The organism is Pseudomonas sp. KH_040 (assembly GCF_057839305.1).
The window spans coordinates 5,886,647-5,943,706 of the sequence record NZ_CM174487.1 but is presented as its reverse complement, the minus strand read 5'-3'; the positions used below and the strand labels follow the sequence as shown (position 1 = coordinate 5,943,706).

The 57,060-nt window shown below is 59.7% G+C and carries 52 protein-coding genes and 1 pseudogene (1 of these 53 running past the window's edge); 25 read left to right on the top strand and 28 right to left on the bottom strand.

Going from position 1 to position 57,060, the window contains the following annotated elements:
• From trxA to AC3IUF_RS26465, 3 genes are all read right to left on the bottom strand, one after another.
• A protein-coding gene (gene trxA / locus AC3IUF_RS26475; RefSeq protein WP_463543746.1) for a thioredoxin crosses the window boundary here: on the bottom strand, positions 1-29 show its beginning. Its footprint begins 844 nt before the window's first position; only the first 29 of its 873 coding nucleotides appear in the window; it begins with the start codon at positions 27-29; its stop codon lies beyond the left edge, outside the window.
• A 198-nt stretch (positions 30-227) separates the two neighbouring features.
• Positions 228-881, bottom strand: coding sequence for a class I SAM-dependent methyltransferase (locus AC3IUF_RS26470; RefSeq protein ID WP_447787294.1), 654 nt, complete (start codon positions 879-881; stop codon positions 228-230).
• Positions 878-1,342 carry a YbaY family lipoprotein gene (locus AC3IUF_RS26465; RefSeq protein ID WP_123375935.1) on the bottom strand — a complete coding sequence of 155 codons (465 nt, stop codon included), beginning with the start codon at positions 1,340-1,342 and terminating at the stop codon, positions 878-880. The genes AC3IUF_RS26470 and AC3IUF_RS26465 overlap by 4 nt, the downstream gene beginning before the upstream one ends.
• A gap of 128 nt (positions 1,343-1,470) precedes the next feature.
• Between AC3IUF_RS26465 and nrdR the strand changes: the two genes are divergently transcribed.
• The 12 genes from nrdR to AC3IUF_RS26405 all read left to right on the top strand — a co-directional run bounded on the left by nrdR (position 1,471) and on the right by AC3IUF_RS26405 (position 10,301).
• Positions 1,471-1,935, top strand: a complete 465-nt coding sequence (gene nrdR, locus AC3IUF_RS26460) for a transcriptional regulator NrdR (RefSeq protein ID WP_007910946.1) — start codon at positions 1,471-1,473, stop codon at positions 1,933-1,935.
• Positions 1,932-3,065, top strand: a complete 1,134-nt coding sequence (gene ribD / locus AC3IUF_RS26455) for a bifunctional diaminohydroxyphosphoribosylaminopyrimidine deaminase/5-amino-6-(5-phosphoribosylamino)uracil reductase RibD (RefSeq protein WP_489279726.1) — start codon at positions 1,932-1,934, stop codon at positions 3,063-3,065. The genes nrdR and ribD overlap by 4 nt, the downstream gene beginning before the upstream one ends.
• Positions 3,066-3,112: 47 nt before the next feature.
• Positions 3,113-3,790: a riboflavin synthase gene (locus AC3IUF_RS26450; protein WP_007910941.1), complete on the top strand. Its 678-nt coding sequence runs from the start codon at positions 3,113-3,115 to the stop codon at positions 3,788-3,790.
• Positions 3,791-3,806: 16 nt separating this feature from the next.
• Entirely contained in the window at positions 3,807-4,898 is a 1,092-nt protein-coding gene (ribBA, locus tag AC3IUF_RS26445) for a bifunctional 3,4-dihydroxy-2-butanone-4-phosphate synthase/GTP cyclohydrolase II (protein ID WP_007910939.1), read from the top strand.
• A gap of 91 nt (positions 4,899-4,989) precedes the next feature.
• Positions 4,990-5,466, top strand: a complete 477-nt coding sequence (gene ribH, locus AC3IUF_RS26440; RefSeq protein ID WP_003228649.1) for a 6,7-dimethyl-8-ribityllumazine synthase — start codon at positions 4,990-4,992, stop codon at positions 5,464-5,466.
• Entirely contained in the window at positions 5,463-5,963 is a 501-nt protein-coding gene (gene nusB / locus AC3IUF_RS26435; RefSeq protein WP_007910937.1) for a transcription antitermination factor NusB, read from the top strand. Before ribH ends, nusB begins: the two co-directional genes overlap by 4 nt.
• Positions 5,964-5,990: 27 nt before the next feature.
• Entirely contained in the window at positions 5,991-6,956 is a 966-nt protein-coding gene (thiL, locus tag AC3IUF_RS26430; RefSeq protein ID WP_489279724.1) for a thiamine-phosphate kinase, read from the top strand.
• Complete coding sequence (locus AC3IUF_RS26425; protein WP_007910933.1) at positions 6,953-7,456, top strand: phosphatidylglycerophosphatase A family protein; 504 nt, start codon at positions 6,953-6,955, stop codon at positions 7,454-7,456. Before thiL ends, AC3IUF_RS26425 begins: the two co-directional genes overlap by 4 nt.
• 37 nt (positions 7,457-7,493) lie before the next feature.
• Positions 7,494-8,246 (top strand): substrate-binding periplasmic protein, encoded by a 753-nt coding sequence (locus tag AC3IUF_RS26420; RefSeq protein ID WP_489279723.1) that lies wholly within the window; start codon positions 7,494-7,496, stop codon positions 8,244-8,246.
• Between the two features lie 221 nt (positions 8,247-8,467).
• Positions 8,468-9,085: a GTP cyclohydrolase II gene (ribA, locus tag AC3IUF_RS26415; RefSeq protein WP_016984117.1), complete on the top strand. Its 618-nt coding sequence runs from the start codon at positions 8,468-8,470 to the stop codon at positions 9,083-9,085.
• Positions 9,082-9,501 (top strand): MFS transporter, encoded by a 420-nt coding sequence (locus tag AC3IUF_RS26410; RefSeq protein WP_122661425.1) that lies wholly within the window; start codon positions 9,082-9,084, stop codon positions 9,499-9,501. The genes ribA and AC3IUF_RS26410 overlap by 4 nt, the downstream gene beginning before the upstream one ends.
• The gene (locus AC3IUF_RS26405; RefSeq protein WP_489279722.1) at positions 9,501-10,301 is read left to right on the top strand and encodes a cobalamin-binding protein; all 801 of its coding nucleotides are present in this window, start codon (positions 9,501-9,503) and stop codon (positions 10,299-10,301) included. The genes AC3IUF_RS26410 and AC3IUF_RS26405 overlap by 1 nt, the downstream gene beginning before the upstream one ends.
• Positions 10,302-10,415: 114 nt before the next feature.
• On the opposite strand, the gene AC3IUF_RS26400 is transcribed toward AC3IUF_RS26405, so the two are convergent.
• The 5 genes from AC3IUF_RS26400 to AC3IUF_RS26380 all read right to left on the bottom strand — a co-directional run bounded on the left by AC3IUF_RS26400 (position 10,416) and on the right by AC3IUF_RS26380 (position 16,816).
• Positions 10,416-12,302, bottom strand: a complete 1,887-nt coding sequence (locus tag AC3IUF_RS26400) for a TonB-dependent receptor domain-containing protein (protein WP_489279720.1) — start codon at positions 12,300-12,302, stop codon at positions 10,416-10,418.
• A 139-nt stretch (positions 12,303-12,441) separates the two neighbouring features.
• Positions 12,442-14,340: a 1-deoxy-D-xylulose-5-phosphate synthase gene (gene dxs / locus AC3IUF_RS26395; RefSeq protein ID WP_447787281.1), complete on the bottom strand. Its 1,899-nt coding sequence runs from the start codon at positions 14,338-14,340 to the stop codon at positions 12,442-12,444.
• Between the two features lie 91 nt (positions 14,341-14,431).
• The gene (ispA, locus tag AC3IUF_RS26390) at positions 14,432-15,319 is read right to left on the bottom strand and encodes a (2E,6E)-farnesyl diphosphate synthase (RefSeq protein WP_095114006.1); all 888 of its coding nucleotides are present in this window, start codon (positions 15,317-15,319) and stop codon (positions 14,432-14,434) included.
• Entirely contained in the window at positions 15,316-15,558 is a 243-nt protein-coding gene (locus AC3IUF_RS26385; protein WP_003228627.1) for an exodeoxyribonuclease VII small subunit, read from the bottom strand. The genes ispA and AC3IUF_RS26385 overlap by 4 nt, the downstream gene beginning before the upstream one ends.
• 112 nt (positions 15,559-15,670) lie before the next feature.
• Positions 15,671-16,816: a Fic family protein gene (locus AC3IUF_RS26380; RefSeq protein ID WP_447787277.1), complete on the bottom strand. Its 1,146-nt coding sequence runs from the start codon at positions 16,814-16,816 to the stop codon at positions 15,671-15,673.
• A gap of 278 nt (positions 16,817-17,094) precedes the next feature.
• Here AC3IUF_RS26380 and AC3IUF_RS26375 point away from each other — a divergent pair, with 278 nt between their 5' ends.
• Genes AC3IUF_RS26375 through AC3IUF_RS26350 form a run of 6 tightly spaced genes read left to right on the top strand, consistent with a single transcriptional unit; the run spans position 17,095 to position 27,278 of the window.
• A complete protein-coding gene (locus AC3IUF_RS26375) occupies positions 17,095-17,886 on the top strand; it encodes a YfaP family protein (protein ID WP_007910916.1) in 792 nt (263 codons plus the stop codon).
• Between the two features lie 36 nt (positions 17,887-17,922).
• Positions 17,923-19,635, top strand: coding sequence for a DUF2138 domain-containing protein (locus tag AC3IUF_RS26370; protein WP_489279719.1), 1,713 nt, complete (start codon positions 17,923-17,925; stop codon positions 19,633-19,635).
• The gene (locus tag AC3IUF_RS26365; protein ID WP_007910912.1) at positions 19,620-20,270 is read left to right on the top strand and encodes a DUF1175 domain-containing protein; all 651 of its coding nucleotides are present in this window, start codon (positions 19,620-19,622) and stop codon (positions 20,268-20,270) included. Before AC3IUF_RS26370 ends, AC3IUF_RS26365 begins: the two co-directional genes overlap by 16 nt.
• Positions 20,267-24,841: an alpha-2-macroglobulin family protein gene (locus tag AC3IUF_RS26360; protein WP_489279718.1), complete on the top strand. Its 4,575-nt coding sequence runs from the start codon at positions 20,267-20,269 to the stop codon at positions 24,839-24,841. Before AC3IUF_RS26365 ends, AC3IUF_RS26360 begins: the two co-directional genes overlap by 4 nt.
• Position 24,842: 1 nt before the next feature.
• Positions 24,843-26,462 (top strand): DUF2300 domain-containing protein, encoded by a 1,620-nt coding sequence (locus AC3IUF_RS26355; protein WP_489279716.1) that lies wholly within the window; start codon positions 24,843-24,845, stop codon positions 26,460-26,462.
• 3 nt (positions 26,463-26,465) lie between these two features.
• The gene (locus tag AC3IUF_RS26350) at positions 26,466-27,278 is read left to right on the top strand and encodes a YfaP family protein (RefSeq protein WP_414916729.1); all 813 of its coding nucleotides are present in this window, start codon (positions 26,466-26,468) and stop codon (positions 27,276-27,278) included.
• A 24-nt stretch (positions 27,279-27,302) separates the two neighbouring features.
• Here AC3IUF_RS26350 and AC3IUF_RS26345 read toward each other — a convergent pair whose 3' ends face one another.
• The 14 genes and pseudogenes from AC3IUF_RS26345 to exaC form a co-directional block, all read right to left on the bottom strand.
• Positions 27,303-27,737: a hypothetical protein gene (locus AC3IUF_RS26345; protein WP_007910907.1), complete on the bottom strand. Its 435-nt coding sequence runs from the start codon at positions 27,735-27,737 to the stop codon at positions 27,303-27,305.
• Positions 27,738-27,799: 62 nt separating this feature from the next.
• Complete coding sequence (locus AC3IUF_RS26340) at positions 27,800-28,357, bottom strand: hypothetical protein (protein WP_489279715.1); 558 nt, start codon at positions 28,355-28,357, stop codon at positions 27,800-27,802.
• A 127-nt stretch (positions 28,358-28,484) separates the two neighbouring features.
• Positions 28,485-29,660: a GGDEF domain-containing protein gene (locus AC3IUF_RS26335; protein WP_489279714.1), complete on the bottom strand. Its 1,176-nt coding sequence runs from the start codon at positions 29,658-29,660 to the stop codon at positions 28,485-28,487.
• A 207-nt stretch (positions 29,661-29,867) separates the two neighbouring features.
• Positions 29,868-30,953 (bottom strand): annotated as a pseudogene (gene darG, locus AC3IUF_RS26330) (type II toxin-antitoxin system antitoxin DNA ADP-ribosyl glycohydrolase DarG).
• A 65-nt stretch (positions 30,954-31,018) separates the two neighbouring features.
• Positions 31,019-31,939 (bottom strand): restriction endonuclease, encoded by a 921-nt coding sequence (locus AC3IUF_RS26325; protein ID WP_150706812.1) that lies wholly within the window; start codon positions 31,937-31,939, stop codon positions 31,019-31,021.
• A 493-nt stretch (positions 31,940-32,432) separates the two neighbouring features.
• Complete coding sequence (locus AC3IUF_RS26320; RefSeq protein ID WP_042704877.1) at positions 32,433-33,179, bottom strand: S24 family peptidase; 747 nt, start codon at positions 33,177-33,179, stop codon at positions 32,433-32,435.
• 223 nt (positions 33,180-33,402) lie between these two features.
• Positions 33,403-33,930, bottom strand: coding sequence for an inorganic diphosphatase (gene ppa, locus AC3IUF_RS26315; protein ID WP_003205933.1), 528 nt, complete (start codon positions 33,928-33,930; stop codon positions 33,403-33,405).
• A 112-nt stretch (positions 33,931-34,042) separates the two neighbouring features.
• Positions 34,043-34,855 (bottom strand): M90 family metallopeptidase, encoded by an 813-nt coding sequence (locus AC3IUF_RS26310; protein WP_007910894.1) that lies wholly within the window; start codon positions 34,853-34,855, stop codon positions 34,043-34,045.
• A 4-nt stretch (positions 34,856-34,859) separates the two neighbouring features.
• Positions 34,860-35,510, bottom strand: a complete 651-nt coding sequence (locus tag AC3IUF_RS26305; protein WP_007910892.1) for a DedA family protein — start codon at positions 35,508-35,510, stop codon at positions 34,860-34,862.
• 229 nt (positions 35,511-35,739) lie between these two features.
• The gene (locus AC3IUF_RS26300) at positions 35,740-36,201 is read right to left on the bottom strand and encodes a GNAT family N-acetyltransferase (protein ID WP_007910890.1); all 462 of its coding nucleotides are present in this window, start codon (positions 36,199-36,201) and stop codon (positions 35,740-35,742) included.
• 115 nt (positions 36,202-36,316) lie between these two features.
• Entirely contained in the window at positions 36,317-37,141 is an 825-nt protein-coding gene (gene eutC / locus AC3IUF_RS26295) for an ethanolamine ammonia-lyase subunit EutC (RefSeq protein ID WP_007910888.1), read from the bottom strand.
• 5 nt (positions 37,142-37,146) lie between these two features.
• Positions 37,147-38,541, bottom strand: a complete 1,395-nt coding sequence (locus AC3IUF_RS26290) for an ethanolamine ammonia-lyase subunit EutB (protein ID WP_007910886.1) — start codon at positions 38,539-38,541, stop codon at positions 37,147-37,149.
• A gap of 52 nt (positions 38,542-38,593) precedes the next feature.
• Positions 38,594-40,045 (bottom strand): ethanolamine permease, encoded by a 1,452-nt coding sequence (gene eat / locus AC3IUF_RS26285; protein WP_007910884.1) that lies wholly within the window; start codon positions 40,043-40,045, stop codon positions 38,594-38,596.
• A 178-nt stretch (positions 40,046-40,223) separates the two neighbouring features.
• Complete coding sequence (exaC, locus tag AC3IUF_RS26280) at positions 40,224-41,744, bottom strand: acetaldehyde dehydrogenase ExaC (protein ID WP_034153748.1); 1,521 nt, start codon at positions 41,742-41,744, stop codon at positions 40,224-40,226.
• 301 nt (positions 41,745-42,045) lie between these two features.
• Between exaC and AC3IUF_RS26275 the strand changes: the two genes are divergently transcribed.
• Complete coding sequence (locus AC3IUF_RS26275) at positions 42,046-43,959, top strand: sigma-54-dependent Fis family transcriptional regulator (protein ID WP_007910880.1); 1,914 nt, start codon at positions 42,046-42,048, stop codon at positions 43,957-43,959.
• Between the two features lie 286 nt (positions 43,960-44,245).
• On the opposite strand, the gene AC3IUF_RS26270 is transcribed toward AC3IUF_RS26275, so the two are convergent.
• Positions 44,246-45,429, bottom strand: a protein-coding gene (locus tag AC3IUF_RS26270) for an IS3 family transposase (RefSeq protein WP_463543596.1) whose coding sequence is annotated in 2 segments (ribosomal slippage) — positions 44,246-45,165 and positions 45,165-45,429 — 1,185 coding nt in all. Because the reading frame shifts where the segments join, the coding sequence is not laid out codon by codon here.
• Between the two features lie 157 nt (positions 45,430-45,586).
• Here AC3IUF_RS26270 and mpl point away from each other — a divergent pair.
• Genes mpl through AC3IUF_RS26255 form a run of 3 tightly spaced genes read left to right on the top strand, consistent with a single transcriptional unit; the run spans position 45,587 to position 47,857 of the window.
• Positions 45,587-46,936: a UDP-N-acetylmuramate:L-alanyl-gamma-D-glutamyl-meso-diaminopimelate ligase gene (mpl, locus tag AC3IUF_RS26265; RefSeq protein ID WP_007909560.1), complete on the top strand. Its 1,350-nt coding sequence runs from the start codon at positions 45,587-45,589 to the stop codon at positions 46,934-46,936.
• Positions 46,933-47,580 carry a flavin prenyltransferase UbiX gene (gene ubiX / locus AC3IUF_RS26260; protein ID WP_007909567.1) on the top strand — a complete coding sequence of 216 codons (648 nt, stop codon included), beginning with the start codon at positions 46,933-46,935 and terminating at the stop codon, positions 47,578-47,580. The genes mpl and ubiX overlap by 4 nt, the downstream gene beginning before the upstream one ends.
• The gene (locus tag AC3IUF_RS26255; RefSeq protein ID WP_007909569.1) at positions 47,573-47,857 is read left to right on the top strand and encodes a YceK/YidQ family lipoprotein; all 285 of its coding nucleotides are present in this window, start codon (positions 47,573-47,575) and stop codon (positions 47,855-47,857) included. The genes ubiX and AC3IUF_RS26255 overlap by 8 nt, the downstream gene beginning before the upstream one ends.
• Positions 47,858-47,984: 127 nt before the next feature.
• Here the strand turns inward: AC3IUF_RS26255 and AC3IUF_RS26250 are convergent, their stop codons facing one another.
• The 3 genes from AC3IUF_RS26250 to AC3IUF_RS26240 form a co-directional block, all read right to left on the bottom strand.
• Positions 47,985-48,626: an oxidoreductase gene (locus AC3IUF_RS26250; RefSeq protein ID WP_007909571.1), complete on the bottom strand. Its 642-nt coding sequence runs from the start codon at positions 48,624-48,626 to the stop codon at positions 47,985-47,987.
• A 27-nt stretch (positions 48,627-48,653) separates the two neighbouring features.
• Entirely contained in the window at positions 48,654-50,381 is a 1,728-nt protein-coding gene (locus tag AC3IUF_RS26245) for a C13 family peptidase (RefSeq protein ID WP_414895089.1), read from the bottom strand.
• A 102-nt stretch (positions 50,382-50,483) separates the two neighbouring features.
• Positions 50,484-50,939: a MaoC family dehydratase gene (locus tag AC3IUF_RS26240; protein ID WP_007909575.1), complete on the bottom strand. Its 456-nt coding sequence runs from the start codon at positions 50,937-50,939 to the stop codon at positions 50,484-50,486.
• A gap of 194 nt (positions 50,940-51,133) precedes the next feature.
• Here AC3IUF_RS26240 and AC3IUF_RS26235 point away from each other — a divergent pair, with 194 nt between their 5' ends.
• From AC3IUF_RS26235 to AC3IUF_RS26225, 3 genes are read left to right on the top strand one after another with little or no spacing between them, the layout of a single operon-like run.
• Positions 51,134-51,496, top strand: a complete 363-nt coding sequence (locus AC3IUF_RS26235) for a CidA/LrgA family protein (RefSeq protein WP_007909577.1) — start codon at positions 51,134-51,136, stop codon at positions 51,494-51,496.
• Positions 51,496-52,212 (top strand): LrgB family protein, encoded by a 717-nt coding sequence (locus tag AC3IUF_RS26230; RefSeq protein WP_007909579.1) that lies wholly within the window; start codon positions 51,496-51,498, stop codon positions 52,210-52,212. Before AC3IUF_RS26235 ends, AC3IUF_RS26230 begins: the two co-directional genes overlap by 1 nt.
• 10 nt (positions 52,213-52,222) lie before the next feature.
• Positions 52,223-52,813: an LON peptidase substrate-binding domain-containing protein gene (locus AC3IUF_RS26225; protein ID WP_489279709.1), complete on the top strand. Its 591-nt coding sequence runs from the start codon at positions 52,223-52,225 to the stop codon at positions 52,811-52,813.
• 336 nt (positions 52,814-53,149) lie between these two features.
• On the opposite strand, the gene AC3IUF_RS26220 is transcribed toward AC3IUF_RS26225, so the two are convergent.
• Positions 53,150-55,015, bottom strand: a complete 1,866-nt coding sequence (locus AC3IUF_RS26220; protein ID WP_489279707.1) for a hypothetical protein — start codon at positions 55,013-55,015, stop codon at positions 53,150-53,152.
• Positions 55,016-55,170: 155 nt separating this feature from the next.
• A complete protein-coding gene (locus AC3IUF_RS26215; RefSeq protein WP_489279706.1) occupies positions 55,171-56,934 on the bottom strand; it encodes a hypothetical protein in 1,764 nt (587 codons plus the stop codon).
• Positions 56,935-57,060 lie beyond the last annotated feature (126 nt).

The following is a 57,060-nucleotide window of genomic DNA, read 5'->3' as shown; positions in this document are numbered from 1 at the left end:
TCGAAGATGTATGGCGTTTGCTCGCTCATGGGGGATCTCGTCAAAGCGTGGATGGGGCAACTATACGGCTTGGCGGGGTGTGGCCGGAAGCGGGGCAGATTTGAGAGGTGTATCGCTAGGCAGGACGCCATCGCTGGCAAGCCAGCTCCCACAGGGTTCTGTGTCGTATACGAAATGTTGGTTCGACTCGGTCACTGTGGGAGCTGGCTTGCCAGCGATGCTTTTGGCTAGCGCCGCGCGTGGTACAGGCTGACATGCCGAAATTCCTCAGGCTCCGCCAGATCCGGCAAGGTCAACGCCTCAAGCATTTCAATGCGTTCATACAACGGATGGCGAAAATCCCGAACCCGCGAATCCGCCACCAACGCCTCTCGCCCACGGCTCAAAAACGCATCGAGCAACGGCAGATTCGCCCGGTCATACAACACATCCGCCACCAGAATCAGATCAAACCGATCGGCTTCGGCAAAAAAATCCGTCGAATAACTCATCTGCACATCATTCAGCTCGGCATTCGCCCGGCAGGCGGAAATCGCCAGCGGATCGAGATCGCACGCCACCACCTCCAGAGCCCCGGCTTTCACCGCCGCAATCCCGGCAATCCCGGAACCTGCGCCGAAATCCAGCACGCGTTTTCCGCGTACCCACTCGGGAAACTCTGCAAGATAACGCGCCACCGCCAGACCGCTGGCCCAGCAGAAACCCCAATACGGTGGCTCGTGCAGAATTCGCTGAATTTCTTCCTGACTGAATTCGCGATCCATGTTGTCGCCATCGATCAGCCACAACTGCAAATCAGTGTCGGGCAAGGCACAGACCTTGAGTCTGGCGTCGCCGAGCAATTCACCCAGCGCCTGTTGCAGGTCGAGCGGTGCATTCATGGTGCTTTGACAAATTGCAGTTGGCCCAACGCCTGAGTGGTTGGCTGGCTGATGGTTTGCGACGGCAAATGCAGGATCAGCTGGCCGGACTGGCTGGCGCGGCCACGCAGCTCGACCCGCGCACCGGCCGGAAAAGCATCCGGGTTGAAGCGCAGGCGGAATGGCAGGATCTGGTTGTTGCCGATCAGGCTGGAACTGGCGAGCAATTGTTGCGGGCGATCCTTTTCGTCGATCACCAGCAGCGCCAATTCTACTTCGGCACCGGCCGGCACGCCTTGCAGGGTGCCGCTCAGTTCGCGTTGATAGGCCGGCAGCGGACCGAGGTCGGCGGCTTCCTTGGCTTTTTTCTGTGCCTGTTGCGGCGCAGGGCCCGGCGTTGGCGGCTGAGGCTTGGGTGCATCGCTGCCACAGGCCACCAGCAGGCTGAAAAGACTGAGCAAAACGAGCGGACGTAACGGCATTGGATGCTCCGGCAAAATGAAATCCATGGATCAAACGATCATGCCGTTCTGTATACCGCAAAGCCTATGGCTTGTCTTGCCACCGGGATGCGCTACCATGGCCCTCCCTTTTTTTGTTGCCAGCCACCATGCACTGTCCCTTCTGCGGTGCCAACGACACCAAGGTCATCGACTCGCGTCTGGTCGCCGAGGGCGAACAGGTGCGCCGCCGGCGTGAATGCCTGGCCTGCGGCGAACGTTTCACGACGTTCGAGACGGCCGAACTGGTGTTGCCGCGCCTGATCAAAACCGATGGCAGCCGCCAACCGTTCGACGAAGAAAAACTCCGCGCCGGCATGCAACGCGCGCTGGAGAAACGTCCGGTGAGCGTCGAGCGCCTCGAATCCTCTCTGGTTCACATCAAGCACAAGCTGCGCGCCACCGGCGAGCGCGAGGTCAAATCCCTCGTGGTCGGCGAACTGGTCATGGCCGAGTTGCAAAAGCTTGATGAAGTTGCCTACATCCGTTTCGCTTCGGTGTACAAGCGCTTTCAGGACCTCAACGAGTTCCGCGAAGAAATCGACCGCCTCGCCCGCGAACCGGTGAAAGAATGACCGCCGCCGCCGAGCAGGCCATCCTCGACGCCCACTTCATGGCGCGCGCGCTGGAACTGGCGCGCAAAGGTCACTACACCACCCATCCCAATCCTCGGGTTGGCTGCGTGGTGGTGCGTGACGGGCAGATTGTCGGCGAAGGCTGGCATGAACGCGCCGGCGAACCGCACGCCGAAGTCCATGCCCTGCGCGCCGCCGGTGAGCTTGCCCGGGGCGCGACCGCTTATGTAACTCTCGAACCGTGCAGCCACCATGGCCGCACACCGCCGTGTGCCGATGCGCTGGTGAATGCCGGTGTTGCTCGTGTGGTGGCAGCGATGCGAGATCCCAATCCGCAAGTCGCCGGACGTGGTTTGCAGCGCTTGACCGATGCCGGCATCGCCACTGAAAGCGGTGTGCTCGAAGCCGAAGCGCGCAAGCTCAATCAAGGTTTTCTGAAACGCATGGAACACGGCTTGCCGTTCGTGCGGGTCAAGTTGGCCATGAGCCTCGATGGTCGCACGGCAATGGAGAGCGGCGAGAGTCAATGGATCACCGGTCCCGCTGCTCGTTCGGCAGTCCAGCGTTTGCGCGCTCAGGCCGCCGTGGTGCTGACCGGCGCCGACACAGTGCTGGCCGATGGCGCGCGGTTGACTGTGCGGGCCGACGAGTTGGGTCTGGATGCCGAACAAACCGCATTGGCCATGAGCCGTCCACCACTGCGCGTGCTGATCGATGGCCGCCTGCGGGTGCCGCTGGATGCGCCGTTCTTCAAGGCCGGCCCGGCGTTGGTCGCCACCTGTGTCGCGATCGAAGAGCAATACGCTCACGGCCCCGAGTGCCTGATCGTGCCGGGTGATGACGGTCAGGTCGATCTGCATCAGTTGCTGATTGAACTGGCCAACCGTGGCGTCAATGAGGTGCTGGTTGAAGCCGGCCCGCGTCTGGCCGGCGCTTTTGCTCAGCTTGGTCTGGTCGACGAATTCGTGATCTTCATCGCCGGCAAGTTCCTCGGTTCTTCGGCGCGTCCGCTGCTCGACTGGCCGTTGGCCTATATGAAGGACGCTCCGGAGCTGAAAATCACTGAAATTCGCGCGGTGGGCGATGACTGGCGAGTCACTGCCATCCCTGTCCTTTCGCCGAGCGTATAATTCCCGGCCATCGTTATTACGCTGGCTTAGTTCTCAAGGAGAACCCCATGTTTACCGGCATCATCGAATCCATCGGCAGTATCCGCGCACTGACCCCAAAGGGCGGTGATGTGCGGGTCCACGTCGCCACCGGCAAGCTCGACCTGAGCGACGTCAAACTCGGCGACAGCATCGCGGTCAACGGCGTCTGCCTGACTGCGGTTGAGCTGCCGGGCGACGGCTTTGCTGCCGACGTCAGCCGTGAAACCCTCGACTGCACCGCCATGAATGACCTGAAAAGCGGCAGCCCGGTCAATCTGGAAAAAGCCCTGACCCCGACCACCCGTCTCGGCGGGCATCTGGTCAGCGGTCACGTCGACGGCGTCGGCGAAATCGTCTCGCGCAGCGACAACGCCCGCGCCGTGGAATTTCGCATCCGCGCGCCGAAAGAATTAGCCAAGTACATCGCCCATAAAGGCTCGATCACCGTCGACGGCACCAGCCTGACCGTGAACGCCGTCGATGGCGCCGAGTTCATGCTGACGATCATTCCGCACACCCTGAGCGAAACCATTATGGCGTCGTACACGCCGGGTCGCCGGGTGAATCTGGAGGTCGATTTGCTGGCACGCTATCTGGAGCGCCTTCTGCTTGGCGACAAGGCTGCAGAATCGGGCTCGTCACAAAAGCCTGGCGGCACCATCACCGAAAGCTTTCTGGCCGCCAACGGCTACCTCAAATCCTGACTGAAGGGGGTGCCTTGTGGCGCTCAATAGCATCGAAGAACTGGTTGAAGACATCCGCCAAGGCAAGATGGTCATCCTCATGGATGACGAAGACCGCGAGAACGAAGGCGACCTGATCATGGCCGCCGAATGCTGCCAGGCCGAGCACATCAATTTCATGGCCAAGCACGCCCGTGGCCTGATCTGCATGCCGATGAGCCGCGAGCGCTGCGAACTGTTGAAGCTGCCACTGATGGCGCCACGCAACGGTTCCGGTTTCGGTACCAAGTTCACCGTTTCGATCGAAGCCGCCGAGGGCGTGACCACCGGCATCTCCGCCGCTGATCGTGCGCGCACCGTGCAAGCGGCTGCCGCCAAGGATGCCAAGGCTGAAGACATCGTCAGCCCGGGCCATATCTTCCCGCTGATGGCGCAGGCCGGCGGCACCCTCGCTCGCGCCGGCCATACCGAAGCCGCTTGCGACCTGGCGCGCATGGCCGGTTTCGAGCCAAGTGGCGTGATCTGCGAAGTGATGAACGACGACGGCACCATGTCTCGACGTGCCGAACTCGAAGAGTTTGCCGCTGAACACAACATCAAGATCGGCACCATCGCCGACCTGATTCACTACCGGATGATCCACGAACGTACCGTTCAGCGGATTGCCGAGCAGCCACTGGACAGCGAACTGGGCCAATTCAACCTGGTGACCTATCGTGATTCCGTGGAGGGCGACGTGCACATGGCCCTGACCCTGGGCACTGTTTGCGCCGAAGAACCAACGCTGGTTCGCGTGCACAACATGGATCCGCTGCGCGACCTGTTGATGGTCAAGCAACCGGGCCGCTGGAGCCTGCGCGCCGCCATGGCTGCGGTTGCCGAGGCGGGCAGCGGTGTGGTGCTGTTGCTCGGTCACCCGCTCGACGGCGACGTGCTGCTGGCACATATCCGTGAAACCGGCGATCAGGCCGCGCCGAAAAAACCGACGACTTACAGCATCGTCGGTGCCGGTTCGCAGATCCTGCGCGACCTCGGTGTGCGCAAAATGCGTTTGATGTCTGCACCAATGAAATTTAATGCGATATCCGGTTTCGATCTGGAAGTTGTAGAATACGTGCCCTCCGAATAATGACCGGTTGTTTCCGGACCCGAATTCGCGGCAAATAAATCACTGAGGGACGCGTAGCAGACGCGTCCCGGCTCTTTAAGAGAACTGACGAATGACCCTGAAGACCATCGAAGGTACCTTCATCGCCCCTAAAGGCCGCTACGCTTTGGTAGTGGGCCGCTTCAACAGCTTCGTCGTTGAAAGCCTGGTCAGCGGTGCAGTTGATGCCCTGGTTCGCCACGGCGTGAGCGAAAGCGACATCACCATCATCCGCGCACCTGGCGCCTTCGAAATCCCGCTGGTTGCGCAGAAAGTCGCCCAGAAAGGCGAGTTCGCTGCAATCATTGCGCTGGGCGCGGTCATTCGTGGCGGCACCCCGCACTTCGAATACGTGGCAGGCGAGTGCACCAAGGGTCTGGCCCAGGTCTCCATGGAGTTCGGCGTTCCGGTTGCTTTCGGCGTCCTGACCGTTGATTCCATCGAGCAAGCCATCGAACGTTCCGGCACCAAGGCCGGTAACAAAGGTGCCGAAGCTGCCCTGTCCGCTCTGGAAATGGTCAGCCTGCTGGCGCAGTTGGAGGCCAAGTGATTAGCGACGAAAGCGATCGTTTCAACCCGCGCGATCCGAAACCTGCGGATGCCGGCAAGCCCTCGAAAAGCGTCAAGCGTCGCGAAGCCCGTCAGCTCGCGACTCAAGCGCTGTACCAGTGGCACATGGCCCGGCAATCGCTGAACGAGATCGAAGCGCAGTTTCGCGTTGATAACGATTTCACCGATGTCGATGGTGCTTACTTCCGTGAAATCCTCCACGGGGTTCCGCAGTTCAAGACTGAAATCGACACCGCTCTGACGCCTTGCCTGGATCTGGCGATCGAAGAGCTCGACCCGGTTGAACTGGCCGTTCTGCGCCTGTCGACCTGGGAGCTGCTCAAGCGCGTTGATGTGCCGTACCGCGTGGTGATCAACGAAGGTATCGAGCTGGCGAAAGTCTTCGGTTCGACCGACGGCCACAAGTTCGTCAACGGCGTACTCGACAAGCTGGCCCCGCGCCTGCGTGAAGCTGAAGTGAAGGCGTTCAAGCGCTGATCGGCGCTTGAATCCTTTGTCTCAGCCATGGGCGAGTTTGAGCTGATCCGCAATTTCTTCGCCGCCGCGCCTTGTGCGCAGGGCGGCGAAGGCGTTGCTCTGGGAATCGGCGATGACTGCGCCTTGCTCGCTGTTCCCCCTGGGGAACAGCTGGCGATCTCCACCGATACGCTGGTGGCCGGCGTGCATTTTGCCGACCCCTGCGATCCGTTTCTGCTCGGTCAGCGCTCGCTGGCCGTTGCGGTCAGCGATCTGGCCGCCATGGGCGCCGCGCCCGTTGCCTTTACCCTTGCCCTGACTGTACCGACGGTGACCGCCGATTGGCTGCAAACCTATGCCCACGGTTTGAACCGCATGGCGCAGAGCTGCGGCGTTGCGCTGGTGGGCGGCGATACCACGCGTGGACCGTTGAGCCTGACGGTAACCGTGTTTGGTCGTGTGCCTGCGGGTCAGGCGCTGACTCGCAGCGGCGCGCAACCGGGCGACTTGTTATGTGTCGGTGGTGAGCTGGGCAATGCGGCCGGCGCCTTGCCACTGGTGCTCGGTCAGCGTGAGGCCGAAGCACACATCGCCCAACCGCTGCTCGATCATTACTGGTCGCCACAACCGCAACTGGCCCTCGGCCAGGCCCTGCGTGGCAAAGCCACCTCGGCACTGGACATCTCCGACGGCTTGCTCGCCGACTGTGGCCACATTGCGCTGGCGTCGCAGGTGCGACTTGAGATTGAACGCGAGCGCGTACCGCTGTCGGATGCATTAGTAGCGTTTCTCGGTCAGCGCGGCGCCGAGCGTGCCGCGCTGAGCGGTGGCGATGATTACGTGCTGGCGTTTACGCTACCGTCCGTCGAGTTGCCGGCGCTGCTGGCCAATGGCTGGCCGATCCATGTGATCGGTCGCGTATCAGAAGGTCAGGGCGTGGTTCTGCTGGATCGCGAAGGGCACGACATCACCCCGCAAATTCGGGGTTATCAACATTTTCAGGAGACACCGTGACAGATCACCCGAAACAGGTTCCGGCCGAATTCGTTCCGCCGTCGGTCTGGCGCAATCCCTGGCATTTTCTTGCGTTCGGCTTCGGTTCCGGCACCTTGCCCAAGGCGCCGGGCACGTGGGGCTCGCTGGTTGCGCTACCCTTTATCCCGTTGTGGCAGATGCTGCCCGACTGGGGTTACTGGCTGATGCTCGGGATCACCATGCTGTTCGGCTTCTGGCTGTGCGGCAAAGTGGCTGACGATCTGCGGGTCCACGACCACGAAGGCATCGTCTGGGACGAAATGGTCGGCATGTGGATCACCCTGTGGCTGGTGCCGGAAGGCTGGTACTGGTTGCTCGCGGGTTTTCTGGTGTTCCGTTTCTTCGACATTCTCAAGCCATGGCCGATTCGCTGGATCGACCGGCATGTCCACGGTGGTGTAGGGATCATGCTCGACGACGTACTGGCCGGTGTGTTCGCCTGGCTGGCGATGCAGGGTCTGGTGTGGATTTTCGCCTGATTCCAAGGGATATCAGGGGCAAGTGAGGGGACTAGGGATGGCTCGACGCTGGTTGGCGCTAGTGGTTTTGGCTTTGCTGAGCACCGTGGCCGGTGCGCAGGACGCCGCGCTGACGCCGACGGTCATCCATCTGGCCAGCGAAGACTGGGAAGACTACACCGCCGCCGACGGCCATGGCCTAGGCTGGGACGTGCTACGCAAGGTGTTCGAGCCGGCTGGGGTCAAGCTCGATATCCGCAGCGTGCCTTATACCCGTTCGGTCGGGCTGGTGCAGTTGAAGGAAGTCGACGCGCTGGTCGGTTCCTATCGCGACGAAGCCGAGCAGGTGTTGTATCCGCGCTGGAATTTCGATTCCGACCACATCTACGCGTTGGGCCTGGCGAGCAATCCGGTGCCGACCCAGGCGACGCTGGGCAAGTATCGACTGGCCTGGGTGCGCGGTTATCGCTACGAAAACTACTTGCCCAACATCAAGCGCTACAACCAGATCGAGCGTCGCACCGGGATTCTGTCGATGCTCAAGCAGGGGCGGGCGGATTACTACATCGATGCGCTGACCGAGATTGAAGCGGTGGTGAAAACCGCAGCCGATCCGGCACAGTATCGCTATTCGCACCTGGCCGAGCTGCCGCTGTTCCTCGGCTTTGCCGACACGCCACAGGCACGGGCGCTGATGGCGCTGTTTGACCAGCGTATGGAGCAGTTGGTGAAGAGCGGCGAGTTGAAGCCGATCTTTGAGAAGTGGCAGCAGCCGTATCCCTTCACTAGGGGCGCGACGAATCCCCTGTAGGAGCTGCGGCACGCTGCGATCTTTTGATCTTGATTCTAAAACCAGATCAAAAGATCGCAGCCTCGTTTCACTCGACAGCTCCTACAGGGATCCATGTCGACCGGGTAGTTATCAAACTTTTTGATCGTTATGCCCGATAATTCAGCCTAAGCGCCGGTAGGAACCTGCTGTTACAATGCCGGCCTGCGAATTTTCAGACTCTTTAGATCAGGAGCACACCGGTGCCTGTCGTCTTTGTCGCCGCTTCCAAGCTGCCAACGCCTTTTGCGCAATTCACCATGCACGGTTTTCTCGATGAAGCCACCGGCCGTGAGCACGTCGTGCTGAGCCTGGGTGAAATTGCCGACGGTGCCCCGGTACTCGGCCGTTTGCACTCCGAATGCCTGACCGGCGACGCCTTGTTCAGCCAGCGCTGCGACTGCGGCTCGCAACTCGAAGGCGCCCTCAAAGCCATCGCCCGTGAAGGCCGTGGCGTGTTGCTCTACCTGCGTCAGGAAGGTCGCGGCATTGGTCTGCTGAACAAGATCCGTGCTTACGAGTTGCAGGACGGCGGCGCCGACACCGTTGAAGCCAACGAACGTCTGGGCTTTGCCGCCGACCAGCGCGACTACGCCATGTGCCTGCCGATGCTCGAGCATCTGGGCGTGAAATCCCTGCGCCTGATGACCAACAACCCGCGCAAGGTCAAAGCCTTGACCGACATGGGCATCACCGTCGCCGAGCGCGTGCCGCTGCACACCGGCCACAACCCGCACAACAAGCTCTACTTGGCGACCAAGGCCAGCAAGCTCGACCACATGATGGGCAATGAGCATCAGGGTGAGGTTGATCGCGCGTGACTCGCGGTCAGGTGCGGCGCCGATTGTCGGTCGATTGGTGGAAATACCTCGCGCTGGCGCTGGTGCCGTTGTTCGTGCTCAACGCGCTGTTTGGTCAGGGCGAAGGGATTCTGCCAGTACTGGCGATGCCGTTTTTCATTGCCGGCGTCGCGTCGATGTTTGTCAGCCTGAAGTTTTTCGGCCGCTACAAACATGCGCTGATCGCCACGCAAAAAGCCCTCGATACCCCGGATGAACCGGCCGCGTGGATTGCCCTCGCAGCCCGTCGTCGTGCGGCTTTTCTCGCGGCAGCTTTGCCAGCGTGGATCGGCGCACTGGCGGTGTTTGTTGGTCTTGAAGCCGTACCGTTGATGTTGCTGGCGTTGTCCACGGCGGTACTGTTTTATCTCTACCGTATCCCGCGTCAACTCGGCTGATGCGTCGTCTGTGGCTGGCGCTTCTGCTGCTGGCCGTCAGTGGCCCTGCGCTGGCGCAACTGCGGGTGGTCAGCCTCGCACCGTCGCTTTCTGAAATTGTCGTTGAGCTGGATTCGGCTGACCTGCTGGTCGGCGTGCTCGATGCCGGGGAGCGTCCTGCTGAAATTGCCAACGTCCCCTCTGTCGGCCGCTATGGCCAACTCGATATGGAACAGCTGCTGAGCCTCCAGCCTGATTTGTTGTTGCTGTGGCCCGGGAGTGTCGGCCCGGCGCAGCGCGATCAATTGAACCGTCTGGGTATCCCGACCTTCGTCGCCGAGCCGCATTCCTTCGAGCAACTCACTACCCAGATAGAAGCCATAGCCACGCAATTGGGGCGACCTGAACGTGGGGTGATACGGGCGGCGGCGTTGCGCCAACAACTCGCGGAGTTGCGCCAGCGCTATCGCCGGGACGTGCCGTTGCGGGTCTTCTATCAGGTCTGGGACAAACCGCTGTACACCGTCGGTGGCGGGCAAATCATCAGTGATGCGCTGGAAGTGTGCGGGGCGCGCAATGTGTTCGCTGATTTGAGTCTGCCGGCGCCGCAGGTGAGTATTGAGGCGGTGTTGCAGCGCGATCCAGAGGTGATTCTGGCGGGGGATCAGGCGCAGTTGAATGCCTGGAAGTCGTGGTCGCAAGTAGTAGCGGTCAAACAGGGGAAATTGCTGTTGGTCACCGACAAAGGCCTTGAGCGCCCAAGTGGCCAAATGATCAGCGCTACCGCCAAACTCTGCCAATTGATCGCGCCGGACACGTAACCCTGTAGGAGCTGCCGAAGGCTGCGATCTTTTGATTTTGCTGTTTGACTGAGTCGGAATCGCCGAAGATCAAGATCAAAAGATCGCAGCCTTCGGCAGCTCCTACAGGGGGTTTCAGTGGATTTCGGGAGTCCAGGTGACACCAAACATCCACACCCGACCTTCCTCGCGATAACCATACTGGCTGCCGTCGTAGCTGTAATTCGCGCGGCTGTAGCCCTTGTCGAAAAGGTTATCGACCTTCAGATCCAGCTTGATCTCGCGGTTCAGCGCCCAACTGCTGCGCAAGCCGAACAGCGCATAGCCACCCAGCGCCTGCTCATTTTTCAGGTCGTCATAACTGCTGCTGACCGCCTGCCAACTGGCGCCGAGGCTGACCTGATCAAACTGTCGATCCAGATCCCAACTCAACGTCCGCCGCGCACGCCGTGCCAAGGTGTGCCCGGTATCGCGATCGCGCGGATCGATGATCGCCACGCCGAGGTTACTCTGCCAGCCGAACAGTTCCTGTTTCAGCGCTGCTTCAAAGCCGTTGATTCGCGCCGAAGCGACGTTCTCCGGACGTGAGTTGCTGCCGAAGATGATCGCGTCTTCCAGGTCGGTACGGTAAATCGACGCTTCCAGGCGGCTGCTGTCGCTTAACTGACTGCGCCATTGCAGCTCGTAGCTTTTCGAGGTTTCCGGTTTCAGATCCGGATTGCTGAAGTCCGGGTAGTACAAGTCGTTGAAGGTCGGCGCGCGGAAGCCTTCGCTGTAGCTCAGCAACAGATCGTTGTCCGGGTTCAGCGGCAATGTGAAGGTGCCGCTCCAGGTGTTCTGGCTGCCGAATTGCTGGTTATCGTCGTGACGCAGACCCAGTTCGGTGGAGAAGCTGTCGGCCTGATAACGATGCTGGATGAATGCGGCGCGGTTCCAGCGGCTATCTTCGTCGAACGCGGTGCTGCTGTTGACGCGGTCTTCGTACCAGTCGCCGCCGAGGATCAGGCTGTTGCGTGCGTCCAGTGTCAGGTCGTTCTGCCAGTTCACCGAGTCGCGGTAGGTGTTGAACACCGTGCGTTCGTCGCTGAGCTTGTCGAGGGTCTTCTCGCGGTTCTCGGTATGGCCGAACTCGACGCGGGTTTTCCAGATTTCGTTGACCCGGGCATCGACGTAATTGCTGACACTGCTAACGTTGAAATCGCTGTAGGGCTGCTGTTGGACCGATTCGAAAGTGTTCATGTCGAAGCGGCCGAACGGGTTGTCGAACTCGCCCTTGCCCCGGTTATCCAGCAGATTGGCGCCGACTTCGATGTCATCGGTCAGCGCATGGCTGAGGCTCAGGCTTACGGATTTATTGCGGTAGGCGTCATGATCGCCATCACTTGGATACGACTCGTGAGTGCGGTCAATTCCGGCGGTTTCATCCAGGCTGGCGCCGAGGTTGAAGCGGGTTTTGTCATCGCCCCCGGACAAGCCGAGACTGCGCTGCCACGTCTGATTACTACCGAAACCAACGTGCAGGCGTGGCTGCAGACCTTGCTCAGCGCCGCGTCGGGTGAAAATCTGAATCACCCCGCCAATCGCGTCGCTGCCGTAAATCACCGAACGCGAACCGCGCAGCACTTCCACCCGCTCGATCTGCTCGATGTTCAGATGCTGCAGGTTGCTGTCGCCGGACGTCGAACTGCCAATGCGCTGGCCGTCGACCAGCACCAGACTCTGCGCCGACTGCGTGCCGCGAATGTAGATCCCCGGCAGACTGCCGCGCCCGCCGGCCTGCGCCACTTGCACACCGGGAACGCGCCGCAGCAGGTCCGGCACATCGCTCGGTTGCAGGCGGTCGATGTCTTCACGGGTGAATACCGTGTTGGCGGCGCTGCTGTCGTTGCGGGCTTCGACCTGGCGGTTGGCGGAGATCAGCATGTCCGGCAGCTTCAATGCTTGATCCCGTTCGAAGGTGTCGGCGAGGGTGTTGGCGGTTGGCAGCAGGAGGAAGGGCAGGGCGAGGCGCGAGAGTTTCATGGACAGTCCACTGGTGTTTCAGGTGTACACAAATCAAATGTGGGAGCGAGCCTGCTCGCGAATGCGGTGTATCAGTCAGCAGTGTATTGACTGACAGTCCGCTTTCGCGAGCAGGCTCGCTCCCACAAGGGTAATGCGTTTATTTGTTGAGTAAGGCCAGACGCTCACGAATCGACGCTTCGATCCCGGCCTCATCCAGCCCGCACTCGGCCAGCATCTGCGCTGGCTTGGCGTGCTCGACGTAGATATCCGGCAAGCCCAGATGCAGCATCGACTTGAGAATGTTCTCGCGCGCGAGGAACTCGCTGACCGCGCCACCGGCGCCGCCCATGATCGCGTTCTCCTCGATGGTCACCAGCAATTCGTGGCTGTCGGCAATCTCGCGCACCAGCGCTTCATCCAGCGGTTTGACGAAACGCATGTCGACCACTGTCGCATCAAGCTTCTCAGCAACTTTCAGCGCCTCGGCCAGTTGTACACCGAACACCAGCAAGGCGACTTTGCTGCCCTGACGACGGAGGATGCCCTTGCCGATTTCGATCGGATCGAGGTCTTTCTCGATGGTTGCGTTCGGGCCATTGCCGCGCGGGTAACGCACAGCCGCCGGGCCGTTGTACAGGTGGCCGGTGGTGAGCATTTTACGCAGTTCGTTTTCATCGCTCGGGGTCATGATGACCATGCCCGGGATGCAGCGCAGGTACGACAGATCGAAGCTGCCGGCGTGTGTCGGGCCGTCTTCGCCGACCAGACCGGCGCGGTCGATGGCGAACAGCACGTCGAGGTTCTGCACCGCGACGTCATGTACCAACTGGTCGTAACCACGTTGCAGGAATGTCGAGTAGATCGCCACCACCGGTTTTGCGCCTTCGCAGGCCATACCGGCAGCGAACGTCACGGCGTGTTGTTCGGCAATCGCCACGTCGAAATAGCGCAGCGGGAAGCGTTCGCTGAACGCCACCAGATCCGAGCCTTCCTTCATCGCCGGGGTAATCCCGACCAGGCGTGGATCGACGGCAGCCATGTCGCACAGCCACTCGCCAAACACCGCTGAGTATTTCGGCCCGCTGGCCTTCTTCGGCGCGGCGGCCGGAGCGTCCAGTGGTTCGAGTTTGGTGATGGCGTGGTAACCGATCGGGTCGACTTCCGCCGGGGCGAAGCCTTTGCCTTTCTTGGTGACGATGTGCAGGAACTGCGGGCCTTTGAGGTCACGCATGTTACGCAGCGTGGCGATCAGGGTCGGCAGGTCGTGGCCATCGATCGGGCCGATGTAGTTCCAGCCCAGCTCTTCGAACAGCGTTCCGGGGACCAGCATGCCCTTGGCGTATTCTTCGGTGCGACGAGCGATTTCCCAAGCGCCGGGCAGGCGCGACAGGACTTTCTTGCTGCCCTCACGCATGCTCGCGTAAGTGCGGCTGGAAAGGATCTTCGCCAGATAATTCGACAGACCGCCGACATTGCGCGAGATCGACATATCGTTGTCGTTGAGGATCACCAGCATGTTGGCGTTGACTTCCGGCGCGTGGTTGAGCGCTTCGAAAGCCATACCGGCGGTCAACGCACCGTCGCCGATCACTGCGATTGCCTTGCGATCACTGTTCTGCAGGCGGGCGGCGATGGCCATGCCCAGTGCAGCGCTGATCGAAGTGCTGGAGTGGCCGACGCCGAAGGTGTCGTACTCGCTCTCGGCGCGACGCGGGAAGGCTGCAATGCCGTCCTTCTGGCGCAGCGATTCCATGCGCTCACGGCGACCGGTAAGGATCTTGTGCGGATACGCCTGATGACCCACGTCCCACACCAACCGGTCGTCCGGCGTGTCGAAGACGTAATGCAACGCGATGGTCAGCTCGATCACGCCCAGGCCTGCACCGAAATGCCCACCGGTCTGGCCGACCGTGTAAAGCAATTCCAGGCGCAACTCATCGGCCAGGGTTTCCAGCTCGGCTTCGCCTAACCGGCGCAGGCCGTCCGGCGTGTTAGCGCGGTCGAGCAGGGGCGTGGTCGGGCGCTTGCGGGGAATCTCATGAAACGTCGTGGGCATCAGGCGAATCGTTATAGGTATAGAAGATGCGGCAGTTTACCTGATGCATCGCCCCCTGCCCACGCGTTGGTCTTTTTTGACCGATTGCTGATCAGTGACGCCGCTCGACGATATACCGGGCCAGCTCGCGCAACGGCTCGGCGGCCGCGTCAAACGGTCGCAGGGCGTGCAGGGCCTGATCGCGCAGTTCCAGCGCGTAGGCCTTGGCGGCGTCGAGACCGAGCAGCGCCGGGTAGGTCGGCTTGTCACGGGCAATGTCGGCGCCCTGGCGTTTGCCGAGGGTGGCGGTATCGCTTTCGACGTCGAGAATGTCGTCCTGCACCTGAAAGGCCAGGCCGATGGCCTGTGCATAAGTCTGCAGGGCACGGAGTTCATCCTGCTCGGCACGGCCGCTGGCCAGAGCGCCGAGTTTGACGCTGACTTCGATCAGCGCGCCGGTCTTGTGCCGGTGCATCTGCTCGAGGGCTTTCTGATCGAGCTTGAGGCCGACCGATCCAAGGTCGATCGCCTGACCGCCGACCATGCCTGCCGGGCCCGCAGCCTGGGCGAGTGCGGTGACCATTTGCAGGCGGATGTCGCTGCTGCAATCGCTCAGGCGCGGGTCGAGCAGGGCGCTGAACGCCAGACTCTGCAAACCGTCACCGGCCAGGATCGCGCAGGCTTCATCGAATTTTTTGTGAGTGGTCGGCTGGCCGCGACGCAGATCGTCGTCGTCCATCGCCGGCAAATCATCGTGAACCAGCGAGTAGGCGTGGATCAGCTCAACCGCGCAGGCCGCACCGTTGGCTTGCTCAGCCTTGCCACCGAGCGCTTCGCACGCCGCGTAGGCCAGCAACGGTCGCACGCGTTTGCCGCCGTTCATCACGCTGTAGCGCATGGCTTCGTAAAGCCGCGCCAACTCCGGCAACGGTGCGTTGAACAGGGTTTCCAGCGCTGCGTTAACCCGGGTCTGACTGGTCGCCGTATACGCTGCAATCATTCTGGCTGTTCCGCGTCGAAGGGTTCCTCGGCGAGTTCGCCATCGCGCTCCAGCAGCACTTGCACCTTCTGCTCGGCTTGCGCCAGCGCTGCCTGGCAGTCACGGGTCAGACCGATGCCCTGCTCGAAAGCGGTCAGCGAGTCTTCCAGCGACAATTCACCGTTCTCCAGACGCTCGACCAATGTTTGCAGGTCGGCGAGGGACTGTTCGAAATCCAGTGCAGCTTTTTTGCGGGCCATGGCGGCGATTTCCGGTTGACGTTAAACCGGCGCGACACTAGCAGATAGGGGGTTTATGGGCAAATGAGCGGGCCGGCTCCCAAGGACAGAAATGGCTCTGTGCTGGGTGAGATTAATGTGTAGCTCTGTCGGGATAGTTGATCTGATAGCGGGTGCTACGACCCCCACCCGGCAAGCGTTGCAGGCAACCTTTCTCCAGCAACTCCGCAAGGTGTCGGGTTGCTGTGGCCTTCGACACTTTCGCCACCGCTTGATATTGCCCGGCACTGATGCCGTGCTCAAAGCCCCGCTCGCCGCCGTCGAGCAGACGATTGAGCGCTTTGACCTGCTCCGCCGAAAGTTCGGACTCGCGGTGTGCCTGCCAGAAACGCGTCTTGCCCAGCACGCTTTCAATGCGGGTGATGGCTTGTTGCAGACTGCGTAGCAAGGTTTGCAGGAACCATGTAAGCCATTCAGTGATGTCCAGTGTGGCTTTTTGACTCGATTCCAGAATCCGATAGTAGCCGGACCGATCATCCAGAATGCTCGCCGACATGGCGTAGAAACGGATGGCTTGCGCTTCGCCCTGTGCCAGCGCCAGATCAGTGATGGTGCGGGTCAGACGGCCGTTGCCATCGTCGAACGGATGCAAGGTGACGAACCAGAAATGGGCGATGCCCGCACGAAGCATCGGGTCCAGTGCTGTCTGATGCTGGCTGGCCTCGAACCATTGGAGAAATTGGTCGAGCTGCTGCTCAATACCTTGGCGAGGTGGCGCCTCGAAATGAACCGTTGGACGATCAATGCGACCCGATACCACCTGCATAGGCTCGTCACCGCGTAGTGCACCCACATGCATGCGGCGTGCAGTAAGGTCAGCCTCTTGATCGGGAAACAGCCATTGGTGCCATTCCAGAAGGCGTTCCAGCGTCAACGGTTCGGCAAATCGACGGGTGACATCCAGCATAAGCTGCGCCAGACCTTCACTGCGTTGGCTGACTTTATCGCCGTCGATCAACTCCAGGCCCAAACGTCGCGCCAACGATGACCGCACGGAGCCGACATTCAGTTGCTCTCCTTCGATGGCCGAAGACGTCACGATATTCTGCAAAAGGGCGTCCAGTTCGGTCTGAGCCCCCAAAGAGTCACCTACTGAACCGGCCATCCCCATCAACTGACCTTGGGCCTGTACACACTCGCGCAACAACGGTGCCAGGCGTTCCGCCTGCCAGTTGAAGTCGGGCCAATCGGGCTGCTGCCAGATCCAGTAAGTTGCCATTCGTTGCCTGCCTTGCGTCCGTGAGCCGAATAGAAATGCCATTCGGCTCATTTTGTGAGCCGAATATGACGCCTATTCGGCTCACCGTCCACCGGATTGGCTTGATTCCTACAGCAATAGCACATGTATCCGATTGTTAAAAAACCGCCGAATCGCTAATCTTCGCGCCTTCTACGACCCCATAGTCACGGGTCTTTCAGACGAAACGCAGTTTTCACCGCTGTGAAGTACCGAGGATCGGGTGCAAGGTTTCGTTCAGGCATGGCAGGAGGCATTACATGCGTTCATTTCTTTGGCTGCTGATCGGCCTGGCCTGCGCGCCCGCGCTGCTGGCGGCGCCGACGGCCGAGGTATCGGAGCCGGTGGGTGGCTGGCGCTATCACGGCTTGCTCGATCGCACGGAAAACCCGCAAGTCGCCTACCCGACGCCGCCGATCGATCGCGGCATCCAGCGCAATCGCACGATGATCCAGGGCCAGCTCAAGGCCATCGGCCATATGCGCCCGCCGCACAGTCTCGCGGTGAATGGCAATCCACTGAATCTGTACACCGACGACCAGGGCCGTTTTGCCCGGCCGTACGCGTTCGGCGCCGGCTCCAACAGTGTCGAAGTGATCAGCGCCGAAGGCCAGTCGCTCAAGCGTGTGCAATTTTATGAAGCAAACAATTTGCGCACGCCGGCGCGAATTCGTCTTGTCTTGGGCTGGGACGATCCGAAAGCCGAACTCGATCTGCACATTGTCACGCCCGACGGTCAGCATGCGTTCTGGGCGCGTCCGGCGCTGAGCAATGGCGGCGGTCTTGACCCGGATGGCGTTGATGGCCCCGGCCCGGAAATGTTCACCATGACCGCGCCGCTGCACGGCACCTACCTGGTTTACGTCAACTATTGGGGCAACTTCGGCAACGGCGGCTATAACTTCGAGGAGACCAGCAACCAGAACGAGGTGATCACCTCGCAAATCACGCTGGTGCTCAACGAAAACACCGTCGACGAAAAACGCGAAACGTTCATCGTGCCCCTGCGGGCAATCGGTGATCTGCTGCTGGTCAAGACTTTCAACTATTAAGCATCCCGCCACGGATGAAATCGGGTTTTGTTAACGATGAGTGATAACACTGTGACTCCAGCTGCCGATACGCCAGCGACTCAACCTTCCCGGAAATGGCCGTTGCTGCTGGCCGGGCTGTGCCTGGTGGCCGGTGTAGCGGGTGGTTTTGGCTGGCTGCTGCTCAAGCCCAAGGCACCGCCGGCGGAATTGGCCAGTGACAAACTTGGCCTGAGCCGCCCCGATGCACTGCTGGAAACCCGCTCGCTGAGCCAGTTGCCCAAGGACTTGCTGACGGTGCCGTTCCTCAAGGCCACGCTCACCGAAGATTTCGTCTTCTATTACGAGACCCATGCGGATCGCCTCGGCTTGATCGGCAGTCTGCGCCGGATCATCTACGAGCATGATCTGAAGTTGCAGGACAGCCTGATCGAGCAACTTTTCGATCAGCCAGCCGATGTCGCGCTGTGGCGTGGCGCGGATGGTCGCTTGAAGGATTTCCTGCTGGTGATGGATCGCGGTGGTCTGGCGAAACTGCTCGAGCCGTTGGCGAAAGTCGCGCTGGATGACACGCAGCTCAGTCAGATGGGCGAACTCAAAGTCGGCGGCGATAGCGTGCCGCTGTTCCAACTGACTTATAACGCCAGCAAAGCCCTGTTGTTCGCCTCCCACGGGGACAAGCTGGTGGTGCTGTCCAATCCGGCCAAGTACTACGACCCGGAAAGCGGCGTGTCCGAAGAGTCCGGCCACGTTTCACCGCAAGCGCTGGCGGCGCTGCTCAATGGCGAAAAACTGTTCCCTGAAGCCTTCGGTCTGCCGGCGAAAACTGCGGAAACCAAACAGCGCCTGTCGGTCAACTCCAGCGTTCTCGCCATGGGCTATCAGCGCTTCATTCCGAACTTCGCCGGGCTGCGCTTCGACATGGATGACAAGGGTTGGCACAGCTACCTCGCCATGGACGAACTGGAAAACCAGCCCGACTTCGATTTCAAACCGGTCTGGCAAGCCATGCCACTCGGCGCCAGTGCCTGCGTAACCCTGCCGGTCGCGGCCGAACCGCAAAAACCATTGCTGGTGAAACTCGGCGCCGAAGAAGCGGTAGCGCAGACCCTCACCGAGCACGTGGCCGGCGCGGCGGGCCTTTGCTGGTACGCCGATTCGCGTTTGTACACGCCGCTGTTGGTCGCCAGCCTTAAAGACGAAGACAGCAGCAAGCTCGACGGTGATCTTGGCAAACTGTTCGGTTCGATGGTCGGTGCATTCGAAGCCAACGTTGAAGAAAACGTCTTCCCTGTGGTCGAGAAACAAGAAGGCCAGAAACATGTCTGGCAGCGTCAGGTCAGCTCCAATTTCGGCGCGTATGCGGCGAAGACTGCCGAGAATCCAGATGCGATTTCCGGCAAGGCGTTCATGAAAGTCAGCCTCGCCCGTCACGGTTCGACGCTGCTGTTTTCCCTCGACGACAAACTGGTCGACAAGGCCCTCGGCACCCTCGACAAACGCTTCCCGCCGATGGCTGACGTGCTGCCCAAAGACGTGCTGATGCCGATCTACTTCGGCCCGGACTCGATGGCGCAACTGATGCAGCAGGAAACCCTCGACAGCCTGCCGCAGGACATGGAACCGGTGTTTTACAACGCCGCGCAAACCTATCTGATCCCGAAATTGCGCACCCTTGGTGGCTACGGCAAATACGCGCTGATCCTGCCGGAAGGCAGCGAGCCTGACGGCCACTGGCAATGGTTGCCGCTGGAATGGAAAGCGCTGTGACCACACTGATCCGCAGCCTCGGCCTGCTCGCGCTGTTACTCAGTGCGGGCGCCCGAGCCGTTGAAGCGCCGGCGCTGGATCCGGCGCAATCCCAGGTGTTCCGCGCCTGGTTCGTGCGCATCGCCCAAGAGCAACTGAGCCAAGGGCCGAGCCCGCGCTGGTATCAGCAGGACTGTGCCGGGCTGGTGCGTTTCGCCGCCAACGAAGCGCTGAAAGTCCATGACGAAAAATGGCTGCGCAGCAATGGCCTGTCCAATCGCTATTTGCCGCCGGAGCTGTCGCTCAGCGATGACCAGCGCAAGTTCGCCCAGCAATGGCAGCAGGGTGGCGGCAAGGTCGGGCCGTACGTCAACGCGATCAAACTGATTCAGTTCAACAGCCATCTGGTCAGCCGCGACGTGTCGCAGGCGCGGCCCGGTGATCTGATGTTTTTCGATCAGGGCGACGACCAGCACCTGATGATCTGGATGGGCCGTTACATCGCCTATCACACCGGCACCACTACCCCGACTGACAACGGCATGCGTTCGGCAAGCCTGCAGCAACTCATGACATGGAAGGACACCCGATGGATACCCGACGCAGCCAACCCCAACTTCATCGGCGTCTATCGACTGAACTTTCTCTCCCAATGACCGGTGCCCGCATGTTGCGACTCTGTTCCCGAATTCCTTTGCTGCTGGCGCTGTTGCTGCCAGTGGCTACCGTCAGCGCCGAAGATTCGGTCGGGCCGAGCGGCTACACGCCGGTCTCCGGTGAAAGCTTCTTCCTGCTCGCCGATAGCAGTTTCGCTGCCGACGAACAGGCGATGGTGCGCCTCGAAGCGCCGGGCCGTGATTACCGTCGTTTCCGCATGGAACCGTATGGCGGCGCCGACATTCGTGTGTACCGCATCGACAAGCCGCTGGATTTCCTCAAGCGCCAGAAGAACCTGCACCGCGTGGCCAGCGATGGCCAGTTCAAGGGCGAAGGCCTGTCCAACACCCTCGCGTACCTGTGGGACAACTGGTACCGCAAATCCCGGCGGGTGATGCAGCGCGCGTTCTCCTATGAATCGCGCAAACAGGTCACTGAAGAAGTGCCGGAACTGAAGATGGGCAACGCCATCGCCGCGCCGACGCCGTACGACGCGCAGCCGCAATTTGCGCTGATCCCGGGTCTGCCGGTGGTCAGCCAGTTCCGTTATCCGCTGTGGCAGGCCAAGCCGATTCAACCGCCGGCCGGGGTCAATCTGGCCGGGTCTTCGAGCGATTTCGTCAGTGTCGCGCCGGGTAACGTTTACATCCCGCTGGGCAATCTGAAGCCGGGTCTGTATCTGGTTGAAGCGCTGATCGGTAAATACCGCGCGACCACCATGGTTTTCGTTTCCAACACTGTGGCGGTGAGCAAGATTGCCGGCGATGAATTGCTGGTCTGGGCCGCACGCAAACACGAAGGCAGCTCGGTACCGAAGGTCAATGTGTTGTGGACTGACGGCCTCGGCGTGATGAGCAGTGGCGCCACTGACGCCGATGGTTTGTTGCGTTTGAAACACGTCAGTCCGGAGCGTTCGTTCGTGATCGGCGAGGATGAAGAGGGCGGCGTCTTCGTCTCGGAAAACTTCTACTACGACAGCGAAATCTACGACACCAAACTCTATGCCTTCACCGACCGGCCGCTGTACCGCCCGGGTGATTGGGTGTCGCTGAAGATCGTCGGTCGCGAGTTCAAGAATGCGCGGGATTCGGTATTGCCGGGGGCCGCGGATGTCACGGTCAGCGTGCTCGATGCGACCGGTACCGAGCTGCAGCACCTTGACCTGAAACTCGATTCGAAGGCCGGTACTCAGGGTCGTTTCCAGTTGCCGGACAACGCGGTGGCGGGCGGTTACGAGATTCGTTTCAACTACAAGGATCAGGCTTACAGCAGCGCCTTCCGTGTAGCCGAGTACATCAAGCCGCACTTCGAGATTTCGCTGAATCTGGCCAAGCAGGATTACCGCACCGGCGAACCGGTGAAGGGCAGTCTGGTGCTGCTCTACCCTGACGGCAAACCGGTGGCTAACGCCAAACTGACCCTGAGCCTGCGTGCCCAGCAACTGTCGATGGTCGACAACGAGCTGCAATACCTCGGGCAATTCCCGGTGGAACTGACCAGCACCGAACTGACCACCGATAGCAAAGGCAACGCGAGCCTCGACCTGCCGGCCGCCGACAAGCCGAGCCGCTACATGCTCACCGTGTTCGCCAGCGATGGCGCGGCGTATCGGGTCAAGACCACCAAGGAAATCCTCATCGACCGTGGCGCGGCGAGCTTTCGTTTGAGCGCGCCGCAACGCTTCAGCGCGGTCGGCGACAAGGTTGCGTTCAGCTACGCCAACGAGGGCGGCAGCGAGCCAGGCAAAGCGGTGACGCCGAGCACGTATGGCTGGGTGCGTCTGGAAGACCAGAGCACGGGCGAAGGCAAACTTGCGGCGACTGATAAAGGCTTCAGCCTCGCTTTCGAGCGTCCAGGCACTTACAACCTGACCTTGAAAGATCAACACGGTCGCGTACTCGGTGCCACCGGGCATTCGGTCACTGGTGACGGTGTGAAAGCGGTGCCGGGCACTGTGGAAATCGTCCTCGACAAGCCTGAGTACAAGGCCGGTGATGAAGCGCTGGCGCTGATCACTTTTCCTGAGCCGGTCAGCGATGCCTTGCTGTCGCTGGAGCGCGACAAGGTCGAAGCCACCGCGCTGCTGGCCAAGGGCGCCGACTGGCTGAAACTGGAAAAGCTCAGCGACACCCAATACCGCGCACGCATCCCGGTGAAAGACAACTTTGCGCCGAACCTTACGTTCTCGGTGCTGTACACCAGGGGCGGTCAGTACAGCTTCCAGAACGCCGGGATCAAAGTGGTCGCGCCGCAAATCGACGTGGCGATCAGCACCGACAAAGCGGTGTATCTGCCGGGCGACACGGTCACGGTTGACCTGAGCACGCAGTTCGCCGGCAAAGCAGTGCCGGCGCACCTGACCGTCAGCGTCGTCGACGAAATGGTCTACGCGCTGCAACCCGAAGTTGCGCCGACCATCGACCAGTTCTTCTATCACCCGCGCCGTAACAACGTGCGCACCAGTGCGAGCCTGTCGTTCATCAGTTACGACGTGGCGTTGCCGGGCAGCCCCGGCGCACCGGGCAAAGCCAACCGCAGCGAGCGCGGGGTGAAAGTGCTAGAGCGGCCGCGTCGTGAAGACGTCGACACCGCTGCGTGGCAGCCGGAGTTGTTGACCGGTGCCGACGGCAAAACCCGCTTCACCTTCAAGATGCCGGACTCGCTGACCCGCTGGCGCATTACCGCCCGCGCCATCGCCGATGACGGTCAGGTCGGGCAGAAGAAGCAGTTCGTGCGTTCGGAAAAACCGCTGTACCTGAAGTGGAGCGGGCCGAGCAAATTCCGCAAGGGCGATCAGCCGCAACTCGGTGTGTTTGCGTTCAGTCAGGCCGAAAAGCCGGTCAAGGCTGAACTGGTCACTCACTATGCGGGCGCCGAACAGCGTCTGCCGGTGACCCTGAACAACGGCATCAACTACCTGCCGCTGCCGGCGTTCGCCTTGGCCTCCGGTGAGTGGACGGCGGAGCTGGTTCAGGACGGCAAAACCGCGGACTCTCTGGCCGTGCGCCTGAGTGCGACCGGTGATGGCTGGCAGGTGACGCAGACGCAAAGCCTTGATGTCGCCAGCGGTGACACACCGTTGAGCCTGCTGGCCGACGCCACGGATATTCGCCTGCGTCTGGATGACAGTCCGCAAGCGCTGTTCCGTTCCGCACTCGATGATCTGCTCAGCTATCCGTATGGAGGCGTCGAGCAGACTGCCAGCCGTTTGCTGCCGTTGAGCATTGCCTATCCATCGCTGGCGTCGAACCCGCAGATCCGCGATCGCTTGCGCCTGATCATGCAGAACAGTCGTCTGCGTCTGGTGCAAATGGCCGGGCCATCGGCGAGCTTCACCTGGTGGGGTTACGACGGTGAGCCGGATGCGTTCCTCACTGCTTACGCCTACTACGCCGACTGGAATGCCAGCCAAGTGCTGGAGTTGACCTTGCCACCGGAGCACTGGCAGCGGGTGCTGGAGGTGTACGCCAAGCAAGCGCCGAACACTCCATTGCTGCAACGGGCGCTGATTCTGTCGTTTGCCAAGCAGATGCATTTGCCGGTGAACACCTTGCTCAGCGGGTTGATGGACGATCTGGCCAAGGCCGGTGAGGGTAACGCCGAGACGTTGATGGACGACGGCGAAGACAGTCTGGTGATGAGTGATCCGGATTCGGCGCTTGGTCTGGCGGCGGCGCGGGTGTTGACCGCTTCGTTGGCCACTCAATCGAAAGTGGCCTTGCCTGACGCGTTCAATCGTCAGCTGGCTTCGGCGCAACAGCGTCTGTCGGTCAGCTCGCAGCCGTTTGCCGAAGCGCTGAACCTGTCGCTGCAACCGTTCGATCAGGCCCGTGCGCAAGCGCTGTTGCAACGACTGTTGCCGCAGCAATCGACCCTCGAACGTGCGCTGGCACTGACCTGGTTGCAACGCAGCATCGCCCAGGCTTCGCCAACTATTGCCTTGGCGCCGGGTGAAGGCTGGAAGAAAAACTACGGTGCTACCGGTGAGATGTACTGGACTTGGCAAGGCGCCACTCCGGTGCCGAGCGTGTTGACGGTGTCCGGTACGCAAGAGCGTCCGCTGCGCGCGGCGTTGAGCTTCCAGACCCAGCAACCGGCGGTCGATCCGATGGCCGTGACCATCACTCGTCGCCTGTCGCGACTGGTGCCGGGCGATGAAGCCTTCACCTTCAAACTGGAGCCGGTCGGGTCCAAGCCGTTGTCCAGTGACAGCCTGTATCTGGACGAAATAATCCTCACCAGCAAAGCGCCGAAACCACTGCGCTACGGCATGCTTGAAGTGCCGCTGCCACCGGGCGCCGATGTCGAGCGCACCACCTGGGGCATCAAGTTACAAGGCAAGGACGGCACCGAGCCGACCGCGCTGGAGAAGGCGCGATTCGAACCGGGCCAGTTGGCCTACGCCGTGCCGGTCGATGCGCTGAGCGGCGAATTGCGCCTGCGCCATCTGGTGCGCTTCTCGCAGAAGGGCCAGTTCAGCCTGCCGCCGGTGCGTTTCAAGCAAGTCTACGCACCGCAGCATCAGGCCCAGGAAGCGAAAGCCGCCCTCGGTCAGGTCACGGTCAACTGACATGAGCCGGCCGCTGCTGTGGCTGCTGATGTGTGTGATCCCTGCGCTGGCAACGGCGCAGGACGAGCCGTTGCGCGTGGCCTACAAGGGCGAATTGTTGTCGTTGAGTCAGACGCAACTGATCAAGCGTGAACCGTTGCCGTCATCGCTGGATACGCCGCTGGGCAGTCTGTGGAAGTTGTTTGTCTACGCATGGCTGGTGGATACCGGAGCGCGGGAGCCGGCGTATGAATGTCGCGGGCAATCGAAAGACGAGATTTATTGCTGCTCGGCGGGTGGCAAGATCGAGCGTGATCAGGCGTTGGTGAAATCCTGCGGGTTGTATTTCGAGCCTGCGCGGTTAGGGATTTCGGCGGCGGATTGGCGAACCTATTGGCAGGTGCGGAGGGCGCCGTCGTGGTTGCTGGATCTGCCTTCGGTGCAACCGGCTCAACGGGTTTCCGTGGTTGAACTGCTGAAGGTTATGGCCTCGTTGCCGGCGCAGGATCAGGCGCGTCGAGTGCTACTCGACGTGGTGCTGAACGCGGCGGACGGCAATGTCGTTGGTGAACTGGGCGGGCGCTTGCGGGTGAAAACCTGGAGCTGGCTCGGTGATCAGGACCCACAATCGCGGCAGGGCGGGTTTGCTGGCTGGACAGCTGATGGCTCGCCGATCTGGGCGGGCGGACGTGGCACCAGCCAGATGGTCTTGCGCCATTATGGACAGGCATTGGCGACGGTGTTGCCAGCGGCATGGCCAGCAGAGGCGGGGCGTTGTGTTGAAGTCAGATTGTTCTCGCGCTATCCGGTTTCGCGGGTTTTGACTGGCGAGCGGGTGGTCACTTCCGGCCCGTTGCAGGGCGACTACCGCGTCGAATTCGCCAACGGCAACGCGCTGGATATCCACAGCGACGGCGAACTGTTTCTGCTCAACGACAAACTCGTCGCAAGGCTTGATCGCGAAGAATACGTCGCGAGAGTACTGGAACGTGAAGCCAAACCCGAACCCGCCGAAGCGGCCAAAGCGCTGGCCGTGGCAATCCGCACTTATCTGCTGCAAAACTCCACGCGCAACGGCGACTGTCTGAGTATCGACGACAGCAGCAATCGCCAACGCGTTGCACCGCGCCCGGCCGCTGCTGAATCCCGAAGCATCGCCGCATGGACGGCGGATCTGGTTTTGGCCGGTAGCACCGTCACCTATCACTCCGATCAACCCGGTCCGGACAAGCTCGCCTGGCAACAAGCCGTCGAGCAAGCCAACTCTGGTCAGCGCTACGACGCGATTCTGCTGCACGCCTATCCGCGCGCCAGCCTCAGCCGCTGGGACAACCCCGTCGCTTCCTGCGAAGCGCTGCCCGCCGCACAAGACTGGCTGCAGAAACAGCGACGCGGCTGGCGTCCGAAGCTGGAAAGCGAAACCGGCTACAACGAAGTCAGCACATTTGCCGTGTGCAAACTGGCGTTCGGTCGCCCGTTTGTCGACCGTGAACGCCAACGCATCTACGTGCGCGGCGTGCTGACTCTGCAGGATCGCCTCGATCTGACGCACGAATATCTGCACCTGGCCTTTGAAGCACATCCCAACGGCCAGGATGAAACCTACATCGAAGGGCTCGCCCGTCACCTTTTGCTGGAATAGACCATGACACTCCGTTATCCACAGGTCTTGCTGCTGCTCTGCACGTTGACCGCGCTCTCGCCGGCCATCGCTGCCGGTGGCGTCAAACTCGACACCCCGGTCGGCGGCTGGCGCAGTGGCGCTCCCGAAGGCGAGGGCGAAAGCTTCCGTCAGACCGTCAACTACCCGGCCTCATCGGTCAACACCCCGATCGGCCAGGCCAACACCGCGCGCATCAGCGGCGAGATAAAAGCTGCGCGGAAGGACAACGAGCCCGGCCGTCTGATCGTCAACGGCGTGAGCATGCCGCTGAAAATTGACGACAGTGGCCGCTTCGACCGCCCGTTTTCCTTCCCCAACGGCAGCAACAGCGTCGAAGTGCGCAGCCCCGACGGTCAGCAGCGTCACCGCACGCAATTCCTCAACACCAGCGGCGGCGCCACCCCGGCCAAGCTGCGCGTACTGCTGGCATGGGACAGCGATGGCACCGACCTCGACCTGCACCTCGTCACCCCCGACGGCGCACACATCTGGTACGGCAACCGCAGCGCCGCCAACGGCGCGGCGCTCGACGTCGACGTCACCACCGGCTACGGCCCGGAAATCTTCGCCATGCCGGCGCCGATCAAGGGCCAGTATCTGGTGTATGTGAATTACTACGGCGGTGGCTATCGCGGGGACGAGGATGGCGGCGATGAGGCGGTGCAGCCGCTGACCACGGCGCAGGTCACGGTGATTACTGAGGAAGGTACGCCGAGCGAGAAGATGGAGACGTTTCTGATCCCTATGCGCGCGGTGGGAGAGCTGACGCTGGTGAAGTCATTCAGTTATCCCTGAGCAGGTACTCGCTCAGGGATAGCACTAGAAACCGGGCGGAATGTAACCGGGTACGAACGGAACGTTGATGCATTTGCCATGAATGATTTTTCCGTCCTCGATCCTGAACAGTACGATCTTTTTGGCTTTATTGACGGTCGCTTCCAGTTTGCAGTCAGAGCTATGCCCGACCGTCTCGTAGTACTCGGTGTACACCATGCCGTTGCCGGTGTGATTCATTGAAGTGCCGGCCGCTTCGGTGGTGGTCCAGCTGGAGGATTTGAACCAGGTCAGGACGGCCAGATTTTCGCCGTTGGCACCGGTCTGTTTTTTCATTGAGTCAGGTTTACCGAACAGATCGAGTGCTTCCTGAACATCCCGTCCTTCCCAGCGCGACTGTGCAATCAGGTGGCAGCCATTAATCATTGAGACTGTGGCTGTTATCAGCAACGTCAGTAACGTTTTAGTCCATTGATTCATCATGACTCCCGGTGTCATGTGCGAGACGAAATAGCGCGCTGCAGCGCCCAGAAGTCAGGCTGTTACTTGTTGCCCAGTATCGAGTCGAGGTTGTCCATCATCTGGCCTTTCTCTTGAATCGGTGCAAGTTTGAAGAACATCTGCTGCATGCCCTGAATCATCTGCAAGTGCTCCATCTTGCCCAATGCAATCATGTCTTTTTTCTCTGGAGTGCAAACGAAAGCCAAAGCGCGCTGGACCCAGAATTCTTTCGGCTGTTGCCATTGCTCGTTTACTTTCAGGTGCCGCAGCATGTAGGCAATTCGATCCACCGACTGGCCATTAACAAACCGCACCTTGTTGGTCTTGCACTGAACTTCCAGGTTGTAGGCATCGATCATTGGCTTGCCCGGCTCTTCATACACCAGCGTCACCGCCAGCATTTGCGCACCCTTGGTACGCGTCGACGGCACAACTGATGTGCTGTCGGCGACATACATGATGTTCTTGTGCGGAACGCCGTTGCCGTAAATGATCCACCAGTCGCCGACGGGGTTCGGCTCTTCCGCTGACGCTGAGGTGGCAGTCAAGAGTGCAGTCAGTAGAGCGAGGGATTTACTCAATCTGAAAAATGATGACATGGTGTTGCTCCATTCCTTGGCGCTTTTGTAATGCACAAAAACAGAATGAAAATTTAGTGGCGGGTGCCGGCTGGGGCAATTAGGGCGGATGTGCTAATGGCTTATTGAAATGGCCGTTTGTTGGGCATTAATTATCGGCAAGGCTCAAGTACAGCGAACGCAAAGTCTGTACACGATTACGCCCCTTGTCTTTGGCGCCGTACAGCGCCTGATCCGCTTCCGATAGCAGGCGTGACAAGTCGTAGCCGGATTCACGGGTAGTCACAACTCCGATGCTGACGCTGAGCAGCCCCGGCTCAAGAATCGACAATTGCGAGAACGAACGGCGGATCCGTTCGGCAATTTCCAGTGCAGTCTGCTCATCGCAATCGTTAAGCAGGCAGGCAAACTCCTCACCGCCAATCCGCCCGCAAACATCTTCCTTACGCAGGCTCTCGGCCACGATCCGGCCAAACGCAATCAACGCCTGATCCCCAACGGGATGGCCATAGGTGTCATTCAGACGCTTGAAGTTATCCAGATCGCAAAGCAACAACGCCGCCGGTTCCCCGTATTGCTGACTTTGGGCAAGCAACTCCCCGGCGTTCATCATGAACGCGCGACGATTGCCAATGCCCGTCAGCGGATCGCTGAACGCCGCCGCTTTGAGCTTGAGCTCTGCACGTTCCTTGACCATCGCCAGGGTGATGTAGGCAATGCCGATGACATACAGCATCGACTCGAACAGCATGAACGAGAAAAACGGCACACCCTCGCCAGTGCCCAGCAGCGCCTTTGTCACCGGCAGCCCTTCATCGGTCGCACTGCGAACGGCGTAGAACACAGTGTGTAGAACGGTCAGCACCAGCGCCGGCATAAACGCGACGTCCAGAGTGTGGCGGCTGCGCCAGAGCTCCAGCGTTGTCAGCACGCCGTAACCGAATGCCAGCAAGGAGTAGATCAGAACCCGATTTGGCATCGACTCGTAGAAGGCGGGAATCAGACACAAGGTCAGCCAGGCGAACGCGCCTGCCAGAATGCCGGACACTGACGGTCTGCGCCCGACCAGCGTGCGCATGGCCGTCCAGTTCATCGCTGCACTGAGTAACAGAACAACATTGCCGAACACAATGGGAATGAAGTCGACCCCTCGATCACGCCAACTGACCAATACCACGCCCAAGGCGCCCAGCAGCATCATGCTTCCTAGGTACGCCAGTGGCGGCTCGCGGGTTTCGCGATACCAGGCGTGCAGCGTCAAAAGCCCCATCAAAAAGAAGACGAAGACCGAAACGACCAGCAGGGTCGGGATATGCAGGACCATTCCATGGATTCCCGTGAGGCTCAATACCGGAATCCGGCCGGTGGCGGGAATGCGGGTAAAAACAGAGGGGGTGGTTATAAGGCGGGATTTAGCACTGTGGGGGTTGGGTTTTGCAAGTGTTGGCGCATTGACCTGAGGATTGCCTAAGCCATTGCGACAGGCAGCGGGGCAATTGTGCAGCAGCAATTGCCCTGTTTCGCTCCGGCGTCAGGCCGCTATGTTTGGACTGAAACTGCTGGAAGTAAGGCGCTCAATTGCGATCCCCAGAGCTTGATCGTCAAATAGCTTGTTTTTTCGCACTGCAGCGCTGGAACCACCATCCCACTTCATCAGCGCTTCGCGTAAAGCTGGAACGGTTGGCGCAACGCCGTCCTGAATCAGCAACCAGTCGACAGTCGCGAGCAACTCCATGCCAAAAGGTGATTCAAAGCCATCAATCAACTCAGCCGTGCGCTCCAAAGCCTGGGAGTATTCCTTGGCTTCAGTCTTGAGGTAGGTCTGCAAAAAGGCTCTGCGATCTTGATCAAACCAAATCACATCAGTGTTCTCCGCATCACTGATGCGCTTGGCGCAATGCAAATAGCTGCCATCCAGATTGTTGAGCAGATGTTCCAATCGATTAGCGTACGGTCCGAATTTATGGGCGACGAATTTAAGATTCAGCGGGTTCTCAGTACTAGGAAGTTTTTCGATTGCACGCTCAAGAAACCACGCCAGTTTCTGAATCTCGAGCAGGCTGCATTCCATCCCCAGAACCCAATAACGTCGTACCAACTCTGCAATCAGCGCCCGTGCCGGAGTGAGTTGCTCAACTCCGTTGCGTTTAGCGACATTCAGATACTGATTGGAGGGTTCGAACACCAATACATCCACGTCCAGATCGTCCAGTACTTCAACAATTTGCTCACGCACTTCAGGCCACTACAGTCCACCATTACCAGCACCTAGCGGTGGGACGGCGACGGACTTCACGTCGTTTTCTATCAAGAAACGACGCAAGTCATGCAGACCTTCGGTTATCCAGGCCATTTGCGAGGGAGAGCGCCAGTGGCGTTTGGTAGGGAAGTTCACGATCCAGCGCGGGCCATCGAGTTCATTGGTGGCCGTCACGTGCATTTTGCCGGTTTCTACTTCGCCGGCCTTGCACGCTGCTGCATACAGACGGTAATTCTGCGCAAAGCGTTCTTTGAACATCAACGCGATGCCTTTACCCATCACACCCACAGTGTTCACCGTGTTGACGAGGGCTTCGGTTTTGGCTTCCAGCAGGTTGCCTTGGGTGAATCTGATCATTGGAAATACCATTTGGGGCGCGCATGGACTAGCAGAGCAAGAGCCAGATCAGAGAGCGGCAAACCTTATTCCTCATCAAAGTAATCGCGATCCAGCGTCGGCAACCGCAACAAGCGCGATGTCACGCCAACCTCATGATCCATCATCAGATGCACCAGTCGCGTTCCGTCTACCAACACAATGCCATCCACCGATTTAGCGAAGTCAACAGCGTGCGCGGTAAAGCCAGACGTGGTGATGAATACGCCGCGCTTAGCTTTTTGCCCGGCGAGTGCTCCGTAGAACGCCTGCAGTTCAGGCCGGCCAACCGTGTTTTGCCAGCGTTTGGCCTGAACATAAACCTTCTCCAGCCCTAATTTATCGAGCGAGATAATGCCGTCGATACCCGCATCACCGGAACCGCCGACACGTTGCAGATCATTGCGACTGGCGCCATACCCCAGTCGATGAAGCACATCCAGCACGATCACTTCGAAACGGTTGGGGCTAACTTGCAGCAAGTTGTCCAAAAGGTCCGCCGCCGTGGCATCGCGCAATTCCTTTAGCGCTCGCTCCAGTCGGTCGTCAGGGCTTTCGGTGGCGGAGGTCAGGTCTGGCTCAATGTTTGGTTGGTCGTCTAGTGGTTCAGCATCAGGCGCGACCTTCAGCTTCACATTCATGTAGCCGATTGCCAAATGCTCCACGTCCTTGGCCGACAGTGGAAATGCATGCTCCTTGGCGTACTGCGCGCCTGCATCAGTCAATTTCCAGTAACCGCGTTTGGCACTGCTGGAAAGACCGGCACGTTTGAGTCGATCGTGCGCCCAACCTGAACGGTTTTTGTAGGTAGCCTGACCACTGGCGATCAATTCTTCGCGCTGTGCTTCGGTCAATTGCAGTGTTTTTGCTGCCGCTTCGTGAGCGTCCCGAGCAATCGCACCCTCGGGTTTTGTGGCGAGAAAACGAAGGATCGGTTCGATGAACTGATCGTAGGTTGGAACGGACATAGGCGCATCCCTGTGCTGAAGGTTTTTTAACTAACCGGCGGGCGAGTATAAATTAACGCTCGCTGAGGATGCCTTGGAGAGTAAGCACTGTTTGCGTGAAAACGTAAGTCGCTATGTCTCGGTTCGCACATATGTCGAATATCTGGCTGGTTCACTTTCTCACAGGCATTAAAAAGCCGGCTTGTGGCCGGCTTCTCGGGGACTGGCTTGGCCTATTTTTGGTAAGCCTTGCCAGCCTTCAAAACGTACATCCGGATCTGCGTCCGGCTGTGGGACTTGGTCAGACGTTGGTCTGCCGCGTCGGGCGCTGTCTGAGCCGCGGGGCGGGTCGATGCGCAAATGTGGGGCGCAGGATACTGAGTTTTGCTGTGGATTCCCAGCCTGAAGTGCGGTTTAGAGCGACCGCAGTCGAACAAATTCGAGATTTGTACCGATTATCAGGGCCTCATCGCGAGCAGGCTCACTCCTACAGGGGGCTTTGCGGGCCGTGAGATCAAAGAAACGGCACCACCGGCCGCCGCTTGCTCACCGTCGACCACCAGAACACCCAGCCCAATATGTGAATCCGTTGCTCTTCAATCTGCGCCGGGTGGAACACTTCGTCCGGGTATTCGGCGCTGTTGTGGCTGCGCAGGCGCAAGCCGTTGCCGGGCATACGGTGCAGGTATTTGATGCGCAGCATGCCGTCGTGTTCGATGGCGTAGATTTCGCCGTCCACCACTTTTGTCAGGCCGCGGTCGATGGCGACGATGGAGCCGTCTTCGATGCGTTCGGCCATGCTGTTGCCGATCATGTGCGCGCAGATGGCGTCGGCGTGGCGGATTTCCAGTTGATCCAGTGGTGCACGCAGCAGGCGGATGGACAGATCCGGGTCCTGAATGACGTGGGTTTTGTCGGAGCCGTTGGTCAGGGGTGTTTCCTTGAAGAAGGCCAGTTCGATGTCATTGGGATGGATGAATCGGTAGGCGCCCTGTGGATCGTGGGCGTCAAAGCTGTCGCCGTTGCTGGCAGGCGGAGTCAGGCTTGGCAGCTCTTTTGTGCCTTCGCCGGTTTTCAGCCATTCGCTGTTGACGGACAGCAGGCGTGAGACTTCTTCCATGCGATACGCCGGGACGCCCCGGGTGTACCAGTTGTGGACATTTTGGGCTTCCGTGCCCCAGAACTTTGCGAAACCCGTTGTCGAGATGTTCGCAGCTTCCAGGAGTGCCTTGAATCTTGGACCGCTAGTGTTCTTTCTCATAAACACGGAGTCTACGGCCGTGCCAGAGCGGTTTGAATAAACCGGACGTTCAAAAACGGGCTGAATTTTGCGACGGAATGTAAGACGATCTTGTGGGAAATTACACAGGCTAAAACTTTTCTGTAGTCCGCCATAAACACTCTGTTTAAGACGGCTTTTGCCGAGCACAAAAAACCCCGGATCAACCGGGGTTTTCTTCAAGCCTCGCGCGTAGCGCAGGTGCTTAGCCTTTGTAGGCGGCAACCGACTTGGTGATCGCTTCGCGGGCGGCGTCTGCACCGGCCCAGCCTTCGATCTTGACCCATTTGCCTTTCTCGAGATCTTTGTAGTTCGCGAAGAAGTGCTCAATCTGCTGGATCAGCAGTGGCGGCAGGTCGGTGTATTCCTTCACATCGACGTAAAGCTGGGACAGCTTGTCGTGTGGCACTGCGATGACTTTGGCATCGCCGCCGCCGTCGTCAGTCATGTTCAGGATGCCGACTGGGCGCGCGCGGATCACCGAGCCTGGCGCAACCGGATAAGGGGTCACAACCAGCACGTCGAGGGGATCACCGTCGTCAGCCAGGGTGTTCGGGATGTAACCGTAGTTGGCCGGGTAGAACATTGGGGTGGCCATGAAACGGTCAACGAACAGGCAATCGCTGTCTTTGTCGATTTCGTATTTGATCGGCGCGTGGTTGGCCGGAATCTCGATCGCGACGTAGATGTCGTTCGGCAGGTCTTTGCCAGCCGGAATCTTGCTGTAGCTCATTGGGCGTTGCCCCCGTAGTTGACCAAAAACACTTGGCCGGATTGACCAAAAAGTGGCGGCGATTATAGGCATATTCTGCCGTCGGCGCCATGTACCGAAAGTCGTGCAGAGCTTAGTCGTGCGCCTGATAGACCGGGTCTGTGGCCTGAAGTTGCCGTAACCGGCTCAACGGGTCCTGACGGTAGAAAAGCTGTAGCTGCGCATAGACCTGTGGATAAGCCTCGTGCAGCAGATCCGGGGCGCTGAAAAAGTACTCGCTGGTAACGGCAAAGAATTCGGCCGGGTTCTCGGCGGCGTAGGGATCTATGGCGGTTTCGGCGTCAGGATTGCGATCGAGCTGACGGTTGAGATCGTCGTAGGCGTGTTGCATCACTTCGGCCCAGTCGCTGACGCGCATGTCAGCATGCAGTGGCGGCAGGCCGTTGGCGTCGCCATTGAGCATGTCGAGTTTGTGCGCCAGTTCGTGGATCACCAGGTTATAGCCTTCCCAGCCACCACTGGCCATCACGCCCGGCCAGGCGAGGATGATTGGCCCCTGTTGCCAGGCTTCGCCGCTGTGTTCACCGTCCCACTCATGCTCGACGCCGCTGGCATCGCGATGACGTTGCGGGCTGAGGAAATCGTCGGGATACAGAACAATCTCGTGAAAACCCTGATACCAGTTCAGGTCGCCCAGATTCAGCAGTGGTAATTGCGCCTGGGCGGCGAGCAGCAGGCGTTGTTCCTGATGCAGTTCGACGCCGGGCAGGGCGCTCAGGTGTTTGTCCTCGAGGAACAGCACGCAGGCTTCGCGCAGCCACTGGTCTTCGGTAGCGCTGATACCGTCAAGGAAACTCAGGTGATGGCGCACCCGCTGCCACATCTCGTCGGCAATCGGGTGCCTGGCCAGAATGCGCCGGCGACGCCAGGCGCTCAGCGACCACATCGGCTTAGTGCGATTGGGCTTTGGTGCCGCCGAAACGGCTGCGAACCACGCCGAGGATCATCGGCACCAGCGACAACAGAATGATCGCTACCACCAGCAACGACAGGTTTTTCTTGATGAACGGTACGTTGCCGAAGAAGTAGCCCAGCGTCACCAGACCGCCGACCCAGAGGATGGTGCCCAGCACGCTGAAACCGAAGAAGCGCGGGTATGGCATCTTCGCTACGCCGGCGACGAACGGCGCAAAGGTACGGATGATCGGCAGGAAGCGCGCCAGCGTTACGGTCTTGCCGCCATGCTTGTCGTAGAAGTCGTGGGTTTTTTGCAGGTAATCGCGACGGAAGATTTTCGAGTTCGGGTTGCTGAACAGTTTCTCGCCAGCCGTTCGTCCGATCACGTAGTTGGTGCTGTCGCCAAGGATCGCCGCGAGCATCAGCAGGCCGCCCAACAGCACCGGATCCATGCCACCGCCCGCCGCAACGGCACCGGCAATGAACAGCAACGAGTCACCCGGCAGGAAGGGCATCACTACCAGACCGGTTTCACAGAAGATCACCAGAAACAGGATGGCGTAGATCCATGGCCCATAGTTGTTCACCAGCAAATCGAGGTACACATCGAGATGCAGGATAAGGTCGAGCGGGTTGAAATCCATGGGGGCACCTGTGTGACGGCCCGACTCGGCAGGCCTGTGCGGATGACTTCGTGTAAGCCTACAGCGGGGTGTAGTTTTTCTTACAAGCCGGAAAGCTCGGGATTATACGGTCTGAAGGATGAAAAGCGCGTTGGTTTTGTAGCGGGGGATGTCGGGATGTGAGGATTTGTCAGACAGATAATCATTGTGGCGAGGGAGCTTGCTCCCTCATCACAGGCAAACCGCGCGATCAGAGTTCTTCGCTGATCGGCAGCACGTAGTTCTTGAACTCGGTGTCTTCCTTGAACCCGATGGACTCGTAGGTTTTCTGCGCGACTTCATTGTTGCTGCTGGTGGAGACGCGCATACGCACGGCCTGGGTTTCCTTGGCCATTTTTTTTGCGGTGCGGATCAGGTTATCGGCGACCAGTTGGCGGCGGGCGTCTTCGGCGACATAGATGTCGTTGAGGATCCAGACGCGCTTGAGTGACAGCGAAGAAAAGCTTGGGTACAGCTGACAGAACCCCATCAGCTTCTTGTCGTCATCATCGGCCAGCGCCAGATAGATCACCGACTCCTTGCGGCGCAGGCGTTTTTCGAGGAAGGCGCGGGAGGAATCCGGGTAAGGCAGGGAACCGTAGAACTCGCGATATTTGACGAACAACGGGGTCAACAAATCCAGATGTTCGAGGGTCGCTTGAATAATCCGCATGATAGGTCTCGTCTTCAAGTGGCTGTCTTCAACTGCTCTGACGGCGATGGGAAACCCGTGCGGCCGTGCATCGATCCTGCCTGAAACCTGCGCAGAAACGCAATGCGGAAACGGTTCAGGCAGGGGGCGGGCTGAGTAGGAAGTTTCCTTTCATGTCCGCACCGGCGTCCGACTCCAGCGTCTGAACCTGTGCTTCGTCCTTCAGATTCACGCCCGACAGCTGTCTGCGACAAGCTTCCCGCATCAAGTACAGCAAGCGATGCGCCGCCATGCCGTAGCTCAAGCCTTCGAGCCGTACATTGGAAATGCAGTTGCGGTAGGCGTCGGTCAGGCCGATCTTTGGATTGTAGGTGAAATATAAACCGAGGCTGTCTGGCGAACTGAGGCCCGGGCGTTCGCCGATCAGCATCACCAGCATTTTTGCGCCGAGCAGTTGGCCGATCTCATCACCGACGGCAACGCGGCCCTGTTCCACCAGGACAACGGGCGCCATCGACAAGCCGTCGTCGCTCATTTGCTCTTCCAGTCGCGTGAGAAACGGCAAGGTATGCCGATGCACCGCCAGTGCCGACAAACCGTCAGCCACGACAATTGCCAGATCGACACCGCCCGGATGCGCCGCTGCGTACTCGCGCAAGGCCTGCGCCGATTCTTCGCTGAGCTTGCGCCCCAGATCCGGGCGTTGCAGGTAGCTGTTGCGATCCACGGCGGCGCTGTGCAGCAACAAGGATTCGCGTCCGCGCTCGTTCAGTTGCGCGCTGAGTCCGGCATGATCAAATGGCAGATGCACGGCATCACGTGCCTGGGCATGGGCAAATTGGAAATCCAGTTGCGCGCTGGTCGGCAGGCTGGTGCCGGTGCGGCCGAGAGCGATGCGTGCCGGGGTCAGGCGGCGCAGTTCCAGCCACGGGTTTTGCGGGTCGATGGGCGGTTTTTCCATGTGACTCATCCCAGTTGCGCCAGCGCCTGGCGGAAGGCCGGCGGCAAGTTGTTGCCAAAGCGAACCTTGCCGTCCGCTTGCGTGAAGATGCCCATGTTGGCCAGCCATTGCTCGAACTCCGGCGCCGGTTTCAGGCCCAGGGTCTGCCGGGCGTAGAGCGCGTCATGAAACGAAGTGGTCTGGTAATTGAGCATGATGTCGTCGGAGCCGGGGATGCCCATGATGAAGTTGATCCCGGCGACCCCAAGCAAAGTCAGCAAGGTGTCCATGTCGTCCTGATCGGCTTCGGCGTGGTTGGTGTAGCAGATGTCACAACCCATCGGCACGCCGAGTAGCTTGCCGCAGAAGTGGTCTTCGAGGCCGGCGCGGATGATCTGTTTGCCGTTGTAGAGGTATTCCGGGCCGATAAATCCTACGACGGTGTTCACCAGAAACGGCTTGAAATGTCGTGCTACGGCGTAGGCCCGGGTCTCGCAGGTCTGTTGGTCGACGCCGTGGTGGGCGTTGGCCGACAGTGCGCTGCCCTGACCGGTTTCGAAATACATCAGGTTCTGCCCGAGAGTGCCGCGGTGCAGGCTCAGACCGGCGTCGTAGCCTTCCTGCAACACGTTGAGGTTGATGCCGAAACTGGCGTTGGCCGCTTCGGTGCCGGCGATGGACTGGAACACCAGATCCAGCGGCACGCCACGGTTGATCGCCTCTATGGAGGTGGTGACGTGGGTGAGCACGCAGGCCTGAGTCGGGATGTCGTAGCGCTGGATGATTGCGTCGAGCATCTCCAGCATCGCGCAGATCGAGGCGATGCTGTCGGTGGCCGGGTTGATGCCGATCATCGCGTCGCCATTGCCGTAGAGCAGACCGTCGAGAATGCTCGCGGCGATGCCGGACGGTTCGTCGGTCGGGTGATTGGGTTGCAGGCGCGTCGACAGCCGTCCGCGCAGGCCGAGAGTGCCGCGAAACTTGGTTACCACGCGAATCTTCTGCGCCACCAGCACCAGATCCTGCACGCGCATGATCTTTGATACCGCCGCGACCATTTCCGGGGTCAGGCCGGGGGCGAGGTTGCGCAGGCTGGTTTCGTCGGCGGCGTCGCTGAGCAACCAGTCGCGGAAACCACCCACGGTGAGGTGGCTGACCACGGCGAAGGCTTGCTTGTCGTGGGTGTCGATGATCAGCCGGGTGACTTCATCGGACTCGTAAGGAATCAGCGCTTCTTGCAGGAAATGCGTAAGCGGAATGTCGGCCAGCGCCATTTGCGCAGCCACGCGCTCGCCGTCATTGAGCGCGGCGACGCCAGCGAGGAAGTCCCCGGAGCGCGCCGGGCTGGCCTTGGCCATGACGTCCTTGAGACTGTCGAAGCGATAGGTCTGGGCGCCGACCGTGTGAGCGAAACTGGCCATACACAATTCTCCGTGACGGCGCAGACCGAGCCTGCGCCGGGATTGTCGGCACTCAGTGCAAGGCTTGTTCAGCCTTCTGGATCGCCGCGAATTCTTCTTCCGGCGTGCCTGCTACCAAGTGATGTCGACTGTAGAACGCAAAGTAAGCAATTAACACTCCATAGATGACGGCGGCACCGATTACCACCCGTGGATCGACCAGGAAACCCGCGACCACGGCGATGCACGCCAGCACCAAGGCCACGCCGGAGGTGAAGATGCCGCCCGGTGTGCGGTACGGCCGGTCCATTTTGGGGCGGCGAATCCGCAAGGTGATGTGCGCGGCCATCATCAGCACGTAGGAAATGGTTGCGCCGAACACCGCCACCAGAATCAGCAGATCGCCCTGGCCGGTCAGCGACAGCCCAAAACCGATGATGCCGGGAATCACCAGCGCCAGGACCGGTGCCTTGCTTTTATTGGTTTCGGACAGTTTGCGTGGCAGGTAGCCGGCCCGTGACAGCGCGAAAATCTGCCGCGAGTACGCGTAGATGATCGAGAAGAAACTCGCGATCAGTCCGGCCAGCCCCACAAGGTTGACGAAACTGCCCATCCACGTCGAGCCGCCATAGGCTTTGCTCAACGCTTCGACCAACGGGTTACCGGAGGTCAGCAGCGAGTTGGCGCCCGCACCGCCGGGGCCGACGATCAGAATCAACAGGGCAAACATGAGCAGCACCAACATGGCGCCGATCAAGCCGCGCGGCAGATCACGTTTGGGGTTCTTGGTTTCCTCGGCGGCCAGCGGCACGCCTTCAACGGCAAGGAAGAACCAGATCGCATAGGGGATCGCCGCCCAGACGCCGACATAGCCGAATGGTAGAAACGGACTGGCACCCGCTGCGGCAGTCACCGGAATGTCGAGCAGGTTGGCGACGTCGAAGTGCGGCACCATGGCCACCAGAAACACCCCCAGCGCCAACGCGGCGACGGCGGTGATGACAAACATCAGCTTGAGCGCTTCGCCGACCCCGAATATGTGGATGGCAATGAAAATGATGTAGAACGCCAGATAGATCATCCAGCCGCCGATGCCGAACAGCGATTCGCAGTAGGCACCGATAAACACCGCGATAGCCGCAGGGGCAATGGCGTATTCGATGAGAATTGCGGTGCCGGTGAGAAAACCGCCCCACGGCCCGAATGCACTGCGGGCAAAACCGTAGCCACCGCCAGCGGTGGGGATCATCGAAGACAACTCGGCCAGAGAAAAGCACATGCACAGGTACATGGTGGCCATCAGCAGCGTCGCCAGGAACATGCCGCCCCAGCCACCCTGAGCGAGGCCGAAGTTCCAACCGGCATAGTCACCGGAAATCACGTAGGCAACGCCCAGACCCACCAGCAGTACCCAGCCGGCGGCACCTTTTTTCAGTTCGCGTTGTTGAAAGTAATCCGATCCGACTTTTTCAAAGTCGACGGAGGCGCCGGTCGCCGGAGCGCCAGCCGGGGATTCGCTAGGCATAGGGTTTACCTTTCTTATTGTTGTATTGGCCCGGCTTTTTTGCCGGTGGGTAGCATGATCGTCCCCACGCTCTGCGTGGGGATGCCTCAACGGACGCTCTGCGTTCGGCATTGGTGGGACGCGGAGCGTCCCGGGCGGCATTCCCACGCAGAGCGTGGGAACGATCAGTGCTGCAGGTTTAGAAGAAGCCCAACGGATTGATGTCGTAGCTCACCAGCAGGTTTTTCGTCTGCTGGTAGTGATCGAGCATCATCTTGTGAGTCTCACGGCCAACGCCGGACTTTTTGTACCCGCCAAATGCAGCGTGCGCCGGGTACAGGTGGTAGCAGTTGGTCCACACGCGACCGGCCTTGATCGCGCGGCCCATGCGATAGGCGCGGTTGATGTCGCGGGTCCACAGACCGGCGCCGAGGCCGAACTCGGTGTCGTTGGCAATCGCCAGGGCTTCGGCTTCGTCCTTGAACGTGGTGATGCTCACCACCGGGCCGAAGATTTCTTCCTGGAACACGCGCATCTTGTTGGTGCCCTTGAGCAGGGTCGGCTGGATGTAATAACCGGTCGATAGATTGCCCTCGAGTTTTTCCACCTTGCCGCCAGTCAGCAGCTCGGCGCCTTCGCCCTTGGCGATTTCCAGGTACGAAAGAATCTTGTCGAATTGCTGCTCGGACGCCTGCGCGCCGACCATGGTGTCGGTGTCCAGCGGATCGCCACGTTTGATTTGCAGGACTTTCTTCATCACGACAGCCATGAACTCGTCGTAGATCGATTCCTGTACCAGTGCGCGGGAAGGGCAGGTGCACACCTCGCCCTGGTTGAAGAACGCCAGCACCAGACCTTCGGCGGCTTTCTCAATGAACGTCGGTTCGGCCTGCATGATGTCTTCGAAGAAGATGTTCGGCGATTTGCCGCCCAGTTCCACGGTAGACGGGATGATGTTCTCGGCGGCGCATTTCATGATGTGCGAGCCGACCGGGGTCGAGCCGGTGAACGCGATCTTGGCGATGCGCTTGCTGGTCGCCAGCGCTTCGCCGGCCTCTTTGCCATAGCCCTGAACAATGTTCAGCACGCCCGGTGGCAGCAGGTCACCGATCAGTTCCAGCAACACGGTGATGCCCAGCGGGGTTTGCTCGGCGGGTTTGAGTACCACGCAGTTGCCGGCGGCCAGCGCTGGTGCAAGTTTCCACGCGGCCATCAGGATCGGGAAGTTCCACGGGATGATCTGGCCAACCACGCCCAGCGGTTCATGAATGTGGTACGCCACGGTGTTGCCGTCGATTTCGGCAGCGCTGCCTTCCTGCGCGCGCAGGCAGCCGGCGAAGTAGCGGAAATGGTCGGCCGCCAGCGGGATGTCGGCGTTGAGGGTTTCGCGGATGGCTTTGCCGTTGTCCCAGGTTTCGGTGATCGCCAGCAATTCGAGGTTGGCTTCGATGCGGTCGGCGATTTTCAGCAGGATCAGCGAGCGCGCCTGCACGGAGGTCGCGCCCCACGCATCGGCAGCGGCGTGGGCGGCGTCCAGTGCCTTGTCGATGTCTTCGGCAGTGGAGCGGGGGAATTCGGCAATTGGCTGGCCATTCACTGGCGAGGTGTTGGTGAAGTACTGACCTTTGACAGGCGCGACGAACTCGCCGCCGATGTAGTTACCGTACTTGGCTTTGAACGAGACTTTGGCGCCTTCAGTACCGGGGTGAGCGTAACGCATGATGATGTTCTCCTTGGCTTTGTACTTATTAGAGAAACGCGCAAGTGCGCTTGCTATAAGCGTAGAGCAAAGGTCGGGCCACTGCCGTGCAGGGCAGGTAAATCAAGGTGTTGCGTGATTTCTGTCGGACGAGTGGATCGCGCCTGTGATGGTTTCGGTACAGAGGGGGTGACAGTTTGTACCGCTTTCGGCACAGCCGGTGACCGGGCAGTCTTGCCAGCATTGCAATGCGGCGGTGGCTGGAGGATGCTGGGCGTCACCTCAGCATTGGGCCGTCGAGCCTCGGGGAGAACAATAAGAAATGCACGACAACCATTTGAGTCGCCATGCCCAACAGGTTCTCACCGCTACCCAGGGCAAACCGCACCTGCACGGTCCCGGTGCCGATCCATCAATTGCCCGTTCGTGGCTGCGCTGCCTGGAGGACTATCACCTCGACCCGGCGCTGAGCATGGCGCCGACCGTGCTCGAACATGGCCGCGTTCTCGAAAGTCGCGAACGGCTGCAACAGGTGTTGCAGATCGCCGGCAATGAAATGAGCAGCCTGCATCAACAACTTTCCGGCGCCGGCCATGCTGTGCTGTTGACCGACGCGCGCGGGGTGATCCTCAACTGCGTCACCGCGCCGGCCGAACGCAAGATCTTCGAACGCGCCGGCCTCTGGCTCGGTGCAGACTGGAGTGAGGCTTGCGAAGGCACCAACGGCATCGGCACCTGTCTGGTTGAACGGCAGGCGCTGACCATTCATCAGGATGAGCACTTTCGCGGTCGCCACACCGGCCTGACCTGTTCGGCGAGCCCGGTGTTCGACCCGCATGGCGAACTGCTCGCGGTGCTCGACGTGTCGTCGGCGCGCCACGATGTCTCGCGACAGAGCCAGTTTCACACCATGGCGCTGGTCAATCTGTCGGCGAAGATGATCGAGAGTTGCTACTTCCTGCGCTGTTTCGATAACCAATGGTTGTTGCGTTTTCATTTGCAGGCCGAATCGGTCGGGTTGTTCAGCGAAGGTTTGCTGGCGTTTGACGGCGAAGGGCGGATCAGCGCAGTCAACCAGAGTGCACTGAATTTGCTTGGGCATATTCGTGGCGGGTTGCTCGGTAAACCGGTCGAGGCGTTTTTCGATTGTTCGCTGGATGAATTGCTTGGCCGCGCCAGTGCCCATGCCAGCGCCAGTTGGCCGCTGCGCACCCGTGACGGCCGACATTTGTTTGCGGTGTTGCGCGGGGAATCGCGCAAGCCTTTACCGATGGTATCGGCGCCAGTCGTGGCTGAAGCGCCGCGCCTGTCGGGCATCTGCCTCGGTGATGAGGCGCTGCAGGCAGACTTCCGTAAAGCCTTGCGCGTATTCGAGCGGGATGTGCCCTTATTGATCAATGGCGAAACCGGTTCCGGCAAGGAGGCCTTCGCCAAGGCTGTGCATCAGGCCAGTCAACGCTCGAGCAAAGCCTTCGTTGCGCTCAACTGCGCGGCAATCCCCGAGAGCCTGATCGAGAGCGAACTGTTCGGCTATCGCGGTGGCAGTTTCACCGGCGCACGCAAGGAGGGCATGCGCGGCAAGTTGCAGCAGGCTGATGGCGGGACGTTGTTCCTCGATGAAATTGGCGATATGCCGCTGGCCTTGCAGACTCGTCTGTTGCGCGTGTTGGAGGATCGTCAGGTGGTGCCAATTGGTGGCGAGCCGGAGTCGGTCAACGTGCGGATCATCAGTGCCACCCACCGTAATCTGCTGGAGCGGGTCGCGGACGGCAGCTTCCGTGAGGATTTGTATTACCGGCTCAACGGGCTGGAAGTGGCGTTGCCGGCATTACGCGCGCGCAGTGATAAATCGCAGTTGCTGGATTTTCTGCTGGCCGAAGAGGCGGGTGGTGAAACGATCCTGATCGATGAGCCGGCGCGTCAGGCTTTGCTGGCGTTCAACTGGCCGGGGAATGTGCGGCAGTTGCGCAATGTCCTGCGCACGTTGGCGGCGTTGTGTGATGAGGGGCGGATCGGGGTGGAGGATTTGCCGGTGATGATTCGGCAGGGGCGGGTGCCGATTTTTCAGCCTGATTCATCTGAACATCCACTGGAAGACGCCGAGCGGATTGCGCTGCTTAAAACGCTGGAGCAGACGCGGTGGCACATGACGCATACGGCGGAACAGCTTGGGGTCAGCCGTAATACGCTCTATAGAAAACTGCGTAAGCATGGCATTGAGCGGCGAGTCAGTTAGAAGGCCCTCACCCTAGCCCTCTCCCAGGGGGAGAGGGGACTGACCGGGTCGCTCACTGATTTACGCCGACCTGAAATATCGAGCCGAACTCAGAATTTGAAAGCGACCGAGATCGGCTCCCTCTCCCGGGAGGCGAGGGGACTGATCGAGGTGTTTTGGCGATTTACGCCGACCTGAGTTATCGAGCCGAACTGCGGATTTGAAAGCAACGTAGATCGGCTCCCTCTCCCTCGGGAGAGGGCTGGGGTGAGGGGCCGCAATCTACAGCGGAGCCTGAATGCAGTGGTCAACTAATTCCGGACACCTCGATAGGTGGTTTTGACGCCATCGCTCGCTCATAAACGGTCGGTGGCAGATATCCCAGTTTCGAGTGCAGCCGTTCGTTGTTGTAAAACCCAACGATGTATTCGGTGATGTCGCGGATCGCTTCAGCGTGGTTCGCGTAGTCACGTCGCCATACCCGCTCCATTTTCAAACTCAAAAAGAAGCGCTCCATCACTGCGTTGTCCCAGCAATTACCTTTACGGCTCATGCTCTGCTGCATGTCGTTTCTTGCCAGTAATTCTCTGTAAGCTGCACTCGCATATTGGCTACCCCGATCTGAGTGGGCAATCAAGCCTGGTGGCGGTTGACGTTGCGCGATAGCCAGTTGCATCGCAGTGCACACCAGCTCTGCCGGCATGTTCGGAGCCATCGACCAGCCCACTATCTTGCGTGAAAACAAGTCCAATACCACGGCCAGATACAACCAGCCACTGCGGGTGCGGATATAGGTGATGTCGGCTACCCAAGCCTTGTTTGGCGCCACTTGGTCAAAATTTCTGCTCAGTACATTCTCTGCAATCGGCAGGTCATGATTACTATCGGTTGTGTGTACAAACTTGCGCTTCCAGGCTGAACGCAGTCCGTTAGCCCGCATCAATCGACGGATTTTATACAGCCCGACAAGCATGCCTTTACCGCGCAAAGCGTCGCGCAAAGGGCGGCTGCCGTAGCAGCCTCCACTCTCGGCGAAAGACGCCTTGAGTTGCACAAGAACAGGACAACTCTGCCGAACAGGCGCATCAGCACGCTTCTGAGACTCATAGAAGCCTGAACGACTGATGCTCAGCAACCGACAGACATGTGCCACTGAGTAAGCCTTCTGTTGCAGCTGCCGAACCAGTCGATACCTTACTTCAGCTCGCGGGCAAAGAAGGCGGTAGCCTTTTTTAAGATGTCGTTGTCCACCTTGAGCTGACGATTTTCCTGTTCCAATTGCCGGATGCGCTGTTGCTCTGCCGTTAATGGCTTGCCGATTCCGGCCTGCCCCAGTTGCTCTGCCTCGTATTGCTGAACCCAGCGTCGAACGGCTGTCTCACCAATGTTCAGATCCTGGCAAACCTGTACAACGGTGAGTCCCTGATCCTTGATCATCTTCACGACTTGCAGCTTGAAGCTGTCGTCGAATGCCCTGCGTTTTTTAGTCATGAATAACTCCTCGATAGATGTATTTTCCACCTATCGGGGTGTCCGGGGAAATTAGACCACTGCAGAACCCCAAGCCCAACCATCCCCGCCCCTCACCTAAAGAGTGCGATTTCCCCCTCCCTACGCTAACCTGCGGCCATGTTTTACGAGGTCGACTATGCACATTCATATTCTGGGTATCTGCGGCACTTTCATGGGCTCGATGGCGGTGTTGGCCAAAGAGCTGGGCCATCACGTGACCGGCTCCGACGCCAACGTCTATCCACCGATGAGCACGCAGCTGGAAGCCCAAGGCATTCAACTGACGCAGGGCTATGACCCGGCGCAGCTCGATCCGGCACCGGATCTGGTGGTGATCGGCAACGCCATGTCGCGCGGTAACCCGGCGGTGGAATATGTCCTGAACAAAGGCCTGCCGTACGTCTCCGGCCCGCAGTGGCTGGCTGACCACGTGCTGCAAGGTCGCTGGGTACTGGCGGTAGCCGGTACGCACGGCAAAACCACCACCAGCAGCATGCTCGCCTGGGTCCTGGAACATGCCGGCATGAGCCCGGGCTTCCTGATCGGCGGCGTGCCGCAGAATTTCTCGGTGTCGGCACGCTTGGGCGGTACGCCGTTCTTCGTGATCGAGGCTGACGAATACGACAGCGCCTTCTTCGACAAGCGCTCGAAGTTTGTTCATTACCGCCCACGCACCGCGATCCTCAATAACCTTGAGTTCGATCACGCCGACATCTTCCCGGATCTGCCGGCGATCGAGCGGCAATTCCATCACTTGGTGCGCACCATCCCAAGTGAAGGTCTGGTCATCCACCCGACCACCGAGCCGGCCTTGCAACGTGTGATCGAAATGGGCTGCTGGACCCCGGTGCAAACCACCGGTGCCGGCGGTCAGTGGCAGGTCAAACTGCTGAGCGAAGACGGCTCGGCGTTCGAAGTGATGTTCGAAGGCGTGTCGCAGGGCACCGTCGAATGGGAGCTGACCGGTCAGCACAACGTCGCCAACGCCTTGGCTGCTTTGGCGGCTGCGCGTCATGTTGGCGTGGTGCCATCGATGGGCATTGCCGGGTTGAGCGCATTCAAGAACGTCAAGCGCCGCATGGAGAAAGTCGCCGAAGTGCGCGGCATCACCATCTACGACGATTTCGCCCACCACCCGACGGCGATTGCCACCACTCTCGACGGTTTGCGCAAACGCATCGGCGACGCACCGCTGATCGCGATCATCGAACCGCGCTCCAACTCGATGAAGCTCGGCGCGCACCGTGATGGTTTGCCCGACAGCGTGGTCGATGCCGATCAGGTGATCTGGTACGCCCCGGCCAACCTCGGCTGGGACCTCGCCGGCACCGCCGCACTGTGCACGGTGCCGTCGATTGTCAGCGATTCGCTGGAAGGCATCATCGAGCGCGTGAAGAGCCAGGCCCAGCCCGGCACTCACGTGGTGATCATGAGCAACGGCGGCTTCGGCGGCCTGCACGGCAAACTCGCCGAGGCGCTGCAATGAACACTCGTTTTGAGAGCAATGGCCCGGAACGCATCACGCTGGCCATGACCGGTGCCTCCGGCGCTCAGTACGGCTTGCGCCTGCTCGATTGTCTGGTGCGGGAAGATCGCGAAGTGCACTTCCTGATCTCCAAGGCTGCACAACTGGTGATGGCCACCGAGACCGATGTGACGCTGCCGCCGAAGCCGCAGATGATGCAGGCCTTCCTGACCGAATACACCGGGGCCGCCGCCGGGCAGATCCGCGTATACGGCAAGGAAGACTGGATGTCGCCGGTAGCTTCGGGCTCCGGCGCACCGGCAGCAATGGTCGTGGTGCCGTGCTCTACCGGGACGTTGTCGGCGATTGCCACCGGCGCCTGCAATAACCTGATCGAGCGCGCCGCCGACGTCACTTTGAAAGAGCGTCGCCAGTTGATTCTGGTGCCGCGCGAGGCGCCGTATTCGAGCATTCATCTGGAGCATATGCTCAAGCTGTCGAACATGGGCGTGACGATTCTGCCGGCCTCGCCGGGTTTCTATCACCAGCCGCAGACCATCGATGACCTGATCGATTTCGTTGTGGCGCGGATTCTCAATCTGCTCGGCATTCCTCAGGACATGCTGCCGCGTTGGGGTGAGCATCATCTGAGCAGCGATGAATAAGCTGCTGGCGATTTTGCTGGCGCTGCAACTGACCGGTTGCGCCACTGCGCGCACCCTCGACGCCGCCAAGCCGGGCGCGCCTGTGGTGTACTCCGGGACGCGGCTGGATTTGTATGCATTGAATGGCGGGTGTTGCGCGATGGATCGGTTCGGGGCTGAGGCGCCGAGCTATCCGGGGGTGGACCTGCCAGCGAGTGCGTTGCTCGATACGCTGCTGTTGCCATTGTCATTGCTGACGGTGATCGGTGTGAGCTTCCAGGCAACGGGCGGATTGTAGTTAGACAGATCGTTGCCACGCTCTGCGTGGTAACGCCTCCGGCGACGCTCTGCGTCATGCTTTGGGATGCAGAGCGTCCGTGGCTGCATTCCCACGCAGAGCGTGGGAACGATCATGCGGCGGAAGATTATTTGCCGAGCTTGCGCAGCTCATCCGACTCGATCACCCGCACCCCATCCTGCTCTTCCAGGGCCAGGCGCCACATCGCCCGCGCCAAATGGCAAGCTTCGATGCCTCGGTATTTACCCGGAATCAGCTTCGACAAAGGTCCGGCCAGTTGCTCGGCAAGACGCGGTTCAGTTCGCTCACCCAACAACAGCGATGGCCGGCAAATGGTCAGTTGCGGCCAGTCCTGCGCACGCAAGGCCTGCTCCATTTCGCCTTTGACCCGATTGTAGAAGACCGACGATTTCGGATCGGCGCCAATCGCGCTGATCACAATCAGATGCCGCGCGCCCATCTCCCGCGCGCGTTTGGCGAAGGCCACGACCATGTCCAGATCCACCGCGCGAAACGCCGCTTCCGAGCCGGCCTGTTTGATGGTGGTGCCGAGGCAGCAATAGGCGATATCGACGCGACCACTGAGCTGCGGCAGAAACGCCTGCGGATCGCCCACCGGATTTTCCAGGTGCGGATGTTCCGCCAAGGGTCGACGCGAAGGGGCGAGCACGCGTGAAATCGTTGGCTCGTTGAGCAAACGGTCGAGTAGATGTTCACCGGTCAAACCGGTGGCTCCGGCAAGCAATACGTGCTGAGGCGTCAAGTACATAGTGTCTCTCCCTTGATACTGTTCAGCTTAGTTGCTCTTTATCGCTCCGTCGTTCAACGCAGCACTTTGCAATGCTTTTCTGGCTTGCTGTTTGCGCAGCAGTTGCCAGTGCGAGAGCACGGTTTTCGGCGCCCAGATCTGCGGCTCCGACGCTTCGAAATTGTCCGCCAGTTCACGCTCGGCGACGGTGGCTTTGGCCAGTTTGAAGGCCTGCTCCAGATCGTCGGTCTGATTCAGAGCCTGGGCGAACAGCGCGTCGCCGAAGTAGGTGAAGTTAGCTTCTTCCGAGCAGCCGAAGGACACCCGATCAGCGCGCGAGGCGGTCATGATCAGCGTGCGTTCGTCTTTCAGCGCGGGGATGAAACCGCCGGAATAGCAGGCCGAGATCACGATGATCTTGTCGCGGTTTTTCAATGGCGCCAGCACAGCGGCGAGTTCGTCGGCGGGCAGGTCGGCCAGTTCCATACGCGGCTGGTCGAGCACCAGTTCATGTTCGGCGGTGCCGTGGCTGGTCAGGTAGATGAACAGCAGATCTTCCGGGCCACTGCGTTCGGCAAGGGTTTGCGCGGCGCGACGCAGGTTCTCGCGGGTAGCCATCGGCCGGTCGCCGAGGTGGTCGCGGTGGTTGACCAGACGGATCTGGCCATAAGCGCCGAAGCGCGTATTGAGCATGTTGGCGACATAGTCGGATTCACGCAGGAACACGCTTTGCTTGCCGTCACCGCCGAGGGTCAGGGTGTACAGCTCGACTGCCGGGGTCGACGCGGGAATGGCGGCCAGTGCGTCCTCGAGCAGGCGACCCTGAGCGAGCAAACCGAGTTCGAGCGTATCGGGCAGCAACTTGCCGTCGGCGTCGCGCACGCGCTGGCCGTTGATCCAGGTGCCGCTCATGACGCTGCCATCGGTGAGCACCAGGGTGCCGCGTCCGGAGTAACTGTCGTTGTCGAAACCGCCGATGTAGAAACTGCCATCAGGCAGGTTCAAACGACCCTGACCGCTGAAGCGCCAGTCGCTGAACACGCCGATGTAATGGCTGCCATCGGCGCCGATCAGTTCGCCCTTGCCGGTCAGCGCGCCTTCCTTGAACTGGCCGAGCCAGACATCGCCGTCGGCGTTTTCGTAGCGACCTTTGCCGTGCAGTTGATTGTTCTTGAAGCCGCCGACGTAGATATCGCCGTCCGCGCTGTTGAAGGTGCCGTTGCCTTCCAGCTGACCGTTGACGAAATGCCCGCTGAACGAGTTTCCGCTGGCGTCGCCGCGCTGACCCTCGCCGTTCGGTTTACCGTGGGCGAACTGGCCTTGATAGGAGCTGCCGTCGTCCATTTCCAGGCGACCGAGCCCGGAGTACTGGTCAGCCTTGAACTCGCCACGGTAGGTCATGGCGTTTTCTTTCAGGGTGCCTTCGCCTTCGCGGCGGCCCTGCTTGAAGCCGCCGGTGTAACTGCTGGCGTTGGTGGTCAGGCTGCCCTGACCGTCGAACAGACCTTGCTGAAACTGCCCGCGATAAACCTCGCCATTGCTGCCATGCCATTCGCCCTGACCATGCCACTGGCCCTTGTCGAACTGCCCGGCATACCAACTGCCGTTGGGGTAATCGACGCGGCCCTGACCTTGCAGCAAGCCATCGACCAGTTCACCGCGATAGCGTCCGCCGTCGGGCAGGCGCGCATCCGGCGGCAACAGCGATTCGCCGTCGCCGCAAGCGGTGAGCATCAGGGTCAAGGCAAGGGGTGCAAGACGTGCAAGTGAGCGCATAGCGGGATCCGGGCAATTAGGCGACCGAGTATGCCGCAGCTATGCGTCGCATATATAGAGACGTGACGCGAAACAGCGTGCGCTGCTTCGCATCCGGAACCATCAGACGAAGCAGAGCGACAGTGGCTCGGCGATATAGGCCGGTTTGTCCGAACCTTCTATCTCCAGGGTCGCGGTGGCTTTGAGCAGCCACTGCCCGGGTTTTTTCTCGGTGACTTCACCCAGATCGACCTTCAGGCGAACTTTGGAATTGACCTTCACTGGCTGGATGAAACGCACGCTGTCCAGACCGTAGTTGACGACCATCTTCACGCCTTGCGGCAGGATCAGGATGTCTTCCATCAATTTCGGGATCAGCGACAACGACAGGAAACCGTGGGCAATGGTGCTGCCAAATGGCGTTTGCGCGGCTTTGACCGGGTCGACGTGAATGAACTGATAATCACCGGTGGCTTCGGCGAACAGGTTGATGCGTTCCTGATCGATGGTGAGCCATTCGGAACGTCCGAGTTCCTTGCCGACATAATCTTTGAGCTCTGCAACGGGAACATAGGGCATTGAGACTCTCCTTGGGTTCATCGGTTTTATAGTTTTTCAGGTGGGGGGATTTGACCTCCCTGCGAACCACTGTAGATCATCATGGCGATTTGCTCCGGTCAACCGACCATGCTTTTGGCGAATGCCGATCCATAGCGCAGGCGTGCTTATAATGCCGAGCCCCTGCTGGGCAAAAAGTAAGACGGAGATGTCGGATGTTGCTACGTGGCCTGACCTTGCTGGTGCTGTTTCAATTGCTCGGCACGGCGCTCAATCATTTGCTGTTGCCGGTGCTGCCGGGGCCGATCATCGGCCTGCTGCTGTTGCTGGTCTTCCTGATCATTCGCGGTGAAGTCGGCGAACCGCTGAACCTTGCGGCCGGCAGTCTGCTGCGTTATCTGCCATTGCTGCTGGTGCCGCCAGCCGTCGGCGTGATGGTTTACGCCACAGCCATTGCCGCCGATTTCTGGGCGATTGTCGGCGCACTGGTGCTGTCGCTGCTGCTGTCGATGGCGTTCGCCGGGGTATTGATGCAGCGCCTGGTTAAACGGCACGCGCCAGCGTCGGAGGAATCCTGATGCTTTTCGACTGGCAGGGCGCCTGGGCTTCGGTCATTCATCATCCGCTGTTCGGCATCGGCATCACCCTCGGTGCCTATCAACTGGTGCTGGCGGCGTTCGAGAAAACCCGCTGGATCTTTCTGCAACCGGTGCTGGTCTCCATGCTGTTGGTGATTGGCATTCTGGTCGGCTGCGGCCTGACCTACGCCGAGTATCGCAAGAGCACCGAGATCCTCAGCATTCTGCTTGGCCCGGCGACCGTGGCGCTGGCGGTGCCGCTGTATCTCAATCTGCGGCGTATTCGCCAATTGTTCTGGCCGATTTTTACTACGCTGGTGATAGGCGGGGTGGTGGCGACGGGCATGGGCGTGTTGCTGGGCTGGTGGTTCGGTGCCGAGCACATGATCCTGATGACCATGGCGCCGAAGTCGGTGACTTCACCGATCGCCATGCTGGTGGCCGAACAGATCGGCGGCGTTGCGGCGTTGGCGGCGGTATTCGTGTTGATCACCGGGGTGATTGGCGCGATCTTTGGTCCGACGCTGTTGAACCGCCTCGGTGTGCACAGCCCCGAAGCGCGCGGCATGGCGCTGGGTATGACCGCCCACGCGGTCGGCACGGCGGTGGCCATGCAGGAAAGTGATGAGTGCGGTGCCTTCGCGGCGCTGGCAATGAGTCTGATGGGCGTGGCCACGGCGGTGTTTCTGCCGTTGGCGGTGTCGATGGTGGTGTAAGGAAATGTCTATGAGTCTGCCGCTTTTCCCGCTGAACACAGTGCTGTTTCCCGGCTGCAACCTCGACTTGCAGATCTTCGAAGCGCGCTACCTGGACATGATCGGCCGCTGCATGAAACAGGGCGGCGGTTTCGGCGTGGTGTGCATCCTCGACGGCCAAGAAGTCGGCGTCGCACCACAAGGTTTTGCCTTGGTCGGCTGCGAAGCACGCATCACCGACTTCCAGCAGCAGGACAACGGCTTGCTGGGCATTCGTGTCCAAGGTGGGCGGCGTTTCACGGTGTCGCGTACCGAGGTGCAGCGCGACCAGTTGATCCTCGCCGATGTCGACTGGCTGGATGACGAGCCCGAGCAACCGCTTCAGGACGAAGACGCTGACCTGGTGGCGCTGCTCAAGGCGTTGGCCGAGCATCCGATGGTCGAAGCGCTGAACATGGGCACCGATGCGCTGGGTCAGCAATCGCTGGCTAATCAATTGGCCTATCTGCTGCCGTTCGCAGAAGAAGACAAGATCGACCTGCTGCAACTTGACGATCCCCAGCAACGGCTGGATGCGATTCAGGCATTGCTTGACAAGCTACAGGGTGAATTGTTCGCCTAGTTGCACTTTGAATTAACTCATTGCATCTGCCAGCATTGTTTGCTTTCGTCTTTGTCTTGATTTCAAGTTGCCCGCAGGAGACGGGCGACTTGAATAAAAATAAGGATGAAATCATGACTGTATATGAAGACGTGTGGGAGTTTTGGGATGACATTGCCGGCATGTATATTCTGAAGCATGCCGAAACGGATCATTCCTCAATGTCGACCCTCATCTGACGGGGCATAACGCGTTCAATAGCAAACCGGCAACATTCGTGATCAAGGTGATCAAATAACGTCCAGCCGCTGATTGATACAAAGGCGCCATTCATTTTTAAATGAATGGCGCCTTTTGTCAGGCTCGGTAATGTTCGGCCACTGGCCAGGTCACATCGTTAGAGTAGGTGCTTTCGCCTTTTGGCAACTTCAACACGACACCGCCGGAGTTGGCTATTTGATCTATCAATTTGTCGTAAGCAGTGAGTCCATAAGAATAGACATCGTGCCCGTCGGTACCTGCCCATGTGGCTTTCTCGATAGCTTCAGCTTTGTCACCGGCCTGCCGCAAGATATCCTCGACTCTGGCTGCCTGGCTCAGGTCCGATCTCACCAGCCAGATTCTTTCTGCGCTGATACCTCGCGTCGGCATTGATATCCGGCCTTCCAATGGATCACCGTCAAAATCCATGTCGTTCAGGTAAATGTTTTCATCTCGGGGGACCACTTCGATGCCGCGGGTGTCGATGACGTAACGGAAGCCAAGAAGTTGTTTGCGCCGCAGCAATGGATAGTCACGCGAGTTGTCCATTTCAAACGATGTATCAGAATCGTTAGCTGAGCTGTGTCGATTCCCGCTCGACGAATCGCTGTCAGAGAAATGCCCCGGATAACGGTTAGCCTGGCTGTTGTAATGCCGAGGGTTGGAGTAGTAATCAAAAAACATGTAGGACTTGAGCTTGGCCGCAGAGAATGTCGCACTGAAAGCCGATTTGTTCGTGGAGTCTGAAGGGTTGCCCCTCAATTTCACCAGTCGTTTGTCCCGCGCCAGTTCGAAAGGCGTGCGCAAATCGGCGCGGAACATGGCCGGGATGTCCGTTCTGAAAAGGTAGCCATGCCTGGTGAACTGGTAGCCGGCATATTCCAGATAACTTTTCAGAAAACTTTCTTCATAGCGTTGTTCAACGGGATGTGAGTCGAAATCAGGCTGCTCGCCTTCTTCTCTTATTCTTAGAATCAATGGCTGCATTTCCTCTGCAATCTGATCGAAGCGGCGTTCGTCCAGCGTGTTCTGAGTTAATCGTTTGTGCTGTTCGGTCCATTCGGGAAAGCCGTTATCCATGTCCGGGAGCAAGCGTTTTTGCTGGGCGATGGTCAAGTTGTAGCTGCGCAGAAGTTCGGCGCATTCGCTCCGGGATTTCTGCGGATAGGACCATCTCATGGAGTTCATGAGGGATTTGTGGTGATCGTCATTATCGGTGCGTCTTGCCCAGTCCGGTGCTCTGCCGCTGGCTTGGGCCTCGGCTCGGAAGGCCACAACTTCTGCACCGTGGATGTTGTAAACGTCCCATATTTCGCGATCGGTCCAGTGCGCGAGCTTCAAGGGTACGGATGCATCTCCGCGAGCCTCGCTCGGGTCGACTTTAACCAGCTGGCCGTGTCGATCCTTGAAGGCAAAGCCGACATCACGGCGCATGATAAAGTCGCCGTGATGCGGCACATGTTTCCATTCGTGTACCGCGTAGTAGCCCTGTGCATCTGGCACATATACAGAGTAGGTATTACCCTTTTCATGCACGGTGTAGCGATCAAGAGGGTAGTACGCAATGGGCTTTTTCAAGCTCCAGAGGTTGCTGTCAGCGACTCGATAAAGCGGAGGTCCGGATGGCATCCGCTCACTCGGCAACCTGGCCCGGTAGGCTTTCATCAGATCGTGGAACGCCACCATCACCGTCAGCCCAGCGGCTGATCCATCTTCCTGGGCGATGTCCGCGAACGTGCGACCCTTGTGAACCTTCAGCCCGTCTGCGTCGTGGCTCAAAGCATCGACGTTCTGCAAATAGGGCTCGAGGGGCGAGGTTGTTGTATAAGGCAGGGGCATTTGCGTTTCGAGCATCTGCGTAATCGAAATGGCGGATTCCACTTTTGAGGTGCTGCTGTGAGGGCCGTCGGCGTTAATGCCCGGTGATTCGTTTGTCCCGTCCGGTCTGATGCGGCCAGGCAAACGGGGATCCAGATCGACTGGACGATCGGAGGGCGCAGGACGGGGTGTCGAGGTGGCGGGTGTCTCTGTGGTTGGGGATGGGCGCAGTGGCCCGGGTTTTTGGCGCATAAAAGTCACTCCATGTGATTGAGTCAGCCATCCATTGGCTGAATGAGTCAGGGCCGGTCATGCTCGGGAGCCGGCCAGACGATGTCGTCGGCGAACGTCTTGTCGCCCTTGGGGAGTTCAAGAATCAGGCCGCCTGAACCGGCGATTCCATCGATCAGGCGGTAATAAGCGTTGCTGCCAAAATAGCTGCCTGTTTGACTGTCGGTTCCTGCCCAGGTGGCCTGTTCGATTGCCGCGACTCGGTCAGCGGCCTGCTCCAGCACATCCTTGACCCGGGCGGCGCGCGTCAGATCGGAACGAACCAGCCAGATACGCTCGGCACTGATGCCGCGTGTGGGTGTCGAGATATGCCCCTCCAGTTCGTCGAAGAAGAATTTACTGTTGCCGGGGTTAAATGCCTTGTTCTCCGCCCCCGGCACCACTTCCAGACCGCGTGTGTCGATGACATACACAAAGGACGTGTTTTGCTGGCGGCGAGTGGATTCATAACCTTTCGAGTCATCGAAAACGAAGGAGCTGTCGGAGTCGGCTTCGTCACCGGTCCGTTTACCGTCCGACACTGAACTGTCGCCGGAATCCGAGGGCTCACTGCTGCGTCCTTTGGAACTCTGTGGATTCACGCCGGGAAAACGATTGGCCTGCGAGTTGTAATGCAGCTCGTGATAGAAGCCGCCCCTGGTTGCCGCATAAGCGGTGGCGTCATGCAGTCCGAACGTTGCACTCAGCGCACGCTTGTTCGTGGTGCCCGTGGGATTGCCTTTGCGGTACATCATCCGCCCGTCCCGGGCCAATTCGAAGGGTAATCGGGTTTCGCCCCGGAACATCGCCGGAATGTCCGTGCGGTAGAGCATGTTGTGTCGGGTTCGCTGGTAGCCAAGGTGGGTCGCGTAATCGGCTAAAAAAACATCGCTGTACCGGGTGGCGGGCCAGTGATGGTCGAAGGCCAGCCCTTGGGTTCTCAAGTCTTGAACGTAGTTTTCCAGTTCGTCGGCGATCAGTTTGAAGCGCTGGTCATTGCTCGGGTCAAGGCTCAGACGTTTATGCTGTTCAGCCCATTCCGGTATCTGGCCGTCGCCCGATTCTGTACGCAGACGACACAGTTGGTCCTGGGTCAGGTTATAGCTGCGCTGTAATTCCAGACGCTGGGCAAGAGGCAGTTGTGGATGCAGCCACTTCAATGACTCGGCGACAAACAGATAGTCTTCGCTGTTCTGCGCCCGGGGTGCCCAGTCCGGTGCCTTGCCGGAGGCTTGCGCTTCAGTGCGGAAGGCGGCAATCCGGGTGTCATCCAGAATGTACATTCGCTGGATGTCTTGATCCGACCATTGCACCAGCGGCCTGTCGGCCAGTCTCTCGTGTTTTGCTTGCGCCGGATCGATGGCAATCCAGTGATGCTCCGGGTGATTGATGGCAGAGCCGAGAATGGCTGAATCACTGCTCGATCCGAGTGCGCGGAATGCGTAGTGGCCATCAGCGTTTGCGGTCGCGGAGAACGCATAATCATCGCCATTCAGGAACGTGCGGTGACGATTCAGGCTCCACAGATTGTCCTGCGTGGTTCGGTATATCGGTGGGCCAGGGGCCAGGCGTCTGAAGGACATCACTCGATATGCCTTGAGGTCGGCATCGTATTTAACGCAAACGTGCTGCCGGCCTTGCGTGCCTGGAAGCTGGACATCGACCCACTCTTTGGTGAGATAACGCCTGATACCGGTTGCATTGGGTGCAGGCAGATCGCCGAAGTAGGGTTGCACGAAATCTTCGAGTGAGGTTGCCGAAAAAAATGGCATGTCGGCACGGTCGGGCGACATGACGCTGACTTCGATTGGCGAGGTTTCTTGTCGGGAGCTGCCTGGCTCATCCACACGGGGCCGCTTGGAGGAAGAAGGCGATTGGAGTGGAAAATGGCTGGGAATGTTTTCCAGTGTGGGAGTTGC

Excerpts from the sequence above, each read along its gene's own strand:
- AC3IUF_RS26470 (WP_447787294.1), bottom strand. The coding sequence starts at position 881 with ATGAATGCACCGCTCGACCTGCAACAGGCGCTGGGTGAATTGCTCGGC.
- AC3IUF_RS26465 (WP_123375935.1), bottom strand. The coding sequence starts at position 1,342 with ATGCCGTTACGTCCGCTCGTTTTGCTCAGTCTTTTCAGCCTGCTGGTG.
- nrdR (WP_007910946.1), top strand. The coding sequence starts at position 1,471 with ATGCACTGTCCCTTCTGCGGTGCCAACGACACCAAGGTCATCGACTCG.
- ribD (WP_489279726.1), top strand. The coding sequence starts at position 1,932 with ATGACCGCCGCCGCCGAGCAGGCCATCCTCGACGCCCACTTCATGGCG.
- AC3IUF_RS26450 (WP_007910941.1), top strand. The coding sequence starts at position 3,113 with ATGTTTACCGGCATCATCGAATCCATCGGCAGTATCCGCGCACTGACC.
- ribH (WP_003228649.1), top strand. The coding sequence starts at position 4,990 with ATGACCCTGAAGACCATCGAAGGTACCTTCATCGCCCCTAAAGGCCGC.
- thiL (WP_489279724.1), top strand. The coding sequence starts at position 5,991 with ATGGGCGAGTTTGAGCTGATCCGCAATTTCTTCGCCGCCGCGCCTTGT.
- AC3IUF_RS26420 (WP_489279723.1), top strand. The coding sequence starts at position 7,494 with ATGGCTCGACGCTGGTTGGCGCTAGTGGTTTTGGCTTTGCTGAGCACC.
- AC3IUF_RS26405 (WP_489279722.1), top strand. The coding sequence starts at position 9,501 with ATGCGTCGTCTGTGGCTGGCGCTTCTGCTGCTGGCCGTCAGTGGCCCT.
- AC3IUF_RS26400 (WP_489279720.1), bottom strand. The coding sequence starts at position 12,302 with ATGAAACTCTCGCGCCTCGCCCTGCCCTTCCTCCTGCTGCCAACCGCC.
- dxs (WP_447787281.1), bottom strand. The coding sequence starts at position 14,340 with ATGCCCACGACGTTTCATGAGATTCCCCGCAAGCGCCCGACCACGCCC.
- ispA (WP_095114006.1), bottom strand. The coding sequence starts at position 15,319 with ATGATTGCAGCGTATACGGCGACCAGTCAGACCCGGGTTAACGCAGCG.
- AC3IUF_RS26385 (WP_003228627.1), bottom strand. The coding sequence starts at position 15,558 with ATGGCCCGCAAAAAAGCTGCACTGGATTTCGAACAGTCCCTCGCCGAC.
- AC3IUF_RS26380 (WP_447787277.1), bottom strand. The coding sequence starts at position 16,816 with ATGGCAACTTACTGGATCTGGCAGCAGCCCGATTGGCCCGACTTCAAC.
- AC3IUF_RS26375 (WP_007910916.1), top strand. The coding sequence starts at position 17,095 with ATGCGTTCATTTCTTTGGCTGCTGATCGGCCTGGCCTGCGCGCCCGCG.
- AC3IUF_RS26370 (WP_489279719.1), top strand. The coding sequence starts at position 17,923 with ATGAGTGATAACACTGTGACTCCAGCTGCCGATACGCCAGCGACTCAA.
- AC3IUF_RS26365 (WP_007910912.1), top strand. The coding sequence starts at position 19,620 with ATGGAAAGCGCTGTGACCACACTGATCCGCAGCCTCGGCCTGCTCGCG.
- AC3IUF_RS26360 (WP_489279718.1), top strand. The coding sequence starts at position 20,267 with ATGACCGGTGCCCGCATGTTGCGACTCTGTTCCCGAATTCCTTTGCTG.
- AC3IUF_RS26355 (WP_489279716.1), top strand. The coding sequence starts at position 24,843 with ATGAGCCGGCCGCTGCTGTGGCTGCTGATGTGTGTGATCCCTGCGCTG.
- AC3IUF_RS26350 (WP_414916729.1), top strand. The coding sequence starts at position 26,466 with ATGACACTCCGTTATCCACAGGTCTTGCTGCTGCTCTGCACGTTGACC.
- AC3IUF_RS26345 (WP_007910907.1), bottom strand. The coding sequence starts at position 27,737 with ATGAATCAATGGACTAAAACGTTACTGACGTTGCTGATAACAGCCACA.
- AC3IUF_RS26340 (WP_489279715.1), bottom strand. The coding sequence starts at position 28,357 with ATGTCATCATTTTTCAGATTGAGTAAATCCCTCGCTCTACTGACTGCA.
- AC3IUF_RS26335 (WP_489279714.1), bottom strand. The coding sequence starts at position 29,660 with ATGGTCCTGCATATCCCGACCCTGCTGGTCGTTTCGGTCTTCGTCTTC.
- AC3IUF_RS26325 (WP_150706812.1), bottom strand. The coding sequence starts at position 31,939 with ATGTCCGTTCCAACCTACGATCAGTTCATCGAACCGATCCTTCGTTTT.
- AC3IUF_RS26320 (WP_042704877.1), bottom strand. The coding sequence starts at position 33,179 with ATGAGAAAGAACACTAGCGGTCCAAGATTCAAGGCACTCCTGGAAGCT.
- ppa (WP_003205933.1), bottom strand. The coding sequence starts at position 33,930 with ATGAGCTACAGCAAGATTCCGGCTGGCAAAGACCTGCCGAACGACATC.
- AC3IUF_RS26310 (WP_007910894.1), bottom strand. The coding sequence starts at position 34,855 with ATGTGGTCGCTGAGCGCCTGGCGTCGCCGGCGCATTCTGGCCAGGCAC.
- AC3IUF_RS26305 (WP_007910892.1), bottom strand. The coding sequence starts at position 35,510 with ATGGATTTCAACCCGCTCGACCTTATCCTGCATCTCGATGTGTACCTC.
- AC3IUF_RS26300 (WP_007910890.1), bottom strand. The coding sequence starts at position 36,201 with ATGCGGATTATTCAAGCGACCCTCGAACATCTGGATTTGTTGACCCCG.
- eutC (WP_007910888.1), bottom strand. The coding sequence starts at position 37,141 with ATGGAAAAACCGCCCATCGACCCGCAAAACCCGTGGCTGGAACTGCGC.
- AC3IUF_RS26290 (WP_007910886.1), bottom strand. The coding sequence starts at position 38,541 with ATGGCCAGTTTCGCTCACACGGTCGGCGCCCAGACCTATCGCTTCGAC.
- eat (WP_007910884.1), bottom strand. The coding sequence starts at position 40,045 with ATGCCTAGCGAATCCCCGGCTGGCGCTCCGGCGACCGGCGCCTCCGTC.
- exaC (WP_034153748.1), bottom strand. The coding sequence starts at position 41,744 with ATGCGTTACGCTCACCCCGGTACTGAAGGCGCCAAAGTCTCGTTCAAA.
- AC3IUF_RS26275 (WP_007910880.1), top strand. The coding sequence starts at position 42,046 with ATGCACGACAACCATTTGAGTCGCCATGCCCAACAGGTTCTCACCGCT.
- mpl (WP_007909560.1), top strand. The coding sequence starts at position 45,587 with ATGCACATTCATATTCTGGGTATCTGCGGCACTTTCATGGGCTCGATG.
- ubiX (WP_007909567.1), top strand. The coding sequence starts at position 46,933 with ATGAACACTCGTTTTGAGAGCAATGGCCCGGAACGCATCACGCTGGCC.
- AC3IUF_RS26255 (WP_007909569.1), top strand. The coding sequence starts at position 47,573 with ATGAATAAGCTGCTGGCGATTTTGCTGGCGCTGCAACTGACCGGTTGC.
- AC3IUF_RS26250 (WP_007909571.1), bottom strand. The coding sequence starts at position 48,626 with ATGTACTTGACGCCTCAGCACGTATTGCTTGCCGGAGCCACCGGTTTG.
- AC3IUF_RS26245 (WP_414895089.1), bottom strand. The coding sequence starts at position 50,381 with ATGCGCTCACTTGCACGTCTTGCACCCCTTGCCTTGACCCTGATGCTC.
- AC3IUF_RS26240 (WP_007909575.1), bottom strand. The coding sequence starts at position 50,939 with ATGCCCTATGTTCCCGTTGCAGAGCTCAAAGATTATGTCGGCAAGGAA.
- AC3IUF_RS26235 (WP_007909577.1), top strand. The coding sequence starts at position 51,134 with ATGTTGCTACGTGGCCTGACCTTGCTGGTGCTGTTTCAATTGCTCGGC.
- AC3IUF_RS26230 (WP_007909579.1), top strand. The coding sequence starts at position 51,496 with ATGCTTTTCGACTGGCAGGGCGCCTGGGCTTCGGTCATTCATCATCCG.
- AC3IUF_RS26225 (WP_489279709.1), top strand. The coding sequence starts at position 52,223 with ATGAGTCTGCCGCTTTTCCCGCTGAACACAGTGCTGTTTCCCGGCTGC.
- AC3IUF_RS26215 (WP_489279706.1), bottom strand. The coding sequence starts at position 56,934 with ATGTCGCCCGACCGTGCCGACATGCCATTTTTTTCGGCAACCTCACTC.